The sequence below is a fragment of the Streptomyces sp. NPDC003327 genome (assembly GCF_053589515.1).
Map to the genome: position 1 here is coordinate 53,924 of NZ_JBSFSA010000011.1, position 54,491 is coordinate 108,414.

Sequence of the window (54,491 nt, forward strand, 5' to 3'; positions counted from 1 at the left end):
GTTCTTCGGCGGGTCGATCATCTGGAGGGTGAGCGCCTCCGGGGGCGGGGCGATGCCGGGGCCGCCCGCCTCCGTCCAGGCGAGGATGGCGTCGAGCGAGTCGTCGTCCAGGGTGAAGCCGATCCAGGCGGCCCGGCCGCCGCGCCGTCGGCCTTCGGTGGAGGGCTGGACCACGACGACGTTGCCCTGCGCGCAGGGGCCGAGGCAGTCGCTCGTACGGACGGAGAGCCGGCCGCCGGAGCGCGCGGCGGCCTCCCGGAGGCGGTCCAGCTGCCCGGCGTGGTCGGTGCCGGGGTTCTTGCGGGCGTCGCCGCAGCAGCAGCCGCGGCAGACGACGAGGGAGCAGGGGCGGGCTCCGTAGCGTATGGGGACGCGGGTCGCACCGAGGGGGCGGCTCTGACGGGTCATGGGGCCACGGTATCCGCCCGGATGATCAGCGCGGGACGGGCGGGGTTCCCGGGGCCGCCGGTGCGGGTGAGGTGGCCGGTTCCGGCGCCTGCGTGGGCGCGGGGGCGGAGGCGAGGGGGGCGTCCTCGTCGCGGGAGCGGCGTGTGGCGAGGACCGCGCAGACCATCAGCTGCATCTGGTGGAAGAGCATCAGGGGCAGCACCGCCAGGGAGGCCTGGGCGCCGAAGAGGACGCTCGCCATCGGCAGCCCGGCCGCCAGGCTCTTCTTCGAACCGGCGAACTGGACGGCGATCCGGTCGGCCCGGCCGAAGCCGAGCCGCTTCGCGCCGTACCAGGTCAGTGTCAGCATCACCGCCAGCAGCACCGCCTCGACGGCGAGGAGCAGGCCGAGCCGGGCCGGGGTCACGAGCTGCCAGACGCCGGCGTTCATGCCCTCACTGAAGGCGGTGTAGACGACGAGCAGGATCGAGCCGCGGTCGACGTACCCGAGGACCTTCTTGTGACGGGTGACGAATCCGCCGATCCAGCGGCGCAGCACCTGCCCGGCGAGGAAGGGGACGAGCAGCTGGAACACGATCCCGAGCAGGGAGTCGGCGGAGAGGCCGCCGGTGCTGCCGCCGAGGAGGAGCGCCGCGAGCAGGGGCGTGAGGACGATGCCCGCGAGGGAGGAGAAGGAGCCCGCGCAGATCGCGGCGGGCACGTTGCCCCGGGCGATCGAGGTGAAGGCGATGGAGGACTGGATGGTGGAGGGGACGAGGCAGAGGAAGAGGAGGCCCTGAGCGAGGGACGGGGTGAGGACGGTGGGCGCGAGGCCCTGGGCGGCGAGGCCGAGGAGCGGGAAGAGGAGGAAGGTGCAGGCGAGGACGGTGAGGTGGAGCCGCCAGTGGCGCAGGCCGTCGAGCGCCTCGCGGGTGGAGAGCCGCGCGCCGTAGAGGAAGAAGAGGAGGGCGACGGCCCCGGTGGAGGCGCCTTCCGCGACGGTGGCCGCCGGGCCGGAGGCGGGAAGCAGGGCGGCGAGGCCGACCGTGGCGAGGAGGGCGAGGACGTAGCCGTCGACCGGCAGCCGGGCGGGCAGGAAGCGCGGGCGGCCGGGGGCCGCGGGGCCGGCGGTGCGGGTGCGGGGAGTACGGCGGGTGACGCGGGGGCGGTTGGTGCGGGGGCGGTTGGTGCGGGGGGTCATGGGCTCCACTGCTCCGTGGGGTGGTCGCGCTCCCCCATCCTGCGGCATCGCCCGGATCGCACGGAACCCGCCCCTCCGGGGCTGAGGGGGCGCGGCGGGCCCGGTGCGTGCCGGGCCCGTACAGATTCCGTGGAGATTGGCGCCCCGGAGGACGTACCGGTCGGTCGGGAACGGGCCCGGCACTGCTCCGACTTGATCCGTTCACCCACCCTGACCTGTGGGAACACGGATTGTCCCGGCTTGGTGAAGGCCCTCCCGCCGCGCTGGCGGGTGGGGTACCGTCACCCGCGCCGTACGGAGAGCGACAACGGCCCCTTTCAGCCATCGAGCCGTCGAGGGAGGAGCAGGTCAGTGCGCGAGTTCACGGTGCCGCCCGTCGAGGCGGCCCCCCTGGTCGGCGGTCTTGCGGACGCCGTGTTCGACCACGCCCTCGCGACGCCCGGGCGGATCGCGCTCGGCCGCAAGGGCTCCGACGGCGTGTGGCGGGACGTGACGTCGGCGCGGTTCAGGGACGAGGTCCTCGGCCTCGCCAAGGGGCTGATCGCCCAGGGCGTGCGGTTCGGCGACCGGGTCGCGATCATGTCCCGCACCCGCTACGAGTGGACGCTCTTCGACTTCGCGCTCTGGACGATCGGCGCGCAGCCCGTGCCCGTCTATCCGACCTCCTCCGCCGAGCAGGTGTTCTGGATGCTCCACGACGCCGAGGTCACGGCGTGCGTCGTGGAGCACGAGGACCACGCGATGACGATCGGCTCGGTGGTCGACCGGCTGCCCCGGCTCCAGCGGCTGTGGCAGCTGGACGCGGGGGCGGTGGCCGAGCTGACGGAGGCCGGGGCCGGGATCGACGAGGACGTGGTGCACCGGCACCGGCGGGCGGTGACGCCGGACTCGGTGGCCACGGTGATCTACACCTCGGGCACGACCGGGCGCCCGAAGGGCTGTGTGATCACCCACGCGAACTTCATGTTCGAGTCGGACATGCTGATCGGCCGCTGGGAGCCGGTCTTCCACTCGCGGCCGGGCGACGAGGCCGCCACGCTGCTCTTCCTGCCGCTCGCGCACGTCTTCGGCCGGATGGTGGAGGTCGCGGCGGTGCGCGGCGGGGTCAAGCTGGGCCACCAGCCGGTGATGACCGCCGCCGAACTGCTGCCGGACCTGGCGGCGTTCCGGCCGAGCTTCGTCCTCGCCGTCCCGTACATCTTCGAGAAGGTCTTCCACGCCGCGCGCCGCAAGGCGGAGAGCGAGGGACGGGTCGGTGCGTTCGACAAGGCCGTGGACGTGGCCGTCCGGTACGCCGAGGCCCTGGAGCACAAGGCGTTCGGCCTCGGCCCTGGGCCGTCGGCGGCGCTGCGCGTGCAGCACCAGTTCTTCGAGAAGACGGTGTACGTGAAGGTCCGCGAGTCCCTGGGCGGCCGGGTCCGGCACGCGATGTCGGGCGGCTCGGCCATGGACCGCAGGACCGGCCTGTTCTTCGCGGGCGCGGGCGTCACGGTCTACGAGGGGTACGGCCTCACGGAGTCCTCGGCCGCCGCCACCGCGAACCCGCCCGGGCGCGTCAAGTACGGCACGGTCGGGCAGCCCGTTCCGGGGACGACGGTGCACATCGCGGAGGACGGCGAGGTGTGGCTGCACGGCGGCCAGGTCTTCTCCGGCTACCTCGGCGACCCGGAGGCGACGGCGGCCGTCCTCAACGACGGCTGGCTCGCCACCGGCGACCTGGGGGCGCTCGACGAGGACGGCTATCTGACGATCACCGGCCGGAAGAAGGAGATCCTGGTGACCTCGGGCGGCAAGAGCGTCGCCCCCTCGGGCCTGGAGGAGCGGGTGCGGGCGCATCCGCTGATCGCCCAGTGCATCGTGGTCGGCAACGACCGCCCGTACGTGGCGGCCCTGGTGACGCTCGACCAGGAGGCGGTGGAACACTGGCTCGCGATGCAGGGGCGGCCGCCGCTCGCCCCCGCCGAGCTGGTGCGCGATCCCTCGCTGGAGACGGAGATCCGGCGGGGGGTGATCGCGGCCAACACGCTCGTCTCGCAGGCGGAGTCGATCCGCACCTTCCGCATCCTGGCGCATCCCTTCAGCGAGGAGCACGGGCTGCTCACGCCCTCCCTGAAGCTGAAGCGGAAGGCTATCGAACGGGCGTACGCGGCGGAGGTCGACGCGCTGTACGGCTGACCGGCGTCCGGCCGGGTGCGGCGGGGCGGGTCCCCTGCGGGTCGGGTACGCCTGGTCGGGTACGGATGGCCGGGTTCGGTCTTGTCCGTGCGTGCGGAATGCGGGGCGGGGGTCGATCGTTGAGGCTGAGGGAGAGGCGTGTCCCGAGTCCGCAGGGGCGGGCGCGCGTCCCCGTACGACCGCGACGACGTAAGGAACCTTCCCACGTGAGCACGGACAGCAAGGTCCCCTCGATCAACCTGAACAACGGCGTCCGGATGCCGCAGCTCGGCTTCGGTGTCTGGCAGGTGCCGGACGACGAGGCGGAGACGGCGGTGGCCGTCGCCCTGGAGGCCGGGTACCGCTCGATCGACACGGCGGCGATCTACCAGAACGAGCGCGGCACGGGCCGCGCCGTGGCCGCCTCCGGCATCCCCCGCGAGGACCTGTTCGTCACCACCAAACTGTGGAACAGCGAGCAGGGTCACGACGCGACGCTCCGCGCCTTCGACGCCTCGCTCGACAAGCTCGGCCTCGACTACGTCGACCTGTACCTGATCCACTGGCCGGTGCCGGCCAAGGACGCGTACGTCGACACGTACCGGGCGTTCGAGAAGATCCTGGCCGACGGGCGCGCCAAGGCGATCGGCGTCTCCAACTTCCTGCCGGAGCACCTGAAGCGGCTGATCGGCGAGACGTCCGTCGTGCCGGCCGTGAACCAGATCGAACTGCACCCGCAGCTCGCGCAGGGGGCCGCGCGCGAGGTGCACGCCCGGCACGGCATCGCGACCGAGGCCTGGTCGCCGCTCGGCCAGGGCCGCGGGCTCCTGGAGGTCCCGGCGATCGTCGCGATCGCGCGGAAGCACGAGCGGACTCCGGCCCAGGTGGTGCTGCGCTGGCACCTCCAGCTCGGGAACGTCGTGATCCCGAAGTCCGTGACCCCCTCGCGCATCCGCGAGAACATCGACGTCTTCGACTTCGAGCTGGACGCCGAGGACCTGGCCGCGATCGCCGCGCTCGACGAGGGCCGTCGCCTGGGCCCGGACCCGGCCGAGTTCAGCGCCGGCGCCTGACGGCGCGGCGGTGAGGAAGGACCCCGGTGCCGCGCTCGCGGCCGGCACCGGGGCCTTCGTGTCGTCATGTCGTACGGACGAGAGAGGGGTACGGGTGTGGGTGCGAGTACGGGGGGCGGGGCGCCGACGCCGGTGGCGAAGGGGCTCTACCGGGTGCGGAACGTGGCGAGCGGGCTGCTCCTCGAGGTGTACAAAGGGTCCTCGCGCAGCGGGGCCAACGTCCAGCAGGGCACCGAGAACGGCACGCCGGGGCAGCAGTGGCACATCGTGCCCGTACCGAACGGCGGGGGCCTCTACCACCTGGTGAACGCGGCCAGCGGGAAGCGGCTCGACGTCGCCAACGCCTCCACGGAGAACGGCGCCAACGTCCAGCAGTGGAAGGCGAACAACTTCGGCGCGCAGGAGTGGATCATCGAGCGGGATCTCCAGTCGCCTGACACGGTCGCGCTGGTGAGCTTCATCAGCGGGCTGCTCCTGGAGGTCGCCGAGGAGTCGAAGGAGGACGGCGGCAACGTGCGGCAGTGGGAGGACACCGACTCCCCGTTCCAGTGGTGGCAGCTGGAGCCGGTGTCCTGATCGTCGGCGGCGGGTGAGCCTGCGGGGCGCCGCCGGGTCATCCCCTGCGGGCGGCGTGCACCGTACGGGCCGTCAGGTGGAACAGATCGGGGCGGCGGTGCAGCGACTGCTCGTCGGCCGGGTCGAGGAGCCGGTCCAGGGTCGCCCGGTCCTCCGTGTCGAGCGCGCCGGCGAGGAACTCGCGCAGGCGGCCGAAGTGGCTGACGGCCAGCTCCCTGACGCCCGCCGGGACGGGCGCGGGAACGTCGGTCAGGAAGGTGCGGGTGCCGGCCGGGGTGAGGCCGACCGAGGCGAGCAGCGCCCGCCAGTCCTCCGCCTCGCCCTTGGAGCCGGGCAGCTCGGCGCGCATCTGCGCGAACCGGTCGGCGTTCAGGGCGTCCAGCCGGGCCTCCAGGCCGGGCCGGCCCCAGCCGAGGTCCCTGGGCAGGTGCCGGGTGGGCAGCCCGCCCTCGACGAGGGCGACGGTGCCACCGGGGCGGAGCAGGGCGGCGAACTCGGCGAGCGCGGCCCGCTGGTCCCCGATGTGGTGCAGGGAGTTGCCCGCCCAGATCAGGTCGGCCTCGCCCAGGGTGCCGATGTCGTCGGGGAGTTCGGCGTGGCGGGCGGAGACGCGGGCGCCGAGCCCGCGGGCCCCGGCGCGGGCGAGGGCGCGGTCGAGGAGTTCGGTGGCCCCGTCGACGGCGACCGCCTCGGCGGCCGGGAACGCCTCGGCGAGCAGGGCGGTGACGACGCCCGGGCCGCTGCCGATGTCGAGGATCCGGCGGACGCCGTCCCGCGGGCCGAGCGTGCCCACCCAGGCGGCGGCCTCGGCGTAGGCGGAGCTCGCGAGCTCGGCCTCGCGCTCCAGGTGCGCGGCCAGCTCGTTCCAGTCGGGTTGGGTGCCGCCGTGGTGCGGGTGGTGGTGGTGCTTGTCGGTGTGCTGATGGGCGTGGGCGTGGGCGTCCGAGGGCATGTGCGCGGGCGCGGGGCGGGAGTCGCGATGCTGGGTCATGGCTCCAGCGTGCGACCGGACGTTCCGGATCGCCAGAAATGTTGCCGGTACGGCAAAAGGAAGGTCGGCTCAGCCGTAGCGCGCGGCCAGGGTCCGTACGGTGGCGGCGATCCGGTTCCGCAGCTCCACCGGGGCCAGGACCTCCACGTCCGCGCCGAGCGCGAGCAAGGTGTCGTGGGCGTGCTCCGTCGACTCGACGGGGAGCGTGGCGCGGGTCCAGCCGTCGCCGTCCGGGGTGCCGGTCTCGGCGAGGGCACGCGCGGCGGCGCCGGTGAGGCGCGCCGCCCCGCGCGCGGAGAGCCGGACGACCGCCTCGCCGCGGTGCAGCCGGGCGTGGAAGTCGCTCTGGCTCGCCCGCCAGTGGGCGGCGAGGTCGAAGTCCGCCGGGACCGGAGCCTCTTCGTCGGTGACGGTGAGCGCGAGGATCTGGTCGACCCGAAAGGTGCGGGGCGCCCCGACGCCGGTCGCGGCGGCACCGGGGGGAGCGGCGGGAGCCGCAGGCGCCGGGACTGAGGCCGGGGCCCGGACGTCGGCCGGGGCCTCGGCCGGGACCGGACCCTCGGCCGGGCCCTCCGCCCGAGCCGGGGCCGGGGCCGGGGCCGCGACGAGGTACCAGCGGCCCGCCTTCAGGACGAGGCCGTACGGGAGCAGTCGGCGGTCGACGTCGGTCGGCTCCTTCCAGCGGCGGTAGCGGACCTGAAGGATCCGCCCGTTCCGTACGGCCTCGGCGACCTCCGGGAGGAACGGCGCCGCCGCCGGCCCCGCGTCCTCCGCGTACCAGCCGGGGGCGTCGATGTGGAAGCGGGCCCGCAGCCGGTCGACGTGCTCGCGCAGCGGGGCGGGCAGGGCGGCCCGCAGCTTCAGCTGGGCGTCCACGAAGTGCGCGCCCAGGCCGAGCCCTTCGGCCGCGCCCGGCATCCCGGCGAGGACGAGCGCCTCCGCCTCGCGCGTGAACAGTTCGGTGAGGCGGTGGCGGTGCCCGGCGAGGAGCCGGTAGCCGCCGCGGTGCCCGGCGTCCCCGTAGAGCGGGACGCCCGCCGCGTGCAGGGACTCGACGTCCCGGTAGACGGTGCGCACGGAGACCTCCAGCTCGGCCGCCAGTTCGGCGGCGGTCATCCGGTGCCGGGTCCCGAGGAGCAGCAGGATCGAGAGGAGACGGCTGGACTTCACTGACACAAGGTGTCAGTGAAGTCTTCCTACAGTCCAGCCATGGCTTTCGCAGAGAAGAACCTCCTCGCGCTGCCGCCGGTCGAGATCGGCGGCCGGCACCTCAAGCGCTACCACGTCTCCGCCGGTCCCGCCGGGATCGAACCCGAGGTGGAGCGGGCCGCGTACGCCCTGCTCCCCGCACTCCTTCCCGAGCCGGACGGCACCCCTCCGGCGGGCTTCGTGGTGCTGCACCGGGGCGCCGACAGCGGCGCGTACCTCAACGTGTACAGCTGGGTCTGGGACAACGTCCTCCAGTTCACCGGCGCCGCCGCCGGCCAGGCCGCGCTCGGCTGCCCGGACACCGATCCGGCCCACTTCGTGCGCGTCGACCGTTCCTGGATCGGCTGTGTCTGGGAGCTGGCGCCGTACGGGCACGAGCGGAGCGCCTGGGTGCGCCACGTGCTGACTCCGGCCGCCCCGGACCTGCCCGGCTATCTCGCGGACGCGCTGCGCACCGGCACGACGGAGGTGACGGCGTGACGCCCCGGGACGCGGGGGCGACGGTGGAGGGGCGGCACGGGTTCGCGTTCCTCGACGGCCCGTGGCACGTCCGCAACCGGCGGCTCGTCGACTTCCTCGATCCGGCGAGCGGCTGGGAGGAGTTCGACGGCCACACGTCGGGACGTCTGCACTGGGGCGGCGGGGCGCACGTGGACGAGATCACGTTCCCCTCGCGCGGCTACAGCGGGATCACGGACCGGGCGGCACGCTGGGAGCAGGCGTTCGCGCCCGAGGGGTCCGGGGAGTGGGTGACGAACTGGGTGATGGACTTCAGCCGCGCTTGACCCAGCAGGCCAGGGGGTGGCTCGGGCCGGGACCGTCCTGGTCGGCGGTCCGTGGTCGCGGCGTCGGCGCCGTACACGCGGAGCCCGGGCCGGACGAGCCGTTCGGTGACGAGGCCGGTGCCGCAGGCGAGGTCGAGGAGGGTGCGCGCGGCGGGCGGCACGAGCCGCAGCACCCCGGCGGCCGCCGCGTCCGCGCGGGGCACCCCGCCCCTGGGTCTCGTCGTACCGCGCGGCCTCGGCCTCGTCGTCGGGCATGGTCCTGGTGGTGGTCTCCCCCTGGGCGTCGTGTCAGTGCGCGCCGTGGCCGGGGGCGATGCGTTCGACGCGTTCGGCGAGGGTGAAGTCCTTCTCGGTGACGGCGCCGCCCGCGGAGTGCGTGTGCACGGACAGGGTCACCGAGTCGTATCCGAGGGTCAGGTCGGAGTGGTGGTCGAGCTCCTGCTGGAGCTGGGCCACGTGCACGACGAGGGCGGTCGCGGCGAAGTGGTCCGCGAGCCGGTAGGAGCGGGTGAGGCGGTCGTCCTCGACGGACCAGCCGGGGAGTTCCCGCAGGCGGTCCTCGATCTCCTTCTGCGACAGCGGCTGTGTGGACACGCGGTGCTCCCTCCGGTCGGGCGGTGCGGGGTGGGCCCCGGCGTGGCGGGTCGGGGCGGGCGGACAGGGCGCCACGGGAGGTAGCTACCCGGGTCTCCCTCTGGGATACCGTCTGGCCATGACAACTGTCGTGAGCGACACGGGCGTGGGGCCGCTGCTGCGCGGATGGCGCGAGCAGCGGCGGTTGAGCCAGCTGGAGCTGGCGCTGCGCGCGGATTCGTCCGCGCGGCACATCTCCTTCGTCGAGACGGGCCGTTCGCGGCCGAGCGAGGACATGGTCCTGCGGCTCGCGGAGCACCTGGAGGTGCCGGTGCGGGAGCGGAACGCGCTGCTGCTCGCCGCCGGGTACGCCCCCCGGTACGCCGAGTCGCCGCTCGACGCCCCGAACCTGGAGACGCTGCGCTGGGGCATCCAGCAGCTGCTCGACGGGTACGAGCCGTATCCGGCGCTCGTGGTGGAAGGCACGTACACGGTGGTGGCGGCCAACAAGGGCATCGGGCTGCTGCTCGACGGGCTGCCGGAGCACCTGCTGACCCCGCCGATGAACGCGATGCGGATCACCCTGCACCCGGAGGGCCTCGCGCCGCGGATCCGGAACCTGCGGGAGTGGCGCGGTCACCTCCTGGCCCAGATGGACCGTCAGATCGCCCTGGCCCGTTCGGAGCAACTGCGCACGCTGTACGAGGAGGTGGCGGCCTATCCGCTGCCGGAGGAGGTCGGCCCGGAGGACCGGCCGGACGCGGAGCCGTATCCGTACTTCGCGCTGCCGCTGCGCATCGAGCACGACGGGCGGGTGCTGTCCTTCGTGTCGTCGATCTCGACGTTCAACACTCCGATGGACGTGACCGTCGCCGAGCTGGCCATCGAGACGTTCCTCCCGGCCGACCCGGAGACGGTCGCGTACCTGCGTTCTCTCAACGGCTGACGGAGGCGGCCCGCAGGGCGGCCCACTGGAGTCCGGCGAAGCCCGCGACGGTGGCCGCCTGCGTCGGGGTCCACAGGAGCCCGGCGGTGGTGGGCTCCAGCCAGGCGACGAGGGCGACGACGCTGAGCACGGCCCACAGGACGTTGGCGTCGACGACGAGCTTGACGGCGAGGGCCGGGGGCTGCGGGCGGCTCGCCAGCCAGGCGACGCCCGCGGCGAAGGCGGTGAGGAAGAGACCGAGTCCGAGGAGCAGGCCGGCGTCGACGCCGAGGAGTTCGCCGAGGGGGCGGGAGGCGGCCACGTAGGCGATGCCGTTGGCCCCGGTGACGGCGGCGTCGAGGGCGAGGAAGCGGCGCACCGCGGACTGCGGCCGGGTGGTGCGGGCGAGACCGGCGAGCAGGGCCTGGGACATGACGGATCACCCTCCAGATGGGGTCGTGCGGGACGGGGTGGTCCCGGAGCCCGGTCGGAGTGCGCCGCCCGGGTTCCGGTGGAACAGAGCCTGCCGTGCGACGGGCGGAGGGTCGATTACGCCGGGGGTAATGCGCCCCCTCCCCCGGCCTCCGTCAGACGCCCGCTCGCCAGGCCTCAGGGGAGCCACTGTGGCCGCTGAAGTCCGCTTACGTCCGCTGGGTGTCGCCCCGCGTGGCTCCCTGTATGGCTCCCCCTGGCCAGCAGGGGCTGGTGGGTGCGGGCTCGCCAGTCCTCCGAGTAAGGCAAGGGCAACACATCGACGGGCTGTCGCTGCTTGTTGTTGCACAGGAAGTGGCGAGCCTCCCTGCTGGCCTCGGGTTCCTGCCATTGATCCAGGTCGCAGCGACCGAGGACTGGTGGCTGCTGGTGAGTGTTGGTGCCCCTGGGCCGCCCTCGGACGGCCCAGGGACGGCCCAACTCTCCACTCCGCGTAAGCCTCCCCGCCAGCAGCGCCCCTCAGCGGGTAGGCGCGAACCACCCTGCTGGAACGCACTGGTTTGCCTGTGCTGGCCGATCGGCTACCACCGCTTTAGGAGTTCGATCGGGTCGACCGCGCATAGCCAACGGCCGGGGATTCTTTACCGCTGGAGACCAGCCTCGGCCACGCACGTCCTAGCCTGTTGATGTCAGCCGTGAATGTCAGTCAGTGGTCACCACCAGGACCACTTCTTCTTCCGAAGCTCCTGCTTCTTTGCCGCGGCTTCCTTCTTCTTGCGGTCCACCTGTGCGCGAGCGGTCCACTCTCCCTGGTGCCTCCAACACTGACCACTGCCCAGGTCAGCCGGCTGCTTACACCGGCCTCCCCTCTTCGTCAGAGCCCCGCACCTCGGCTGGGTCACCGTCTCTCCTCTCCCCTCCGGGAACCCGTACGGACCCTGGCAGCATCCAGTCCACGCGGTGGTCAGGGAAGGCGCACACGGGTGCACGGTGAGGCACACCGCTTCGGAGGGCGCGTGCCTTTCGATCGTTTTGCCAGGTCAGCGACCTAGGGATGGCCTGCCATGTCTCGTGGGTGCACAAGTAAGCCGCGAGCCCTGCCGCAGTGTGATGCGGTGGCGACAGCTGCTTTGTGAGCCCGCCCGGACCCCCGCCCTCATCAGACGGGGGGTGCGGTACCCATGGACAGCTTTTGTACCGCTGGCATCGTCGTATGTTCCGAAGGCTGCTCGTCGGCTTAGGTCGTTACCTCGTCGATCGCCGCGAGGATCAGCTCAGGCACCGCGGCAAGGGCGCTGTCCAGGAGGTACTCGAGGGCTACAGCGTCTTTACTGCGGTTCACATCGATCTGCGCAGTCCACTGACCTGGCTGATAGCGGGCAAGCATTGAGAGCGTGTAGAGCACCGCCCACCAGGCCAACAGAGGGTGGATCTCGCGGTCGTCACCGCCAAATCGCGCGTGGATCACTCGGGTGGAGCCTGAGAGGCTGCGCCCCTTCCACGGTGCGATTTCCTCGAACCTGCGCTCTGCGGCCTCATCTCCGCCCACCACGTCCCACACCAGGCGGCAGCCGATCGTGCCTTGCATCGAATTCCAGCTTTCCGGGCCGCTATCAGGGATGGCGCCAGTCGACCGGAAGCGGTACCCCGCCAACGAAGGATAGTCGGCGAGCCACGCGCGTACGGCCTGATCACGGTCTTGCAGGCATGCATGGTCTTGAAGGTGTCCAGGCAGTCCGGACACCATCGCCTGCAAAGCGTTGGCGTCGACCTGATGTGTCTCTCTACTGACTGATAGCTGCGGACGAGTTGTCGACTGCAAGGGCCAGAGATTCACCTCCGGGATCGACGCCCACACGTCCGCAAGACGTGCTTCCTCAGGCAGCGATCGCGATCCGAGCATCGCCGCAACCTGAGTAAACGACTGAGTTCCGTGCACGCCCTTGTCTTTGACAGTGACCGAGCCCAGGTCTGACTGGTCCATGTTGGCTGCGGCGATTCCGTGGCCGATTAGGCGACATTTGTCAGCGGGGACGGGTGCACACGCTGCGATGGCCCTACCCGCCTGGCTCAGGCCGTAGAAAAGTACGAGGGGCCTGGACGCCGGTCCAACCGAAGCTGCTGCGGTGAAGAGTTGCTCAGACTGCTCCAGTGCTGCGCTGAACAGCTTCTGGCGCGCGCCTGTGCTCGCATACCCCGGGGGGCTCGGACGTAGCTCTCGTAGAGCCCTCCATACTGCCGCTGTCTCGGGATACGTCTGATCAAGGTACGTGGGATACGGCCTGCGAACCATGGCCTTATCTTGCCAGTGCAGAGCGCACCGGCGTGGCGTTTGGACCAAGTGCGCCGTAGCTCCCTGCAACACGAGGCCAGTCCGTGGCTACAGTCCCCGAGTCCTGAGCTTGGGAATCATCGATCCTCCCGCCGCTCACAGGCCTCTGACCAATACATGTAAATGTCAGAGCCTATCGTTTGGCCCTCGCAGGTTGCCGCTGTTGACCGCCGCTCCCGACCGGTCTGGCACGAAACCGGCACGCACTGATGGGCTATTTAAGGAAGGCGCATTCGTAGCAGGGCTCATCGGAGGCCAAGGAGTTTCGGTATCCTCGTCGGGCCTCGTCGGCCAACCAGTCATAGGTGCGGATCATGGCCTGACGTTCCCGGGACAAATGACCGCGATTCACGCGATCGTCGCCAGTCATGTCTGCGCGCCGGCCGATCACCACGAGTCCCCGAGCCTCGCTATCGATTTCCACCAGGCCCAGACCTTCCTTGTTCCCTCGTGGGCGCCGTTGGGCGGATTCCATGTTGTCCCTCAGCCAGCGACGCCACTCTGTAATCTGATCAAGCCCCTCCCGGAGCTTCTCGGCGGGCCGGTTCTGCTTCCCCTCACTCTTCAGGAAAAGGGGAGCTCTAGGGCTTTCCAGCTCGATCATCGTCCAGTGCAGAGCAACGCTGTCGATACGGGCCACGAGGAAGTCGGGAACGTACGCGTTACCAAGGCGTACTTGCGGATGGACCCAGCGGCAGCTTCCACCTAGCTGCTGGGTGAGCATGGATGGGTTCTTAGTGAGGAACTCTTGTAGCGGCCTCTCATCTTCTGCGGTAGAGAGACAGGCTTCGTACTGCTGCAGGAGCTTCGGGGTTTCAGCGTGCTCCTCGCTACAGACCCGCACGAAGCCAACAGCAGTCAACTGATCATGTGTTGAGCGAATCAGCCTCGCATGGGCATCCATGGTCAGCATTGTGACAGGGGGTACTGACGATGCAACCTCTTCGTAGACTCTGCCCCGGCCGTGGACGGCCCTGGCTCCCGTCCCGTCTGCCGTCGACCCACACACCGTGGAACAGGCGCCGTGCCGGGCGCCCAGGTGGAGCGCCCCACTGGACGAACGACCGGGACGCGCGGTGCCGTGTCTGCTCGGCGCTACCTGGGCCGCCGGCAGACGGGACGGGAGCCCCCGCCTCCACACTCCCACCGGCCGGCACCCGCGTACGGTCCCCTCCTACCCCGGAGTCGGAGCGCCCGTGCCGGAGGCATCTCCTTTCCATCCGCCCACTATCAGCGTCCGGGGTGGACCAGCCCCGGAAGAGAGGTTCGCATGCCCGAGTCACCCGCTCTGCTCCCCCGATACGCTGGCTATCACCAGCCGACAATCAGGGAGTGTGCGCCGAGGATGGGACCCAAGACGCAGAGGGTCTACGAAACGATCCGGTCGTGGATCGAATCGGGCCGCTACAACCCCGGCGACAAGTTGCCCTCCGAGCGGACACTGAGCGCTGAGCTTGAGATCGGCCGTACCGCGCTGCGTCAGGTGCTCGCCCGTCTGGCGAGTGAGCACCTCATCAAGGCTCACGATCGCAGCTCCTACCGCATCCTTGGTGGCACAAGCGTCCCGACGCCAGCAGAGATGGAGCCGTGGAAGATTCACGGCTCCCGCCAGGTCTACGAGAACCCGTGGGTGAACCTGGACCTGGTCGACGTCGAGCCTCCCGGCGTCGAGCGCTTCGAGCACCACGTCGTTCGCCTCTTCCGCGTGGCGATCACGGCCGTAATCGACGACCAGGACCGCGTTCTCATGCTGTGGCGGTACCGCTTCGTGCCGCAGCAGTGGGGCTGGGAGCTGCCCGGCGGCATCGTGGACACGGGCGAGGACGCGGCCACCACGGCGGCGCGCGAGACCGAAGAGGAAACGGGGTGGCGCCCCGGCCCCGTCGAGCACGTCGTGAGCTACCAGCCGATGATCGGGATGGTCGACTCGCCCCATGAGGTCTTCGTGGCCCGTGGCGCTAAGAAGGTCGGCGAGCCGACCGACGCCGAGGAGGCTGGCGAGGTCGCTTGGATTCCCCTTGATGACATCCCGCGCCTGATGACTGAGGGAAAGCTCATGGGCTCCGGCACGCTCGTGGCCCTGCTCCACGTCCTCGCGTCCCGGTCTAGAGGCGCCCGGTAAGAAGCTCCACACGCCGGCGGTACCGCACGGATCCCGTGCGGTTCGCCAGCAAGCGGGCCTTCTGGAGATGCGACCGTGCCTCGTCCAGCTCGCCGCGGGCTAGGTGCGCCTGGGTGAGGTCGCAGTGGATGCCGGAGTTCGCGCGCACGAAGGTCTCATCAGCGCTGCCGAGCGACGCGTACAGCTCCTCCATCGCCGAGGTGTCCCCGAGCTTGGCCAGGACGTTCCCCCGCCACCTCGACAGGTGACCGGTATTGAGGAAGATGCTCAGCATGTCGGCGTCGCGGACCTCTCCGTCATCCGGAAGGAGTGCGGTCGCCCGCTCAAGGGCCGCCCTCGCGGCTGGCTCCATTTCCGGGCCGCCCACGGCAGCGCACAGCTCTGCCTCTGCCGCCGCTAACCATGCCCTCAGGCGGGGTGACTGGCGTTCGGGGTAGGTGCGCTGTGCGTCGCGCACCAGCTCGACCGCCAGCTGAGGCCGACCAGCGTCCGCAAGTACGTATGCCTGCTCGCCCATGGCATGCGCCAGGTACAACGGGGATTCGGCGTCTTGGGCTGCCTTCTTGGCCAGCTCGTACCGCCTCCATGCGCGGTCCACGGCACCGGCGTCCAACGCCTGCCAAGCGGCGAGGGTGGATGCTCCTGCGAGGGCAGTCGCGAGGGGTCGCCGCGCGGCTGGCAACACGGCGAAGGTCAAGGCCTCCTCCATCGCCGCCAGGTGACCGTTCATCTGGTCGACCAGGCCGGTCGCGCCCATCTGACGGTCCATGGTCCGCAGCAGCTCGGTCTGGGCCAGGAACGACGGGACCATGGACTGGCTCAGGCTGCCAGCCGCGTCGATTCGGCTCAGCAGTTCCGCGTAGCCGTCCGCCTGAGGCTCAGGCGTCTCGGGCTCACCACGCAGCTCGACGTCCGTGGCCCCCAGAAGTTGCCGCAGGATCGAGGCGTACCGATCCGTGAGGGCACGGCGTCCGTTCTCCCACTCCGACACATAGGTCTTGAGGCTGGCCGCCGAGGCAATGTCGAGCAGCCGTTGCTCCGCGAACCGCCGCATCTCAAAAATCAGCCGGTCCTGCGACCAGCCCCGCGAGGTCCGGATCGCCTTTAACCCCTTAGCCACGCCGCCTCCGTAAAGCCGCAGGTGAGAGCTGGTTAACCCTCTTGAGGTTAACCCCAGTTGGCTTCCGACACCCCCGCCTTCGACCGTTCCATCGAAGAGCACACCGACACGCACCTCGAACCGAGGGGTTGCATCTGGTGCGCACCAGATGCCACTCTTCTGGTGCGCACCAGATGGGCCTTCGGGTTCTGAGGTGAGCACAGGACGGCTCTCTTAGGGCTGCCCTTTGGACGCCCGGAGGGTCCTCGGAAGGGGCTCGATGGAAGCGCCAGTCACGGTTGAGAACTGAACAGTGGACACAGGCATCTGCGACAAGCCGCAGGCCCTGCCGTACGCGAACAGCAAGCACCTTGCTCCGGCCGCCCTTCGGGGTGGACCACGGAGTCTTCTGCGTCGGTGAGACAGGGGCAAAGATCGCGAACTGTCATTCCGTCATGTCCGCTCCTATGGAGGCCGGCGTGAAGCGCTTAAGACCCTGGGCGCCCCTCCCGCTGGACCGGCGGAGTGGCCATGCCCACCGTGTCATCTGACCTCCGCAGCCCTCTGGTTGCGGCCGGTTGCCTCCCTCGCCCGTCCGGCCCCCGTCACCCGGGGTGTCGTACGGGCGGGGTTGAGGGGAGCCGGATGGTTCCAAACGGCGAGAGGTCCCGGAGTTGCACCTCCGGGACCTCGTTAGGGCCGTTCCTCTGAGAAGGGAGCACGACCCATGAAGTCCATCATCACACTCCCCGCCACCTCCCAGGCGCTGGCGTTCGACGGTGAGCCGTCGGCGGCGGAGCTGGACGCGATCGAGCGGGAGATGCCGCTGATCGTGGCGGAGGTCGACCTGCTCGACGTGGAGATCGCGCTGCTGGACCGGCCGGTCACGGACCTGGACGCCCAGCGGCTGCGTCGCCGCCGGCGCCGAGTCCTGACCCTCCGCCGGGACCTGACCAACCGCGCCGCGGTGCAGCCGGGCGGTGCCGCGTGAACGCCCGCACACTCTCGGATCTGGCGGCGCCACTGACGGCGCTGATCGTCCTGGACACGAAGTTCTCGCACCTGCCGGCGCCGAACGTGGACCTGTGCCCGGTCTACCCGGACCGGCTGTGCCTGTCGCTGCACGACGACCTCGGCGCGTTCGAGGCGTGGCGCGAGGCCCTGAACATCGATCCGGCGGCGGTTGTTCACCGCGTTCAGCGTGGGGGCGGGACGCTGGTGCTGAAGGTTCACGGCCGGTTCGCTGGCGCCGACATCGAGCTGACCGGCTACACCCTTGATCTGACCCCGGAGACGCTGGCGGCGGGTTGGGGGGCGGTGTCGTGAACGCTGTTCAGATCCGTTCAGCCGAGCAGGCCCTGAGCGTGGGGACGTGGCTGATCGTGTGCGGGGCGATGCTGTACTCGGTCCTCACCGTCACCCCGCTGATGCGGGCCCACACCCCCGACGCCTGGGACTGGACCGCCCCGATCCTCCCGATCGTGGTGGACGCCGCCGTCGTCATCGTGGTCCGGCTGGACTCAGTCCTGGCTCGCCTGGGCGGGGAGGGCGGGCGGTGGCCGGTGGTGCTGCGGTGGATGACCGGCATCATGACCCTCGCCCTCAACACCGTCGACTCCGCGCTGAAGAAAGACCTGGTCGGAGTGGCCGTCCACGCGGTCGCACCCCTCCTCCTCATCGTGACCGCCGAGACCGGCCTGGCCTACCGCCGCGCCATTACCGCCGCCGTGACCGGGCTGGAGGAGCGGGAGCGGGCCGAGCGCCGGCGCCGCGAGCAGGAGGCCCGGCAGCGCGCCCAGGAGGCCGAGCAGGCCGCCCGGCAGCGGGCCGACGAGGAAGCACAGCGGGTCCGGGAAGAGCGCGAGTTCGAGGCGAAGCTGGCCCGTGAACAGCGTGAGCACGAGGCGGCGCTGGCCCGTGAACAGGCCGAGCGCGAGGAGCGCCGGGAGCGGGCGGAGCGGGAGGCTCGTGAACGCGATGAACACGAGCGTGAACAGCAGCGCCTGGCCCGTGAACGCCGTGAACGCGAGGCCGCCCAGCGTGCCGAACACGACCGGCGGCAGGCCGCCGAGAAGGCCGCCCGTGAACAGCGTGAACGACGGGAACGGGCCGAGCGTGAACGCGCCGCGCTCCTCGCCGCCGGCCCGGCCGAGAAGCAGCAGGAGAAGGACTTGGCCCTGCGGACGGTGGCCGCGGCGTTCGCCGCCGGACTGCCCGTGCGGCAGGCGGCCGAGCTGTGCGGCTGGTCCACCGGCTGGGTGACCGGCCGCTACCAGGAACTGCGCGACACCCACCCCGCCCAGGCCCTGGAAGGAGCGTTCCGGTGAAGCTCTCTCCGCACACCAACCCGCCCGAGCCCGACAACCTCCTCATCCGGTTCCACAACCAGACCGGCGCCGCCATCGACGTCACCGGCACCCGAGCCTCCTACGGCTCGACCTGGCACTGCCACGGCTGCGGAGACCGTCCCGACATGCACGACCACCTCGGCTTCACCCGCCGCGCAGCCAACGAGCACGCCACCACCTGCCGGGCCTCCTACCACCGGCTCCGCTGATGGCCAGCCTGCCCGTCTACCGGTGGCGTCTGGCACCGGAGGGGCTGGCGACGTTCCGGCAGCTTCGGGCACTGGGGCTGCGGCCGGCAGGTCAGCCGGTCGTGGCCCAGCTCGAACGCCCCCGCCGCCGGCGCGGACCCCTGGTCGCCTACCTCTACCGGATCGACCTGGCCCGGCCAGTGCGTCCGATGACCCCGGCCCGCTGGGCGGCCCTCGCCGCGGCGAACGCCGCCCGCCGGGTGTGCCCGGAGTGCGGGCGAGACGCCGGATACCGCATCCCCGCCTCGCTCGGCATGTGCACCGCCTGCGCCTACCCCGACACGTCCGCTGCCTGACCCAAGGAGTCACGTCATGAACCCCGCCACGGCCGCTGCCGAGGTCATGTACCACTTCGTCCTCACCATCCGGACCGACGACGGCAGCACCGTCACCGACGCCGACACCGTCCCGCTCAGGCCCGGCACCCACACCCGCGTCCAGATCCTCGACGCCCTGCGCGCCAGCATGCTCCAGCGCCTCGGCCTGACCGTCTGCTCCGTCCTGTTCTTCGCCCTGGAGCCGAACACCCTCTGACCTGCACCGCTCAATCCTCTGGAAGGAGGCAGTAGCCATGTCCGGGATCGACTGGGACAAGGAGTTCAGCCGTATCAACTCCGAGGCCCCGGAGAAGCCCAGCACGTCCACCAAGTTCTCGCTCAAGGCCGACGGCCTACGACGCAACACCGCCGCGCTCGCGGCGTGCGGTGCGATCGCCGTCCTCGCGGTGTGCGGCACGGTCATCGCCGTCACCAGCATGCAAGCCGAGCAGGCCGCCCAGGAGCGTGCGCGGGCCCAGGAGGACGCCGCGAACTCCCTGGTTGCGGCGGAGGCCGACAAGCAGCGGGCGCAGATCGAGGAGTCCGCGGCCAAGGCCGCGTACGAGCGGGAGATGACCGTCTACCGCGAGTGCATGAAGGGTCGCGCGGCGTCGGTCGCCAAGGCGTCCTCCTGGGAGGTCTCCCGAATCCCCGAGTGCCCGACCCCGGTCTTCAGCGGCACGACCACCAGGGCCCAGCAGCCCGCCAGCGCCGCTTCCGGCGGCGGCATCACCTCCAGCCCGTGGCTGTGGGTGGCGCTCGTCGGAGGCGGCGGCCTCCTGGCCTACAAGAAGCTCTCCGCGCCCTCCGGTTCGGGCGCGGTAACCCCCGCGAGCAACAAGGGATTCACCTTCGAGAAGGGTGCATGAAAATGACGCTTCAGTTCTTCGCTCTCGGCCTTTTCTGCTGGGCCGTGTTCTTCACCTTCAAGAAGACGAAGGGGAAGCAGATGGCGGTCTGCATCATGCTGATCGTCTCCGGCATCTTCCTGCCCTACACGCCGTTCAGCGAGTCGATCCGCGGCACGCTGGAGTCCGTGTTCAACACGGCGAACTCGACCGTGAACAACATCGGCTCCCCGTCGCACTGAGCGACCAAGCGCGGTTACCGGTTACCGGTTACAGCCCCCGAACACCCCCTCGACCCCCCGCTGGAGAGCCCGAACCGGGGTCCTGGGGGCCTGTAACCGGTAACCGGTAACCGACCGCAACCACGCAGAGTCACAGAAGGGAGGGTCATGGAACTGCTCCTACTCCTCGCCATCAGCTACCTGTTCGGCGTGGAGAAGACGCACGGGAAGTACGAACAGTCGGGAACCAAGAAGCCCCCTGCCAAAACGAAGCCGAAATGGGAACCGGCCCGGACTCCGGACACGTTTCGGAACCGGCCGTACAACATCGCGGCGAAAGCCCATTACGGACTTCTGGCGGGCGCCCATATGGCCGGTGGGCTGCGGGACGGATGGCGATCGGCCTACCTGAAGAAACCGGCCGGGAAGCCTTCCGTTTCCCCCTCCGCCGAGCCTCCTGGGGCGACTTCGTCGACAGGCTCCCCGACCCCGACGGCGCCGCAGGCGGGGGCCTCCTCGTCTTCGACGACGCCGCCGACAACGCCTCCACCGCCGTCCGCACACCCACCGCCGACGGTGCCTCCTCCCCCGACGGCCCCACCGCCGCCGACGGCACCCCCGCCGCCGGCCACTCCGCCGGTGACGGTGCCGCCGGGCTCCGCGGTCCCGCCCGCGGGCACCGTCCCGCGGCCCCGCACCGTCAAGCTGCCCGACCACATCCGGAAGGACCCCGCGATGCAGCCCAACCCGCCCACCCCGCACTCCGCGACCGTCGACGACAAGGGCGTCCACGTCACAACCGCCGCCGGGAAGTCCCGCACCTACAGCGGCGGTGAGGTCATGACCCTCACCCAGGTCATCGACCTCGCCGAGGGCTCGGCCACCTTGTGCCAGGCCAGCACCGACACCGCCCTGGAACTCATGGACGACGCCGTGCAGCTGGCGTCGGACTGCGAGGAGCTCATCGCCGACATCACCGCCAAGGGCGTCGGCGCGAACCTCATCGGCAAGTGCGAGGTGCTCAAGGAGCAGCTCGACCTCCAGGCCGCCGCCGCCAAGAAGGTCCACGACCAGATCGAGGGGGGCGAGGAGGCCTGCCGCACCGCCTCCGCGAACGCCGAGGCCCGGCACGGCGGCATCTTCCGGGCCGTCGCCGACAGCCCCCTGACCCGACCCGCCGAGCGCGACTTCTACAACGCCCGCTGACCACAGACAGGAGAAGCCCCGCATGAGCGCCACCGAGACCCTCAAGGACGCCGCCAATTACGCGGCCCTGCGCACCAAGCTGGCCTGGCTCACCCACAAGGTCCACGCCCACGCCCAGACCGTCACCAAGCTCGCCGCCGATGTCGACGACGCCGCCGAGCAGATGCTCGACGCCGCCGAGACCATGAAGGCGCTCGCCGTCGACGACGCCACCACCAGCGAGTTCACCGACGCCGCGCTGACCATGACCGGTGCCAAGGACGCGGCCGGCGCCTACACCTCCGCCGCCGACAGCGCCGCCGCGGCGGCCGACGACGCGAAGACGACCACCGAGAACGACCACGGCGGCATCGCCGACGCCGTCGCCACCTCCCCCGTCGACATGGCCGAAGCCGGCTTCTACACCCAGCAGTAAAGGAGTTCAGGACCATGGGGCCGACCCGCGCACAGTTCGTTCAGTACGCGCCCGCCGCGCTCGCGGTGGTGCCACTCGCCGCCGGCCCCTGGTCCGCCCTCGTCGCCGCGGCGGCCGGAGCCGGGGCGTGGGCCGTCGGGGCCGCCGCCCCGGTGCTGCGGTCTCTGATCGCGTGTGGGCTCACGAGCACCGGCTGCGGCATCGCCGCTGGCGAGGTCCTCGCCGCGGGCATGAATCCGCTGATCGCCCTCGGGCTCGCCGTCCCGGCAGGCGCGGCCGCCCTCGCACACCACCGCAACCTCACCGGCCACACCCCCGCCCTCGTACCCGCGACCACCGTCACGGGCGCGGGGCTGTCGTCGCAGGAGCAGGTCATCGCGGCGTGGTGGGCGGAGTTCATCTCCGGCCCCACCCAGACCGAGGGCCGCAAGCTCATCCAGCCCGGCGCCGTCCTCGCGCAGCTCGCCCTCGCTGCCGGGGGCGAGGCCGTGTCGTTCACCGGCGTCATCACGCTGCCCCAGGGCCAGCAGGTCCGGGTGAGGGCCGCCGACATCGCCGCCGTCTACCAAATCCCTGTCTCCCAGGTCGAGCTAGGCGACCCCAAGCACCACGCACCCAACGCCCTGCCCGTCACCGTCCACCTCAAGAAGGCACCTCAGCCCACCCCCATCACGGCCGGCGGCACCCCGACGACGCCCCAGGAGCTGTGGGCCGCGTACGTGGCCGTGCCGGAAGGCGCGATGCCCGGCACCACCCTGACCGTCACCCGCTACGACGGGCCGCTGGACTGGGAGGGCATCGCGACCCGCGACCGTCGGGCGATCGGCACCGTGAACCTGCAGGACCTCGCGGGCAACCTCGACCTGGAGACGATCCAGATCGCCTTGGCCCCCGGCGACAAGCCGTCGCAGATGGGGGTGCGGGTGATGCGGGAGCACGCGCTGATGCACGGCACGATGCTCTCGACGGTCCTGGACGAGCTGTCGATGGACTCGCGTGGCTACGTCCGCGCCGGCACCTATGTCGACGGCCGCCCCGCGCTCCTGCCCCTCGCACAGCCCGGCTCCGGCGCCCGCCACCTCTACCTGGTGGGCGGCTCCCGGTCGGGCAAGTCGGGGCTGCTGGAGCAGATCCTGCTCTCGGCCCACCGCTCAGGCATCGCGGTGATCCTCGCTTCTCCGCAGGCGGGGACCATCGCCGGCGCCTCGCTCTCGGCCTACCTCGGGGATGGCCTGGACGAGGCGATGGGCTCGCTGCGTCTGGCCTACGCGATGATGCTCGACCGCGAAGCCCGCTACCGCAGTCCCGCCTTCCCGTTCACCGACCCGCTGGTCCTGGTCGTCATCGACGAGGCCCACATGCTGCTCTCGGCCTCCTCCCCGCACCACGCGGAGGCGAAGGCGATCGTGGAGCAGCTGACCCGCCGATCCCTCAAGCGGGGTATCGGCGTGGTCCTGGCCACCCAGACCCCGCTGGCCGAAGACCTCGGCAACTCGACGGTGATCCGGTCGCAGCTGCTGATCGGCGGTGGCGCGGTGTTCCTGCGCTGCGCCAAGGGGCAGGGCTCGCTGGTCGGGGCGAACGCGGTGGAGGGTGCGGAGGGCATCGACCTGTCGATGATCCCCTCCCAGTGGCCCGGTCAGTACGCCAAGGTCGCCGACCGCGACATGAGCGGCCTGGCCACCGAGGCCGCCGCCGCTCCCGAGGACGGCACCTTCGGCCTGGGCTACCTCCTCACCCCCGGCTCCCAGGCCGTCCAGTTCCGCTCCCTCCACCTGGATGCTCCGCCAGTCGCTCTGGCCGGAGGCGAGCCGGTCGGGATCGAGGAGTGCGACGCCTGGCGCGAGCGCGACGCGATCGCGCAGACGCCGATGGTCGACAAGCGCGGCAAGAACCTGGTCGGCAGTCTCGCCGACCTCCTCGCCGCAGCTGCGGGCGCGTCTGCCGTGCAGGAGGCGCCCCGTCACATCCCTGGCCGCCCCCACGCGACCACCCGGCCCACCGGCCCCGGCGGGGCCGGTGGGGCCGCGCCGGCGCCTGAAGGACAGGAGCTGATCAAGCCGCGCATCCTCGAACTCCTCCAGGAGCACGCCACCCCGATGACCGCCGAAACCATCGCCCGCAAGCTGGAGACCTCCGCCAGGAACGTCAAGCCGCGGCTGTCCGAGCTGAAGAAGCAGAACAAGGTCACCAACGAGAACGGCCTGTGGAGGGCAGCATGAACACCCGCGCTCAGAACGGCTTCACCCCCCTCGACGAGGGCCTGTACGAGGCCGCGTTCCAGCTCCTCGACCCCGGCCCGCCGCCCGCCGCCCCGCAGGCGCCGGCCGCCCCCCTGCCGGTCGCCTCCAGCCCCGCCATCGCACCACCCGCGCATAGGCCCGGCCCGGTCGAGAAGACCCTCAGCGACGCGCTCGGATTCCTCGACACCCATGGCTGGGCCCGGCACTCCCTCATCCACCCCGAGGGCGCCCGCTGCTCCATCGGCGCCCTGCGCGCTGCCGCCGGAGCCCGCACCACCGCCTACCGCGACGCCGGAAACCTCCTCCTCGACGAGGCCCGCCGCCAGCACGGCAAGAAGTGGCAGACCATCCCCCACTGGAACGACTCCCACACCGGAGCCCAGGTCCGCAGCGTGTGGGAAGCCGCCATCCACCGCGCACACCACCTGAACATCTGACGCCGAAGGAGCTGCCCGTGTCGTTCTCGTTCACCAACCCCACCCCGAACCACGACGACGGCCGGTTGTTCTCGTTCACCGGCCCCGACCCGACGACCGTCGACGAACACCTCCAGACCATCGCCGACATGGCACACGAAACCCTCCGCCTCGTCGCCGAACTGCACCGCCAGATCAACACCTAAGCCCGGCCATGACCCCGCTTCTCGACTGGGGCGACGCCCGGCACTTCGACCACACCGGGAACCGACCGTGCTGCCTGTGCAGCAAACCGACCCCGATGCGGTCCCACGGCGGCGAGCCCGTCCACAAGGTGTGCGCAGAGGACTGGAACGCCGCCCACCCGAACGAGGCCCGCCGCTACACCCGCCCCGGTCCCGACCGGCCTCAGGGCGACGCCGGCACCTGGCGCTTCCACAACGACGGCCCTACCACCGACCAGCGCCTCACGGATCTCGCGCCGGAGACGCCCACAGGCTCCCGGCTCTCGCCCGTGGAGCAGGAAGAACGCGGCCTGTTTGCCGCGTGACAGCACAAGGGCGGCCCCCGTCTCGCCAAAGTCCGGGGCCGCCCTCATCCAGCACCTCTCAGAGAACTGGAGACACCCAGCATGACCCATGCGAACCAGATCCGACGAGACCGCGCGGCGGTGGCCGCGTGAACAGCCTCGCCATCAACGCCATGGCCCTCGCCGACGGCCACCTGCCCGTCCTGCCCCTCGGCGCCGACAAGCGGCCCCTCGGCAACTGCCCGGACTGCGCCGACCTGGCTTGCGGCGGCCGGCTGAACATGAAGACCCCCGGGCCGTGCGTGTGCCCGTGGCCGTGCCACGGCTGGGCCGCCGCCACCACCAACCCCACCGTCCTCGCCTCCCGCCAGTGGGGCCTGGCCTGGCGCCGGGCAAGGGCCATCGGCTACCACCCCGGCGGCGCCCTGGTCACCGTCGTCGACCTCGATAACGCAGACGCCATGGCCTGGGCCCGCACCGCCCTCCCGCCCACCACGATCGTCCAGACGACGCGCGGGGAGCACTGGATCTACCGGGGCGCGATGCGCTCCGCGAACAAGGTCCGGCGCGGCGTCGACATCAAGTCCCTGATGTCCTACGCCCGCTGGCTCGGACCCGGCACCGGCCCGATCACCGCTCTGCCGCCGGCCGTCCTCGCCCTGGTCAAGAGGGAAGAGTCCACCCCCGCCCGCGCGGCCGTGGGCTCTTCCACCCCGACCCGCTGGGACCGCAGCGTCGCCACCGGCTGCCGCCACACCCCCGCCTTCGTCCAGGCCGGCCTGGAGCGCGGGCTGGACAACATCAGGGCCCACCCCGAGCAGGGCGCCGGCACCGCCGCCTACGGGGCCGCCCGCTTCCTTGCCGCCCGGCACACCGCCTGCCCCGGCCCCTGCGGCCTCGACACCATCGCCGAGGAACTGATCCACGCGGCCATCGCCGTCGACGTCCCGGCGCCGTACGCCCGCCGCTGCGTCACCAACGGCATGAACGCCGCCCTGGGAGCCGTCGCGTGACCGCCCGACCGCCCCGGGCCCCCACGGCCGTGGGCGCCGAGAAGGTCGTCGCCGAAGGCGTCCCTCGTAGCCAGTGCCCGCGACTCACCCAGGGAAAGGACGCCGCATGAGCCCGCACGACCCCGAGCTGTGGGCCGGGTTCGAGGAGATGACCGCCGAGGACATCACCGGACCCGTCTGGGACGAGCCCATCCCGCTCAACCTCCGCGGCACCCTCCCAGCCTTCCCCGTCGACGCCCTGCCCGACTGGCTCGCCGCCATGACCGCGGGCGTCGCTGAGGAGACGCAGACACCCGTCGACCTCGCCGGCTGCCTCGCCCTCGCCGTCATCGGCACCGCCGCCGGCGGCCGCCTCACCGTCACCGTGCGCGGCCAGTGGAGCGAGCCGGTCAACCTCTACACCGCCGTGGCACTGCCGCCCGGCAACCGCAAGAGCGCCGTGTTCGGGCTCATGACCAAGCCCCTCCTCGCCGCCGAGAAGGCCCTCATCGAGCTCACCGCCCCGCAGCGAGCCGAGGCCGCCGCCTCCGCCCGGATCGCGAAAGCCGCGGCCGAGAAGGCCGAGAAGCTGGCCGCCAACGCCGAGGCCGACAAGCTGGCCGAGCTCACCGCGCAGGCCATCTCGCTGACCAAGGCCGCCGAACGCGCGACTGTCCCGGCCGAGCCGCAGCTCGTCGCCGACGACATCACCGCCGAGTCCCTGACCACCCTGCTCGCCCAGCAGGACGGACGGATCTCGATCCTGTCCCCGGAGGGGGAGATCTTCGAGATCATCGCCGGACGCTACTCCGGCGTCCCGAACATGGGGATCTTCCTCAAGGGCCACGCCGGCGACATGGCCCGCGTCAACCGCCAGGCCCGCGACGCCCAGTACATCGAGAACCCCGCCATCACCATGGGCCTGGCCGTGCAGCCGGACGTCCTGGACTCCATCGGGCAGATCAAGGGCGCCGACGGACGTGGCCTGCTCGCCCGGTTCCTCTACTCCAAGCCCGCCTCCCTGGTCGGCTACCGCAACCTCACTCCCGACCTCCTCGCCCCCGACACCGCCGACACCTACGCCCAGAAGCTCGGCCGCCTGGCGCTGACCCTCGCGGCCTGGAGCGAGAAGGCCGAGCTCACCCTCAGCCCCGAGGCCGACGCGATCCTGCTCGCCTACCAGCGCGTCACCGAAGCCCGCCTGCGCAAGGACGGCACCCTGGCGCCGATCGTCAACTGGGCCAGCAAGCGCGACGGAGCCGTCGCCCGCATCGCCGGACTCCTCCACCTGGCCACCCACCCCGAGGACGCCTGGACCCGGCCGATCGCTGGAGCGACCATGGCCGCCTCCACCCGGCTCGGGGACTACTTCACCGCCCACGCCCTCGACGTCTTCAACGCCATGAAGGCCGACCCCGCCCAGGAAGCCGCCCACACCGTCCTGACCCACCTGACCGAGAACCGCACCGCCACCTTCACCAAACGCGACCTCTTCCGCGCCATGCCCCGCAGCGAGTTCCCCGCCATGGGCGACCTCGACCCCGCGCTGAACCTTCTGGAGGACCACGGCTGGGTCCGCCAGCAGCCCCCGCCGCCCCGCACCACCCGCGGCGGCCGGCCGCCCTCGCCCAGCTACGAGACCCACCCCCGCCTCACCCCCGGCGCCTGAAAACCCCCCAACCCGCTGACAGAACTGACAGAACCTCCCGAACAGCCCTCTGACCTGCGGAAACAAGCAATTTCGGAGCTCTGACAAAACCTCCGGAAACTCTGACAGAACTCAAAAAACCTCGCCCGTCGGGCGATGGGCTGCTCTGACAGAACCGAGGTTTTCGAGGTTCTGTCAGAGTTTTTTGAGGTTTTGTCACAACGGCCGATGTGGCCGAACCTGCAGGTCAGAGGCCATGCGGCGAGGTTCTGTCAGTTCTGTCAGCACTTTCCGGGGTTTCCGCGCCCCGGACCGAGCTGAAGGAGCCTGATGGCAACCGCTGACCCGGGGCCCCACCCCACCACCGCAGTGCCGCTCGTTCGACGCCTTCACCCCGTCGAAGACGCGGCCTACGTGCTCGGCTTCGAGCGAACCACGGCTTGGCAGGAGATCCGCCTGGGGCGTCTCCGGACCGTCCGCGTAGGGCGCCGGCGCCTCGTTCCGACGGAGTACATCGAGGAGTACGTCGAACTGCTGAAGCGCGAAGCCCGCTCTGCCGCCTGAGGCCACCCGACCAGGGGTCGCACTGCACGTGGTGCGACCCCTCCTTTTTGAAAGGCACGAACACGATGACCAGCGAGGAAGCCTCGGCGCGCAAGAAAGCAGCGAACGGCGATGACTCGATCTACTGGGACCAGTCCAAGAACCGTTACATCGGAGCCATCTCGCTCGGCTACACGCCGGACGGGAAGCGCCGACGGCCCAAGGTGTCCGGCAAGACCAAATCCGAGGTTCGGGCGAAGCTTCGGGAGCTCCGAAAGGGGCTCGCCGTCGGGGTTCAGACCTCCAGCAGGCACACGATTGAGATCGCCGTGAACAAGTGGTTGGTCCGCGGGCTGCGAGGCCGGGACGAGAACACCCTCAAGACCTACCGGAGCCTGGCGAGCAACCACGTCATCCCCGACCTCGGGAAGGCCAAGACTCACGAGCTGACCGCCGACGACGTCGATGAGTGGCTGACGGCCAAAGCGGATGAGGTGTCTCACGAGACCCTGAAGAGGATTCGGTCCATCCTTCGCCGCTCGATCGCCCAGGCCCAGCGCGAGGGAGTCGTCGCACGCAACGTGGCCGAACTCGTGGAGCTTCCGCAGGGCCGGGAAGGTCGTCCCAGCAAGTCCCTGACGCTGGAGGAAGCCCAAGCGGTCCTCCAGGCCCGGCGCGGTTCGTGGATTCACGCCTACGTCGTGCTGGCGTTGCTCGTCGGGGTACGGACCGAGGAAGAACGCCCCCTCACCTGGTCGCACGTCCACATCGATGCAGGCGACGGGGATCGTCCGCACATCGACGTATGGCGCTCCGTCCGGCGAAGAGGTGAGACCAAGACGCGCAAGAGCAAGAGGTCGCTGACCATGCCTCACTACGCCGCAGCCGTCCTCTCACAGCACCGTCAGCATCAGCAGGAAGAGTGTGCGGCGGCCAACATCGAGTGGGCGGACAGCCGACTTGTCTTTCCTCATGAGGACGGGACTCAGCGGAGTTCGACCAATGTCTTGAGGAACCTCCGCGCGCTGCTCAAGGACGCCGGCCTCCCGGCTCCCCACACCTGGACGACACGGGAGCTGCGAACGAGCTTCGTCTCTCTTCTCTCCGACCACGGAACGCCGATCGAGGTCATCGCGAGGGTCGTTGGGCACAGCGGCACTCAGACGACCGAGACCGTCTACCGCAAGCAGATCCGTCCGGTGATTACGGAAGGGGCCGAAGCCATGGACGAGATCTTCAAGCCCGACGGCGCGTAGTTCTCACCCGGTGGCTCCCTCTGTGGCTCCCCTGCCTGCGGCAACGACGCCCGACGTGGGCGTCACCTGGGAGGACGCGACGCCCAGGGGCGTGGCGAAATTGCGCCGGGGGTAATGCCGGGTGGGGGCTCGGAGCGAGGGCGGCGGGCTCCGGCCCGACGCGGGGCCGGCCAGACGCGGGGCCGACGGGCCGCAATCGGATGTCCCCGGGCTCCGCGTCGGGCCGGCGGGGTGTCAGTGGCCTGATGTCTCCGGGCGGTCGCGGTCCGGTTCCTGCGCGGTGGACCGGGTGCGGGAGGCCGGGGGTGCGGGTTCGGCGCGGTCCGTGGCGCGGCTGCTACGGGCGGCCTCCGCGCGCAGGAGGGCCTGGAGGACGGCGTACGGGTCTGCGGACATGGCGAAGCTCCTCGGGTGATCCGGGGGGGGTGGTGTCGGGGCTGTCGGAGGCACGGGCCTCTCAGCAGCGCATCACCACGCGCCGGTGCGCTTCGCCGCGCGGAGCGGGTACCGGGAGGGCGCCGGGGCTCCGCGGGCGCCGCCGGGGGCCGCGGGGCCGCCGCGGCGGGGGTGCGGGCCTGAGCCGTCGTGGGTGCCGTCGGGTCCGGCCGGGCAGCCCCGCGTCGGCCGCCGCAGGTTCGTACGTCTCGCCGCCCTGCTCGGGCGTGGGCACGGGCGCGGAGGGGGCAGGGGCCGGGGCGGGGGCCGTCGTTCCGGAGGGCGGCGGGACGGTGCCGGTGAGGGCGCCCGCCGCACCGGCGCCGAGCAGGACGGCCAGCAGGAGGAGGAGCAGCAGGACCGGCCACGGGCGCGCCCGTCGGCCCGCCGGGAGGGCGGCGGGCGCGACGGGCGGTCCGGGCAGGGGGCTCACGGAGATCCGTACTCCCCCGTGCGGCGGCCGGGACGGCGTGCCGGCGCCGAGATCCGCCCGGGCGGACTACGGCGGGGGGCCGGGATTCACCGTCCCGGCGGTCACTCCCCCTCTGTCTCCGAAGCCGCTCCGCGCGCGGCTCCGGGCACCGCTCCGGCGCGCTGCCTGCGGGCCGACATCCAGGCGTACACGAGGACGCCCGCGAAGAGGAACAGCACGCCCTGGTAGACGGCGGCGTACCCGGATCCGGCGACGAGCCAGAGGGAGAAGCCGAAGGCGGCGAGGGCGAGGACGGCGTCCCGGACGAGGCGGGGGCGGTGGACCCGGTCGGCCTGCCCGGAGAGGAGGAAGTAGAGCTGGGCGGCGGTGGAGAGGAGGTAGGGGACCGTGGCGGTGAAGGTGGTGACGAGGACGAGGATCTCGAAGACGCCCTCGCCGCCCGCCGTGTAGTTGTAGACGGTCAGGAGCGAGGCGAGGACGACGGTGACGAGCACGCCGACGGTGGGGACGCCGCGCCGCTTGACGGCGAAGGCCCTCGGGAAGAGGCCGTCGCGGGCGGCGGCGTACGGGGTCTGGGCGCTGAGCAGGGTCCAGCCGTTGAGCGCGCCGGCCATGGAGACGAGGGCCATGCAGGCGACGGCGGTGCCGCCCCAGGTGCCGCCGAACATCAGGTTGACGGAGTCGGTGAAGGGCGCGTCGGACTCGACGAGGCGGTCGTGCGGGACGGTGCCGAAGACCGACAGCGTGGTGAGCAGGTAGAGCGCGGCGGCGCCGAGGGTGCCGAGGACGGTGGCGCGGCCGACGTTGCGGCGCGGGTCGCGGACCTCGCCGGCGCTGACGGCGGCGGACTCGACGCCGAGGTAGCTGAAGAGCAGGATCGCGGCGGAGGCGGAGACGGCGCCGAGGGCGCTCTCGTCGCCGGCCCGGAAGGGGCCGAGGTTGGCGCTGTCGAAGAAGAGGAGGCCGCCGACGGCGACGAGGAGCAGCGGCACGAACTTGAGGACGGTCGCGACGAGCTGGACGGCGCCGACGTAGCGGGTGCCCGCGAGGTTGGCGAGGGCGGGCAGCCACTGGAGGAGCAGGGCGGCGGCGAGGGTGGCGGGGACCGAGCCGTGGATCGGGACGAGGACGTCGAGGTAGCCGACGGCGGCGACGGCGAGGGCCGCGTTGGAGACCCAGGTGGTGACCCAGTACGACCAGGCGGCGAGGAACCCGGCGAAGTCCCCGAAGGCCTCGCGGGCGTAGACGTACGGTCCGCCGGTGCGCGGGTGGCGGTGGGCGAGGTGGCCGAAGACGAGGGCGAGGGCCAGGGCGCCGAGGGTGAGGACGCCGAAGGCGACGAGGCTGATGGTGCCGTGCGGGGCGACGGAGGCGGGGAGGAGGAAGATGCCGCCGCCGATGATGTTGCCCATGACCAGGGCCGTGGCGACCGGGAGTCCGAAGCGGCGGGCGTGCCGCTGGGCGGGGCCGGGCGCGGCGGACACCGCGGACGGTGCGGGGGGTTCCGGGGAGCGGGGGCTGCCTCCGGTGGGTCCGCTCTGTGGAGTTGTGGTGGCCGTGCTCATGGGGTGGTGCGCCTTCCGTCGTGCAATCCGGACCATCGTCCGGTAACGGCGAACAGGCGTCCAAATCAGTGGTTTTTGTCCTGCGGGACCGGCCCGTCAACCGGAAGAAGTTCTTCCGATTCCTCCGTGGACGGCGAAATCTCCGGGGACCCCAGCGGCACCTGCGGGCCGGCGCCCTCGCGCAGCCAGCGGCGCAGCACCCGGTGGACGCTTTCGGCGCCGACCAGCTCGCCGCCGTCGGCGACGGGCGGCGAGAGGTCCGGCGGGGAGAGCAGGAAGGGGTGCGACTGCTCGCCCCCGAGGCCGCCGTGGGAGCCGATCTGCTCCTCGAAGGCGTGCACGGTGCCGGTCGCCGGGTCGTACATCGAGTTGACCATGATGTCCGCGACGTGCGGGAAGCCGTCGGTGCGGCGCACCGCCTCCGCCGTGCCCCGGCCGAAGACGGCCAGCGGCCCGTCGTCGGTGAGCTCGGCCACCGGGACCTCCACGCCGTCCCCCGCGAGCACCACCGAGCCGTGCTCGGCGCTCGCGACGAGCAGGAAGCCGATGCCGGGGTGGTGGGCCAGGGTGTTCAGGAGCGCCGGGTGGCGGCGGTCGATCTCCTCGCGCGTCATCCGGTGCGGCACGTCGGGGAAGGAGACAAGGCCGAGGTTGCCGGAGGCGAGGACGACGGGCTCGGAGGGCTTCGCGGGGATTTCGCGCGCCTCGTCGCCGTTCTCGTCCACGGGCCGGTGCAGGGCGCTGCGCAGCGCGTCCCTCGCCGCGTCCCGCGCCTCGGAGCCGCTGCGGGTCCGCCCGACCCTGCGCGGCACGGGGAGCCCGCACCCGGCCCGTACGAGGTCCTTCAGGGTCAGCCCGTAGGCGGACTCGAACGTCTCCCCCGGGCTCTGGCCGTGGTCGGAGAGGAGCACGATCCGGTACGGGCGCGGCGCGTGCTCGGCGACGGTGGCGATCAGCCCGACGGACCGGTCGAGCCTGCGCAGCACCTGGTCGGTGTCGGGCCCCTGCGGCCCTGAGTGGTGCGCCACCTCGTCGTACGCGACGAGGTCGGCGTAGACGGCGGTGCGCCCGGCCAGCATGTCGCCCATGACGGCGGCGACCACCACGTCCCGCTCCACGACCGTCGCGAAGGCCCGGACGAAGGGGTACGTGCCGCCGCGCGAGACCCTCGGCCGCTCGCGGCGCAGCCGCGCCCGGGTGGACTGGACGGTCTCGCGGACGCACTCGGCGACGAACGACCCGGCGGTGCGGACGGCGTTGGCGGGGTCGGAGAAGTAGGCGAAGTAGCCCGCCCGGGAGCGGTTGCGGCGGCCGCGCCGGGCGGCCACGGTCAGGACGAGCGCGACCTGGTCGGCGCCGCCGCTGAAGAGGTTGCCGCGGGAGGCGCCGTCGAGGGTGAGGAGCCCGCCGTCGCCGGTGCGGCGCACCGCCCGGCGCTGGAGCTCGACGGCGCTCGCCGGGCGGTTGGACACCATGAGCCGGCCGGTGTCCTTCTCGTACCAGCGGAAGGCGGGCACGTCCTCGTTGGAGCCGTGCAGGATGCCGAGCTGGCTCGCGCCGGTCTGGCTGGACCAGTCGGTGCGCCAGGGGGTGAGCCGGTGGCCCGCGTCGAGCCAGCCGGCGACGGTGGGCATCAGTCCGTCCTCGACGGCGGCGCGCAGGACGTGGTGGCCGACGCCGTCGAGCTGGAGGAAGACCGTGCCGGGCGCGGGCTCCGGGCCGCCGCCCGGATCGCGGGGGCGGGTGCGGCCGGTGAGCCGGTAGAGCCGGCGGCGGTAGGCGTCGTCGTCACGGACGGCGAGGGCGGTCGAGGTCGCCGAGGCGACCGCCGACATGACCGCGGCGACGACCACCGCGGTCTCGGGGTCGGCGGCGCCCCGCCCGTCGGGGATGAGCCAGAGCGCGACGAGCAGCAGCGAGCCGTTGAGGAAGAACCCCAGGAGCCCGAGGACGAGGGCCGGGACGAGCAGCAGCGCCCGCACGATCAGCGGCCAGACCAGCGCGCCGAGCAGGGCGTAGGCCCCCGCTCCCCAGGCGGCGGTGAGCGCCGTCCGCGTCAGGGTGTCACCGCCGGGCGACTGGAGTTCGAAGTCCGGCAGCAGCCCGGCGAGGAGGAGCATGGTGAGCGTCGACACCGCCCACACCACGGTCACCCGCACCAGGGCGCGGCCCGCGCCGCGTCGGCGGTCGGCGCCATCCCATCGCCCGTCACCCACGCGCGTCACACCTTTCGCCCGTTTTCTGCCTCAAGCGTGGCACAGGGCCGGTCGCCCGGGCGGCGCGGGTGTCCGTCCCGGTCTCCGGTGCCGGATCCCCGGGGCCCGGTCCCCGGGGCCGGGGCGGCTCGGGACCGGATGCCCGCTCAGGAACCGTCGTACCCTGCCGTGGGCATGGAGAGACGTCGGTGGACGCCGGCCTTCGCGGCCGCGTCGTACGGAGGTTCGTCACGTCCGACGGTGACGACCCGCACCCCGCGCCGCTCGCACTCGGCGCGGAAGCCCGGCACGGAGGTCAGCGCGCGGGCGAGGACGCGCTCGTTGGGCGCGACGAAGAGGTCGACCGCGCCGCCCTCCACGTCCGTCCAGAGGGCGGCGTGGTCGGGGCTGATGCCGTAGCAGAACAGCTGTCTGGTGAGCACGTACCCCTGGTCGTCGGCCCAGCGGGCGCACATCGCGTGCTGGCCGCGCGTGTCCACGAGGAAGGGGTCGGTGTCCAGCTCTTCGAGCGGGGTGAGGCTGGCGATCGCCGCCACCCGAACGTCGTCCATGGGCCGACATTACTCCGGGACGGTGACGGCCGAACATCCTCCGGCGGGCGCTCCGGACATTTACCCTCGTTACGGAACGGCCTCGGACCGGCGGGCGACGGCACCGTGCGACGGGCGGCGAGGGTGGTCGGCGAAGACGACGGGCGACGGAAGGGCGGCATGCCGGTGGAGGTCACCTGGTGGGGGCACGCGACCTGCACGGTCGAGGACTCCGGGGTCCGTTTCCTCACCGACCCCCTGTTCGCGCGGCGCCTCGCGCATCTGCGCCGGCGGCGGGGCGCGCCGCCGCCGCCCGAGGCGGCGGTCGCCGAGGCCGCCCTCGTCTCCCACCTCCACGCCGACCACCTCCATCTGCCCTCGCTGGCCCGGCTCGCGCCCGGCACCCGGCTGCTCGTGCCGCGCGGCGCGCCCGCCGCCGTACCGGGCCTGCGCAGGCTCGTCGAGCGGGGGCTGCGGCTGACCGAGGTCGAGCCGGGCGACGCGGTGGCCGTCGAGGGCGTGACGGTACGGGTCGTGCCGGCGCGGCACGACGGGCGGCGGCTGCCGTTCGGGCCGCACCGCTCCCCCGCGCTCGGGTACGTCGTCGAGGGCGAGGCGCGGACGTACTTCGCCGGGGACACGGGCCTGTTCGACGGGATGGCGGAGGCGGTCGGGCCGGTGGACGTGGCCCTGCTGCCGGTCGGCGGCTGGGGCCCGTACCTCGGGCACGGCCACCTGGACGCGGGCCGGGCCGCCGAGGCGCTCGCCGCGCTCTCCCCGGCGGCGGCCGTGCCGGTCCACTACGGCACGTACTGGCCCATCGGTCTCGACGGGCTCCGGCCGCACGAGTTCCACGCGCCGGGCGACGAGTTCGTACGGCACTCGGCGCGGCTCGCACCGAAGGTGGCGGTCCATCTCCTCGCCCACGGCGAGCGCGTCCGCCCGGAGGTCGCCCGGTGACGGCGGCCGGGAGGGGGGCGGGGCCGGGCCCGGCCGGAGCGCATACGGCTCGGCCGACGAGGTCCGGCCCGGCCGGACCGGGGACCGCTCGCCCGACGGGGCCCGGCCCACGCCCCTCGGGAACCGCTCGCCCGACGGGGCCGGGCACGCCCCGAACGGGGGCTGCTCGGCCGGTGGGACGCGCCCGGGGCCGGGCGGGGGTCGTACGGTGATCGGGGGGCTCGTCGAGATCGTGCGCGAGCTGCCGCCCGAGTCGACGCAGCAGGCGGTCGGCTATCCGTCGCTCTTCCTCCTCGTGGCGCTCGGCGCGCTCGTGCCGGTGGTGCCGACGGGCGCGATCGTCAGCTCGGCGGCCGTCGTCGCCTTCCACCAGACCGCGCCGCTCGCCCTGCTGTTCGTCTTCCTGGTCTCCGCCCTCGCCGCCCTGCTCGGCGACACGGCCCTGTACTGGCTCGGGCGGCGCGGCGTCCGCTCCCGCAACGGCTCCCGGTGGCTGGCCTCGCTGCGCGGCCGGGTCACGCCGGACCGGCTGGCCCAGGCACAGGAGCGGCTGGACACCCACCAGGTGTCGGTGCTCGTCCTGTCGCGGCTCGTGCCCGCCGGGCGCATCCCGGTGATGCTCGCCTGCCTGCTGGCCGGGATGCCGCTGCGCCGGTTCGTCCGGGGCGACGTGGCGGCCTGTCTGGCGTGGGCGGCGACGTACCAGCTCATCGGCATCCTGGGCGGTTCGCTCTTCCCGGAGCCGTGGCAGGGCGTCGTCGCGGCGGTGGCGCTCACGGTCGTGTTCAGTACGGCTCCGGCCCTCTGGCGCCGGATCCGGGGCCCGCGCGGCGCGGCGGCCGACGGCGCGGCGTCCGACGGGGCGGGCGGGGCCCGCTCAGGGCACCAGCACCCGTGAGGCACCGACCGGGAGGTCCCACAGGTCCTCGCGGGGCAGCCCGGCGCGCTCCCAGGCGGCCCTGACCCGGGTGAGGGGTTCGAGGACGGGCTCGCTGGAGAGGACGAAGGTCGCCCAGTGCATGGGCGCCATCCGCCGTGCCCCGAGGTCCTGGTGGGCGCGGACGGCCTCCTCCGGGTCGGTGTGGACGTCCCTGAGCCACCAGCGCGGGGCGTAGGCGCCGATCGGGAGGAGGGCCAGGTCGATTCCGGGGTGGCGGCGGCCGATCTCCTCGAACCAGTGGCCGTATCCCGTGTCGCCGGCGAAGTACACGCGGTGGCCCGCCCGGTCGGTGAGCACCCAGCCGCCCCAGAGCGAGCGGCAGGTGTCCAGGAGGGTCCGCTTGGACCAGTGGTGGGCCGGGACGAAGTCGAAGCGCACACCGCCGAGTTCGGCCGCCTCCCACCAGTCGAGCTCGGTCACGCGGCGGAAGCCCCGGCGGGCGAACCAGCGGCCGAGTCCGGCGGGGACGAAGACCGGGGTGTGCCGGGGCAACCGTCCGAGAGTGGGCGCGTCGAGGTGGTCGAAGTGGTTGTGGCTGATCACGACCGCGTCGACGGGGGGCAGGTCCTCCCAGCGGACGCCCACGGGGGTGAGCCGGGCGGGGGTGCCGAAGATGCGGCGGGACCAGACGGGGTCGGTGAGGACGGTGAGCCCGCCGACGCGCAGGACCCAGCTGGCGTGGCCCGCCCAGGTGACGGCGACGGTGTCGGGGCCCGCGACGGGCTGCGGCCCGGGTTCGAAGGGCAGCCGGGGGACGTCCCTGAGTCCTTCGGGGCGGGGGCGCACGGCGCCTTCGCGGGCGAGGCGCGCGAAGGCCCGGACCCCGGGCAGGGGCGCGGTGAGCCGGTCGGCGAAGCTGCGCGGCCAGTCCCGGCGGAGCCGCCCCACGGGCACGGGCGGCCGGGGGACGTCGGGGCCGGACGCGAGCGGGGCGGGAGCCTCGACGGCGGGGTCAGCGCCGGGGCCCGGGTCGGAAGCGGTGGAAGGGGCGGAAGGGGCGGAAGCGGCCGCAGGGGGCGAGGCGTCCGGGGCCGTGCCGGGGTCCGGCCGGGACGGGGCCGGTGCGGGCCGGGCGGGGCGTGCCGTCCGTTCGGTCATCAGCGGGCTCCGTTCTGCACGGCTCGTCGGGGATCGGGGACGGGATCAGGGTCGGGGGCAGGGACGGGGACGGGGGCAGGGACGGACGGGGTTGCGGAGTGCCTGAGTCCGCGGCGGAGCGGGCTCACCGCAGTTCCCCGAGGGCCGCGGCGAACTCCGCGAGCGCACGGGCCGCGTGGGGGGACTCCACGGGGTCGCGCGCCGCGAACGTCTCGGACCGCTCCTCCTCGGTGGCGCCCAGGAAGGCGGTGGTGTCGAACCTGACGCGCAGGGCGCCGAGTTCGTCGCCGAAGCGGTGGCCGCCGGGGACGGTGGTGCCGAGGCGCCCGGTGAGGTGGTGCTCCAGTTCGAGGGAGTCGGTGACGCCCCGGGCGGCGAGGCCCGCGCGCAGCGGCCCCAGGTCGGCGTAGAGGTGGCGGCCCGCCTGCGGGGGCCGGGCCAGGGCGCCGGCGGAGAGGACGGCGTGGTGGGCGGCCCCGGCGAGCCCGCCGTGGACGGCGGCCGCGCGCCGCATGCGTACGGTGACGTCCTCGGGCTCGTCGAGGGCGTGCGCGGCGGCGGGGGCGAGGGGCCCGGGGACGACCGCGCCGAGCGCGGTGAGCACGTCGAGGACGCGGGCCCTGCGGTCGGTCCAGCGGTCGGTGCGGGAGGGGGCCGTGGGCGGGAAGCGGGCGACGGCGCACGGCCAGGCGGCCGGGGCGAGGGCGCCGCCGAGGTCGGTGAGGACGGTGACGTCGTCGGGGCACATCTCGGCGGGGCTGAGGAGCACGGTGTCGTGCGGGTGGTGGAGGGTGTCGCGCCAGGTCTCGTCGCTGACGACGTGCAGCCCCTCGGCGACGGCGGCCTCGCAGGCCTCCCGGACGAGTTCGGGCGGAGCGACGGTGGCGGTCGGGTCGTCGGCGACGGAGAGCAGGAGGAGGCCGGGGGTGCCGCCCTCGGCGCGGACGCGGCGCACGGTCTCCAGGAGGGCGTACGGGTCGGGGACGCCGCCGCACTCGGCGGGCGTGGGCACGTGGTAGGCCGGACGGCCGAGGAGGCGGGCCTGCGGGGTCCACCAGGCGGGGCAGGGCCGCGGCAGGAGCACGTCGCCGCCGTGGGCGGCGAGCAGGGCGAGCAGGAGGGTTGGGGCGCCGGGCGCGGCGATCACGTCCTCGGCGTGGGTGCGCAGGCCGCGGCGCCACCAGTAGCCGGCGGCGGCCTCCCGCAGGACGGGGCCGCCGCCCGGCGGTTCGGGCGCGGTCCGCCCGGCGGCCGCGGCGAGCAGCGCGGAGAGGCCGGGCGGGACGGGCAGGCCCGTGTCGGGAGCGGGCGGTCCGTAGCGCACGGGCCCGCGTCCCTCCGGAGCGGTCTGCCGCATGTCCCGTACCTCCTGCCTCCTGAGCGCGGAGGGGGCGCCGGGCGCATGGCACCCCCGTGGCCCTTTATACGAAGGTTCGGGCGGGTTCGCCGCTTCAGGAGACGGTGACCGGGTGGCGCACGACCGCGTCGAAGAGGTAGCCCTGGGTGTTGTGGACGGTCCGCTCGGGCTGGGTGTTGCCCGCGGCGTCGGTCGTCCGGGAGAGCAGGGTGGCCGGGCCGGTGCGGTGGGGGCGCCACGGCACGGTCCAGCGGACCCAGCCGCCGCGCCGCGGGGTGTCGAGGAGCCGGGCGGGCCGCCAGTGGGCGCCGCCGTCGGTGGAGACCTCGACCGAGCGCACGGGCGCGTGCGCGGACCAGGCGCGGCCGGTGAGCCGGTGGAGCCGCCCGGCGTCCAGGGCGGCGCCGAAGGGGAGCTCGTAGCCGGACTTCACGGTCTGCCGGGTGAGCGGGGCGCTGCCGCCGGCCGGGTGGGCGGCGCCGAAGAGTCGGTACCAGTCCGTGGACCAGGGGGAGGCCAGCGGGCGGGTGGAGACCTCGATGTCGCCGAGCCACTTGATCGAGGCGATGCCGACCCAGTGCGGCACGACGAGCCGGACGGGGTGCCCGTGGTCGTACGGGAGCGGCTCGCCGTTCATCTCGTACGCGAGGATCACGTCGTCCAGGGCCTTGGCGACCGGCAGCGGGCGGCGGACGCGGCCGTGGTCGACGCCGCCGGAGACGTACGGGTCGTCGAGGCCCCGCGGCAGCAGGTCGACGGCGTCGCCGGCGATCCCGGCGAGGCGCAGGACGTCGGCGAGGCGGACGCCGCGCCAGCGGGCGGCCCCGACGGCGCCGAGGGTCCAGGAGGTGCCGGTGACGGTCTCGCCCTGCTGGGTGGTGAAGAGGCTGCGGCCGTTTCCCGCGCACTCGATCAGGGCCGTACGGGTGACGGAGGGCAGGTCGCGGAGCTGGCCGTACGTGAAGTGGACCGGCGCGCGGCCGTGGAGTCCGTCGCCCCAGAGGGTGAGCCGCCAGTCGTCGGCGTCGAGGACGGGGGTGGAGGTGTGGTTCCGGACGAAGAAGCGGCTGGTGGGCGTCGTGTGGCCGGTGTCCCCGAAGGCGTCGAAGCGGGCTTCGGCGTTGGTGCCGCGGACGGTGAAGTGCTCGGGCGGCAGGGCCTTGACGATGCCGGGTGCGGCGAGCGGCGCGGTGGTCCCGGCCGTGGACCCCGCGGCGGAGGCGGGCGCGACGGTGACGGGCGCGGTGGAGGCGGGCGCGGTGGTGGAGCCGGTGGGGGACGCGGCGTGGGCGGGGGTCGTGAGGCCGCCGAGGGCGGTGGCCGCCGGCGCCGCCGCGAGCAGCGCGAGGACGGAGCGGCGGGCGGGCGCGGGCGGGTTCGGCACGGGACTCCTCGGCAGGTGGGAAGGGGGGTGCCGACGGTGGCGGCGGGCCGATCCTAGGTGCCGAGGAGGGTTTCTGACGGTTCGTTCATGAGCCCGTCACAAAGGTGGTCCCGGGCGCCGTCCCGTCCGACCCCTGGGCAGGCGGGGGCGGCCCGGTCAGAATGCGGCATGACGATCCGTGACGCCGTTCCCGAGGACGCGGAGGCGCTCGCCGCCGTGCACGTCCGTTCCTGGCAGGCCGCCTACCGCGAACTGCTGCCCCCGGCCTACCTGGAGGCCCTGGACGTCGAGGAGCGCGCCGCCCGGTGGCGGGCGCGGCTCGAAGCGGCCGACGGTCCGACCGTGCTCCTGGCGACCGGTTCGGGCGGGCGCCCGGTCGGCTTCGCCGCCGTCCGCCCCTGGCCCGACGAGGAGTTCGGTCCCGCGACGACGGCCGAGCTGGCGGCGCTGTACACCCTGCCGTCGGTCTGGGGCACGGGGGTCGGCCGGCGGCTGACGGAGGCCGTCGTCGAGCGCGTCGCGGCGAGCGGGTTCCACAGCGTGGCCCTGTGGGTCCTGGCGGGGAACGAGCGGGCGCGGAGGTTCTACGAGGGCGCGGGGTGGCGGGCGGACGGGACGGTGGTCCAGGAGGAGACCGGCGGGGTCGTCCTCGACGAACTCCGGTACCGGAGGGACCTGTTCGGCTGACCGCGCTCTCCCCCTTCCGACCGGCGCCACGCCCTCCTGTCGTCCACATGACAAGACACGGATCTCAATATATGGAGGTCGGGCGTACGGTGGAGGCACACACCCACCCGAGGGAGTCGCTTCCATGTCGCACGCCTCCGCGCCGCAGGCGCACGAGACCGCGGTCTACACGCACGGCCACCACGAGTCGGTCCTGCGTTCGCACAGCTGGCGGACGGCGGCCAACTCGGCCGCCTACCTGCTGCCCGAACTGCGGGCCGGGCTCGACGTCCTGGACGTCGGCTGCGGGCCGGGCACCATCACCGCGGATCTCGCCGCCGCGGTGGCGCCCGGCCGGGTGGTGGGGGTGGACGCGGCCGAGGACGTCCTGGCGAAGGCCCGGAACGTCAGCGCGGAACGCGGCCTGGGGAACGTCGAGTTCGCGGTCGCCGACGTCCACGCCCTGGACTTCCCCGACGACTCCTTCGACGTCGTCCACGCCCACCAGGTGCTCCAGCACGTGGGCGACCCGGTGCGGGCGCTGCGCGAGATGCGGCGCGTCTGCCGCCCCGGTGGCGTGGTCGCCGCCCGGGACAGCGACTACGGCGCCTTCGCCTGGTACCCCGAACTGCCCGCCCTGGAAACCTGGCTGGACCTGTACCACCGGGTCGCCTCCGCCAACGGCGGCGAACCGGACGCCGGGCGCCGCCTCTTCGCCTGGGCCCGGCAGGCCGGATTCACCGAGGTCACCACCACGGCGACCGCCTGGTGCTTCGCCACTCCCCAGGAGCGGGCCTGGTGGAGCGGCCTGTGGGCGGACCGCACCACCTCGTCCGGCTACGCGGAGCTGGCCGTGGACGGCGGCCACACCACCCCGGCCGGCCTCGCGGAGATCGCCGACGCCTGGCACGCCTGGGGCGCCCGAGAGGACGCCTGGTTCATGGTCCCGCACGGCGAGATCCTCTGCCGGGTCTCCTGAACGGGGCGGATATTCCCGGCGGGGTGCCGCGGGGCCGCATAGGGTGGCGGGTCGGCGCGCCCGGCAGGGCGGCGGCCGAGCGGACGACGCCGCCGCACGCGGCACAGGGAGAGTACGAGGCATGGGCACCCAGCACACCTATCGGGTCATCGTGCGCGGCACGTTCGACGCGCTGTCGGAGGAGAGCCGCAGCCGGCTGCTCGCCGAGGCGGACGCGCACGGGCTGAGCGCGATGCGGTTCACCGAGGAGGGCTCGCTCGCCTACGACCGGACGCTCAAGCACTTCTCGTACCGGCTGGTCGTCGTCTCCGCCGCGGAGGACGGCGACGAGATGGCGGGCGCGCTCGCCGAGGAGCGCGTGGAGAACGCGCTCCGGGAGCTCGGCCACGGCTTCACGGGGCTGCGGTCCACCGTGACCGACCTCGACACGATGAAGATCAACTACAAGCGGTGACCGCCCATCGCTCGTGGTCCCGCCAGGCCCCGTCGATGAGGAGCATCGCGGGCGAGAACCCTTCGAGGCGGAAGCCCGCGCGGCGGACCAGGGCGCGGGACGCGGTGTTGAGGGGCTGGATGTTGGCTTCGAGGCGGTGCAGTTCCAGCGGGCCGAAGGCGTACGGGAGGAGCAGGCCGAGCGCCTCGGTGAGCAGGCCCCGCCCGGCGGCGTGCGCGAAGGCGCCGTAGCCGAGCGCGCCGCTGCGGAAGCCGCCCCGCACGATGTTGTTGATGTTGACGAAGCCGGCGATCCGGCCTCCCTCGGCGTGCTCGCACACCAGGAACCCGGCGCGGGCCGGATCGTCGATGAGCGCGCCCGCGTACGCGGCGTACGCCTCCGCCGTACGGGGCGGGAAGAGCCAGGGGCGGTGCAGCGCCGTGCTCTCCTCGGCGCGGGCGGTGAACTCCTCCCCGTCGTCGAGCGAGAACTCCCGCAGCCCCACCCGGGGCCCCGCCGTCACATAGCGACCGTGATCGTCGGACATGCGCCCAGGTTAGGGCCTTGTGGGGGCCTTGTCGGGTCCTCGGGGGGGCGGCGGGGCGCGGGCGGCCCCCCTGCCCGCTTCCGCCGTCACGGCTAGCCTCGGAGGCATGACCAGGGAGAACCAAGAGATCCAGGAGAACCCGGAGGTCCGGGAGATCGTGGCGGCGCTGCCGGAGGCGGCGACGGTGAGTGCCGTGAACGCGATCGCCGACGAGCGGGTCGCGCGCGGCGACGCCGCCTTCGCCGCCGATCTCGGTCTCGTCCTCTCCGCAGCGCACCGGGCCGCGGAGTCGCCGCCGTGGCAGTACGGAGCCGCCCTGGACCACCTGGTACGACTCCTGGCCACCACTCCCGGCGCCGAGAACGCCGCCCAGGCGCTCCGCCTCGTCGGCTCCGTGCGCGACCTCAGTGCTCGGGGCGCGCGTTACCCCGCCTCGCTGCTGGCCACCGGCCACGCGGCGGAGGACCTGGCTCCGGCGTTCGCCGGTGACGTCTCCGACGAGTTCCGCGCCTGCCTGGTCCACGAGCTGGTGCTCCGGGGCTCGCCCGTCACGCGGCTGCCGGTGATCGCCGCGTGGGCGACCGCGCCGGAGCGGCACGACCACCCGTTGGGGTGGCTGCCCCTGTCGGTGTCCGCCGTCGAGGCCGAGGCCGCACTGCCCCGCCACAGCGCCACGGGCAGCAGCTGGGCGTCACCTTACGGGCCGTCGCACCGGGGCGTCCCGGCAGCGGTGCTCGGCGACACCGTCGCGCCGAAGGCCGTCGAGACGACGTCGCCCTCACGGGCCGCGGCGATGGGCGCGGCCGTGGCGAACTGGACGGCGGAGTCCAACGGACGGGTCGAGGCGCGGGTCTTCGACCTCGCGGAGCCGTTGGACGCCGCGGCGATCCCGGGCGCGCTCCTGACGCTGGGGCTCGACTGTCTCGCCGGGGTCGACGAGGGCTCGGGCCTGTGGGGCTCCGTCCGGGAGCCGGCCGGGGCGTGGCGGGTGCTCTTCGCGGCGGCGTCGACCGGTGGGGCGTACGGGTACGGCGAGTTCGGCGCGTACGGCAGGCTGGCGGCCTGGCGGTCCCTCGCCGCACTGGCGGGTGGTCCCGAGGGCGCGAGCGCCGCCGAGGTCGAGGCGCGGGCGGCGGACTGCGTCTGGTACGGCTTCGTCGCCCACACGGAGTGGTTCGAGCAGGTGGCCTGGGACCTGGGTGTCGCCGCCCTCTCCCCCGGCCGCAAGCGGCTGGCCGTCCTGGCGGCGACGGACACCGACTGACCCGGCACCGGGGGCGGCGCGCCGTTCCGCAGCGCCGCCCCGAGAGGGGCCGTGGCCGCCGCACCCCGTACGCCCCGGGTTCCGGACGTTCCTAGCGGCGGGCCGTACGCACCCGGGGCGGGCAGGACTCGCCCTTCCTGACCACGCCGATCGTGACCGTGGCGCGGCGGTCGACGGCCGTGCCCGGTGCGGGGTACTGCGTGCAGACCTGCCAGCTCGGCGGCCAGAGCACCCGGCGGTCGCGGCCGCCGACGTCGTGGACGGCGAGCCGGGTGCGGCGGTCCAGCCGGGTGAAGACCCGCCACAGATCGCTGCCGAGGAAGTCCGGCATCGCGCGGGGACCGGCGGGAGCGAGGGCCTCGACCCGTCGTCCGCGCGGCCGCCCCGTCACCCCGCCCGCCCCCGTCTCCGTGTCCGTACCCGACCCTGTCTCCGTACCCGCGGGGCCCCCGGCGCCGTGCGCCGTCACGGGTTTCTGCCCCGTTCGGCGCGTCCCCGCCGTGCCGGACCTCCCCGCCGTGCCGAAGGCGACGAGGGCGAGGGTCAGCGCGGCGCCCGCGCCGACGACGGTCGCCGCGCGCCTCACTTGCGCCTCCGGGCCGCGGCGTAGTACCCGCAGGCCACGCCGATGAGGGCGGTCGCGAGCAGGGCGAGATAGAGGGGCATGGAGACCTCGGGGATCAGCAGCCGGATCCGTACCTCCCGGGTGTTCTCGAAGATGAACACGAGCGTGACGATCACGAGCGCCGCCATGCCGATGCGGCCCGGGGTGAGGGCGCCACCGGACCGGGCCCCGCCCCTCCCCGACGTCTCCTTGGGACTCATATGGGCCCTCTCCTCCGTCGTGCCTGTCGGGCGTGCGCGTGGGACCAGCATGGGCGACCCGGGAGCCACCCGAACGGTGGACGGAGCCGTACGAGTGACTTGTCAGACAACAGCGGCCGACTACCGTGGTGCCGGGACATCGCTCCACGCAGGACGGAGCACCGAGGACGAGGAGGCGCCGTGGCGGTCAGCGGACACCGGCGACGGCCGGTCGTGGCGCTCTACGAACGCATCGCGGACGCCGTCCACGACGGCACCTTCCCGCCGGGCTCGACGCTCCCCTCCGAGCCGAAGCTCGCCGCCCGGCTGGGCGTGAGCAGGCCCGCGCTGCGCGAGGCCCTGCTGCTGCTCCAGGAGGACGGCCTCCTCACCGTACGGCGCGGGGTCGGCCGCACGGTGAACCCCCGACCGCCGCGGCGCGGGTTCGAGCACGTCCAGCCCCTGGAGGGGCTGATCGGGGCGGGTGAACCCCTGCGCGTACGGGCCCTGCTGCGGACCGTCGAGGAGCCCACCGACTTCACCACCCAGCACCTGCTCGCCCCGGTCTCCGCCGAGCTGCGCTTCTGGGAGTCCGTACTGACCGGGGAGGGCGCGGCGGCGGCCCTGAGCCACGAGTGGGCGGCGCCGGACGACGTGCTCGACGCGGCACATCCGGAGTTCGCCCGCGCGCTGCGGGCCGCGGCGCCGGACGCGGCGGTCTCCATGTTGTCGGTGCTCGTGGGCGCCTCGCGCGAGACGGCCCTCGGCGCGCACAGCGCCATCACGGCGACGCTGCTCGGGCGGCGGCGCGGGGAGCAGCTGGGGCGGCCGGCGGACACCCCGGCCGTGCTGGTCACCCAGGTCGTACGGGTCGGCGACACCCCGGTCCTGGCCGCCAAGCACATGCTGCCGACCGGCGCGCCCGCCCTTCCGGTGCTCCAGTCCCGCTGACCCGCCGCTCGACGCCCCGGCCCGTCCGCCCCGACGCCCGGCGCCACCGCCCCGCCGCCACGTCCTCACCGCCCCGACACCACGTCGCCGCTGCCCCGGTGCCGCGCGCCACAGCGCGCCTCACCCGGGTGGCGTACACTTCCCCGCCATGCACTTGTCTGACAACCCTGCCACGCCCGCCGACGCCTCCGCCGTCTCCGCCGTCTCTGCGGTCTCCGACTGGATCCGGCGCGCCCCCAAGGCCGTCCTCCACGACCACCTCGACGGCGGGCTGCGCCCCGCCACGATCGTCGAGCTGGCCCGGGAGTGCGGCTACACCGCGCTGCCGACCGAGGACCCGGCCGAGCTGGCGGTCTGGTTCCGGGACGCCGCCGACTCCGGTTCGCTGGAGCGGTACCTGGAGACCTTCGCCCACACCTGCGCGGTGATGCAGACCCGCGAGGCGCTGACCCGCATCGCGGCCGAGTGCGCCGAGGACCTGGCGGCGGACGGCGTCGTCTACGCCGAGATCCGCTACGCCCCCGAGCAGCACCTGGAGGGCGGCCTGACCCTCGACGAGGTGGTCGAGGCGGTGAACGACGGCTTCCGCGAGGGCGAGCGCCGCGCCGGCGGCCGCATCACCGTCCGCACCCTGCTGACCGGCATGCGCCACACCGACCGTTCCCTGGAGATCGCGCGGCTCACGGTCGCCCACCGGGACAACGGCGTGGCCGGCTTCGACATCGCCGGCGGCGAGATCGGCAACCCGCCGGCCCGCCACCTCCCCGCCTTCCAGCACCTGAAGCGGGAGAACTGCCACTTCACCATCCACGCGGGCGAGGCCGTCGGCGCGGAGTCGATCCACGAGGCCGTGCAGGTCTGCGGCACCGAGCGGATCGGCCACGGCGTGCGGATCACGGACGACATCGCCGAGGACGGCACCCTGGGCCGGCTCGCCGCGTACGTCCGCGACAACCGCATCGCCCTGGAGGTCTGCCCGACCTCCAACCTCCAGACGGGCGCCGCGAAGGACTACGCCTCGCACCCGATCGACGAGCTGCGGCGGCTCGGCTTCCGCATCACCCTGAACACCGACAACCGTCTGGTCTCCGGCACCACCATGAGCGAGGAGTTCCAGCACATGGTGGACGCGTTCGGTTACGGCCCCGAGGTCTTCGAGGAGTTCACGGTCGCCGCGCTGGAGGCCGCGTTCCTGCCGCTGCCGGAGCGGCAGCGTCTGATCGACGAGGTCGTGCGCCCCGGCTACGCAGCGCTCTGACCCACCCGCCTCGGGTACGGGGGCGGGGGCGGGGACCGGCACGCGCACGGCCCCCGCCCCCGCCCCTTCGCCGTAGGATGCTCGGACCGCCGCGCCGTGATCATCGGGGCCACGGCCGCGCGGACGAGGTGACGGAGGCAATCGTGCTGATCACTGTCGCGGATGTGGAAGACGCTGCCGCGCGGATCGCGGACCATGTCGTGCGGACCCCCACGGTGCCGAGCCCGGGACTCTCCGCCCTCCTCGGCACGCACGTCACCACGAAGCTGGAGCTGCTGCAGCGCACCGGCTCCTTCAAGGCGCGGGGCGCGGTGGCGAAGCTGCTGGCGCTCGGCGAGGCCGGGCGCGCGGCGGGGGTCGTCGCGGTGAGCGGCGGCAACCACGGCATCGCCGTGGCGTCCATGGCCGGGGCGCTCGGCGTCCGGGCCACGATCGTGATGCCGCGCTCCGCCCCGGCCCGCGCCGTGCGGGTCGCCGAGGGGGCGGGTGCGACGGTGCTGCTCGCCGAGACCATGGAGGAGGCCTTCGCGCTCGTGGACGAGCTGCGGGCCAAGGGGCTCGGCCTGGTGCACCCGTTCGACGACTCCCTCGTCGTCGCCGCCCAGGGGACGGTCGGCCTCGAACTCGCGGAGGACGCCGGGGAGCTCACCGACGTGCTCGTCAGCATCGGCGGCGGAGGGCTGATCTCCGGCGTCGCCACGGCCCTGGCGGCGCGGCGTCCCGGTGTACGGGTCTGGGGCGTGGAGACCGAGGGCGCGCGGGCCATGTCGGCCGCCCTCGCCGCGGGCCGGCCGGTCCCGGTGGAGCTGTCCTCGATCGTCTCGACGCTGAGCGCCCCCAGCGCCTCGCACCTCACCCACGCCCATGTGTCGGCGCTGGTCACCGATGTCCTCACGGTCACCGACGCCGAGGCCGTGCGCGGCACCCTCGACCTGGCCGAGCACGCGAAGCTGTGGGCGGAGCCCGCCGCGGGCTGCCTGCTGCCCGCGGCCCGCCGTGTCCTCGACCGGGTCGGCCCCGACGCCCGACTCGGCCTGGTGGTCTGCGGCGGCAACGTCTCGGCCGCCGACGTGACCACCTGGGCCGGCCGCTTCGGCCTCAACTGACCGTCCGGGACTGACCGGCCGGGACCGACGGGCCCGGACGGCGGCCCGTACAGCCGGTCGGTCCGGGCCGCCCGTACCGGCGGCGCGGCTCAGCGCAGCGCCGGTACGTCCAGGGTGAGCGTGCCGGCCTCCGCGTCGAGCACCCCGGGGACGCCGAGCGGCACGGTCAGGGCCGTCGGGCTGTGGCCGAAGCCCAGCTCCTCGACGACCGGGACGCCCAGGCCGCCGAGCCGGTCGAGGAACACCGCGCGCACGTCCTCGTACGGGCCGCACTCCTCCCACGACCCCAGCCCGATGCCCGCGACGCCGTCGAGCCAGGACGAGCGGAGCAGCTGGGTGAGGATCCGGTCGAGCCGGTACGGCTCCTCGCCGACGTCCTCCAGGAGGAGGAGCCCCCCGCGGGCCGAGGGGCGGGCGTGGGGGGTGCCGATGTCGGCGGCGAGCAGGCTGACGCAGCCGCCGAGGGTCACCCCGTGGGCCCGCCCGGGTATCAGGGGCCGGGCGGTGTCCAGGCCGAGCGTCAGGACGGTCTCGGGCGCGAAGAGCGTCGCGCGCAGCGACTCCTGGGTGCGGCGGTCGGACAGAAAGGTCCCGGCGGCGACCATCGGGCCGTGCAGGGTGGCGAATCCGGCGCGGACGGCGAGGGCTTCGTGCAGGACGGTGACGTCGCTGTAGCCGACGAAGGCCTTCGGGCCGGCGGCCCGGATCGCCGGCCAATCGACGAGGTCGACCATGCGCTGGGCGCCGTAGCCGCCGCGTGCGCAGAGCACGGCGTCGACGGTGGGGTCGCACCAGGCCGCGGTCAGGTCGTCGGCCCTGGCCCGGTCGGTGCCCGCGAGGTGGCCGAGGGTGTCGTGGGCCGCGAGGACGTGCGGGGCGACGACCGGCTCCAGGTCCCAGCCGCGCAGGACGTCGAGCCCCGCGTCGAGCCGGTCCCGGGGGACGGGTCCGCTGGGTGCGACGACCGCGACCCGCGACCCGGGGCGCAGCCGGGCGGGGCGGGCGGCGGCCCGCGTCGTACCGGCGCCGGTCATGTGCGCAGCTCCAGTTCGGTGAGGTCGTCGCGGTCGAAGCCGAAGACGCGGGCGTAGAGGGCGAGTTCGGCCTCCAGGGCACGGATCATGGTGTCGGCCCTGCGGAAGCCGTGGCCCTCGCCCTCGAAGGCGAGGTAGGCGTGCGGGACGCCCCGGCCCGCGGTACGGGCGAGGAAGCGCTCGGCCTGGGCGGGCGGGCAGATGACGTCGTCGAGTCCCTGGAGCAGCAGGAACGGTGTCGAGAGCCGGTCGACGTGCTCGACGGGCGAGCGCGCCGCGTACCGCTCGGGGACCTTGTCGAGCGGCCCGATCAGTCCGGTCAGGTACTGCGACTCGAAGTCGTGCGTCTCGTCGGTGGCCCAGCCCCGCAGGTCGAGGATGGGGTAGATGATCGTGCCGCAGGCGTAGACGTCGGTGGAGACGAGCGAGGCGGCGGTGGTCCAGCCGCCGGCGCTGCCGCCGCGGACGGCGAGGCGCGCGGGGTCGGCGGTGCCCTCGGCGGCGAGGGCGGTGGCGACGGCGGCGCAGTCCTCGACGTCGACCACGCCCCACTGCTCGCGCAGCCGCTCCCGGTACTCCCTGCCGTATCCGGTCGATCCGCCGTAGTTGACCTCGGCGACGCCGATCCCGCGCGAGGTGAAGTAGCTGATCTCCAGGTCGAGGACGAGCGGGGCGTGCCCGGTGGGTCCGCCGTGGGCCCAGATGACATAGGGCGGCCGCTCCCCCTCGGGCCCGGTGAAGCGTGGGTGGCGCGGCGGATACACCTGGGCGTGGATGTCGCGTCCGCCGGGGCCGGTGAAGGTGCGCAGGACGGGCTCGGGGTGGTGGGCGGGGTCGACGGCGTCGGTGTGGGCGGCGCCAACGACGCGGGCGTGACCCGTGCAGGTGTCGAGTTCGACGAGTTCGTAGGCGGTGTGCGGTCCCGCGGCGACGCCGATGACGCGGGTGCCGTGGACGGCGAGGGTGGAGGCCCATTCGGTCCAGGGCCCGACGGCGTCGACGAGGGTGCCGGTCTCGGGGTCGAGGATGCCGAGGGCGGTGGTCCCCTTGCCGTGGACGACGGCGATCAGGCCGTTCTCCAGCGGTTCGAACCAGGTGAGTCCGACCTTCCAGAGGGGTCCGGCGAACTCCTCGGCGCGGGGGCAGAGGGGGGTCGGCTCGTCGACGGTGCCGTCGGCCGCGATCCCGGCCCGGTAGAGGTTCCACCAGCCGGTGCGGTCACTGGTCAGGAGGAGCCGTCCGGTCGTGTCCCAGCCGACCTGGGGGATCGACTCGTCCGGTCCGCCGGCGACGGTCCGCTCGGCGTGGAGGGTGCCGTCGGGGGCGATGTCGGCGAGGCGTACCTCGGTGCCGTCCCATGGCATCCGGGGGTGGTCCCAGGCGAGCCAGGCGGCCCGGCGGCCGTCCGGCGAGAGCCGCGGTCCGGTGACGAACCGGTGCCGCCCGTCGCTGAGTTCGCGCACGGCCGCGCGGTTCGTCGCGGCGGAGCCGTCCAGGGGCACGGCGGCGATCACGCGCCGCACGTCGGTGGGGGCCGGGCCGGTGAACTCCTCCAGGACGCACCAGACCTCGCCGAGGTCGGCGCGGACGACCGGGTCCGCCCAGCGCAGCCCGCCGCCGACGGCCGAGACGGGGGTGAGCGGCCTGGGCTCCGCCGCCGGTCCGGCCTCCGGCTCGTAGGCGTACAGGCGCTGGTCGGGGAAGTGGCTGAAGACGAGGAGCGGTCCTCCGTCGGGCCGCTCGGCGGCGGCCCAGGGGCGGCCGCCGTACTCGATCACGCGGTTGCGGACGTTCCACGGCGGAGGCAGGAGGCTCTCCTCGGTGCCGTCGGCGCGTCGCCGCACGAGGGCGCGGCGACCGCCCTCGGCGGGCCGGGGCGCGGTCCACCAGAGTTCGTCGCCGACCATGCCAAGGAACTCGGGCCGCCCGTCGCCGGCCGCGGCGAGCGCGGCGTCGACGGGCGAGGGCCACGTGCCGTACGGGGCCTCGGTCTTCGGTGCGGCCCCGGTCGTCCGTACGGTGTCGCCGGTCATGGTCGTCTCTCCCCCGGTCACGGTCTTTCCTCCCCCTGTGCGTGCTGTGCGTGGCCCGTGCGCTGCGTGTGACGTGGTGCGTGCTGTCTACGCGGTTCTCAGATAGTGGTCGAGCACGCGTACCCCGAAGTGCAGGGCGTCCACCGGGACCCGCTCGTCGACGCCGTGGAAGAGCGCCCCGTAGTCGAGTTCCGGGGGCAGCCGGAGCGGCGAGAAGCCGTAGCCGGTGATGCCGAGCCGGGAGAACTGCTTGGCGTCGGTGCCGCCGGACATCGTGAACGGCACGACGTGCCCGGCCGGGTCGAAGCGCTCGACGGCGGCCCTGAGCTTGGCGAAGGTCGGCGAGTCGACCGGGGCCTCGAGGGGCACTTCGCGGTGGTGGAACTCCCACTCCACGTCCGGCCCGGTGAGCCGGTCCATGGTCGCGACGAACTCCTCCTCGGTGCCCGGCAGCAGTCGGCCGTCGACGTAGGCCACGGCCTGGCCGGGGATGACGTTCACCTTGTACCCGGCGTCCAGCATCGTCGGGTTGGCGCTGTTGCGGACGGTGGGGGCGACGAGCGCCGCGGCGGGGCCGAGCTTGTCGAGGAGCAGGTCGACGTCGACGTCCGGTGCGCCCGTGTCGACCTCGATGCCGTACAGCTCGGCGAGTTCGGTGAGGGCGGCGCGGACGGTCGCCGTGAGCCGGACCGGCCAGGTGTGCGCACCGATCCGGGCGACGGCGGAGGCGAGCCGGGTGACGGCGTTCGCCGTGTTCACCTTGGAACCGTGTCCGGCGCGGCCGCGGGCGGTGAGTTTGAGCCAGGCGGTGCCCCGCTCGCCCGCGGCGATCGGGTACAGGGTGGTGCCGGGCTGCGGGTGGAAGCTGAACGCACCGGACTCGCTGATGCCCTCCGTGCACCCTTCGAAGAGCGTGGCGTGCCGGTCGGCGAGGAAGCCGGAGCCGTCCTCGGCGCTGTCCTCCTCGTCCGCGGTGTAGGCGAGGACGATGTCGCGCCGGGGCCGCACGCCCTGACGGGCCCAGGAGCGGGCGACGGCCAGGACCATCGCGTCCATGTTCTTCATGTCGACGGCGCCGCGTCCCCAGACGACGCCGTCCCTGACCTCGCCGGAGAACGGGTGGACGGCCCAGTCGGCGGGCTCGGCCGGCACCACGTCCAGGTGTCCGTGGACGAGGAGTGCGTCGGCCGAGGGGTCGGTACCGGGGATGCGGGCCACCACGTTCGTGCGGCCGGGGGTCCGCTCCAAAAGGGTCGGTTCGAGGCCGGCGGCGGCGAGCCGCTCCGCCACGTACTCGGCGGCCGGGCGCTCACGGCAGTCGCCGCCGCCCCGGTTGGTGGTGTCGATGCGGATGAGTTCGGAGGTGAAGGTGACCACCTCGTCGAGCGCGGTCGCGTCCGGACCCCGGTTCTCCTCAGCCATACTGCTCCTCCACGGCGGCGGAGACGATGGTCGTGACCGCCTTGAACGTGCGGATTGCCTCGTACATCGTCTCGTGCGTGTACGCGACGCGCCGCTCGCCGCTCCGCGCCACGCCGGGAACCACCGTGGCGGCGGCGCCCAGGTGCTCTGCGTCGAACTCCACCTCCACGGTGTGGGGTCCGGCGTGGACCGGCGCGTGGCGGACGGCGAGGGAGGCGGCGTCCTTCGCCGCCGCGCGGATGTCGGCGGCCGTCCGCGCCGGGGTGCGGCACACCGCCGCGTACCGCGACACGTGGTCCTTGACGGCCACCTTGCGTGCCTCGGGCGCGTACCCGAGGGCGTCCTCACAGGTCAGGTCGTCGCCGGTGACGAGGATGACGGGGACGCCGTACTCGGCGACCACTCGGGCGTTGAGAAGGCCCTCGCTCGCCCGCACGCCGTTCAACCAGACACCGGTGATGGAGTTGGCGAGGTAGGTGTGCGCGAGGACCCCCTCGGCGCCCGCTCCGGTGTGGTAGCCGACGAAGGCGATCCCGTCGACGTCCCCGTGCTGCACGCCCTCGACCATGGAGAGCGACTTGTGCCGGCCGGTGAGCATCTCGGTCCGCTCGTCCAGTCTCTCCAGGAGCAGGTTCCGCATGGTCCAGTGCGCTTCGTTGACGACGACCTCGTCGGCGCCGCCGTCGAAGAAGCCGAGCACGGCCGCGTTCACGTCGGAGGTGAACATGGCGCGGCACCGCTCCCACTGGGGCGTGCCGGGCAGCACGTCGGCGGGCCAGGTCACACCGGTCGCGCCCTCCATGTCGGCGCTGATCAGGATCTTCATGTCTGGCACCGTACGCGCCGCCCGGCAGCGTCACCACCCCTGTGGATAACCGTCGTTGGAGTGGACCTCTGACGCTCACCGGGACGGCGGTACGGGACGTGGCGGCGGTTCCGGAAAGGACCGGGGATCCGCTGCGGCCAGCCGCTCGAGCGCCGCCGCGGCGCGCGCCGCGGGCGGTGTGCCGTCGTCGGGCAGCCGCCACAGGAACTGGCGCGACTCCGGCTCGGCGCCCGCGGGACCGATGCCCTCCGGCGCGACTCCCGTAGGACCGGTGGCCTCCGGCTCGGCGCCGCCGGCGGGACCGGCACCGCCGTCCGGACGAGGGCCGTCGGGGCCGGTTCCGCCCAGGGGCGGGCCGGTGAAGGTGACGACCGTCGTGTCCGGGTCGGCGAAGTCCGTGCTGATCCAGCCCCGCCGCAGGCCCCAGCGGGTGAGGAGGTCCGGCCGGTCCCGCAGTCCGGCGGCGATCAGCCGGGCGGTGGTGCGGGCGGGCCACGTCCAGGTCCGGTCGTCCTCGGCGCGGGCGATCTCGGCGTCGTACGCCTCGGCGTCGAAGCGGTACGCGGGGAGGCCGGGCGGCCCCGCAGGCCCGCCGGGGCGCTTCCAGTCGCTCCACACGACGTGCGGGCCCTCGCGGCGGATCGTGACGTAGAGCGCGCCGCAACAGCCCTCGGTGCAGTACGCCTCGGCGAGCCGCACCTCGCGCGCCTCGGGCGCGGCCCGCAGCAGGCCGCCGTCGACGACCCGCTCGGGCGTGTCGCCCGGACCGGCCCCGAAGGCCTCGGGGACGACGGGGCGGCCGTCGATCAGGAACCGCGTCTCCACCACGTCCGGGTCCCCCGGGTCGGCGACGGCGACCTCGACCCGCAGCCGGGGCGTCGTCCCGGCGGGCCCCCGGGAGCGGGTGGCCTCGCGCAGCCCCCGGACCGTGCGCCGCACCCAGTCGGCGCGCCGCCGCTCCGCCGCGTCGGCCGGGGCGGTTCCCGGCCCGTCGACCAGGTCGAGCAGGGTACGGACGAGTGCGGTGCGGCGGCCCGGCGGCCAGTCGAGGAGATACGAGGCCCCGCTGTGCAGGTCCTGCGCCAGGGTCAGCAGCCGGGCCCGCTGCCCGACGTCCCGGGGCAGCCGGTGGGCCCGGGCGGCGACGGTCTCGTACAGGGC

At 73.2% G+C, this 54,491-nt stretch carries 59 protein-coding genes and 1 pseudogene (2 of these 60 running past the window's edge); 34 read left to right on the forward strand and 26 right to left on the reverse strand.

From position 1 onward, the window contains the following. A protein-coding gene (locus tag ACWDVG_RS12870) for a (2Fe-2S) ferredoxin domain-containing protein (RefSeq protein WP_451698979.1) crosses the window boundary here: on the reverse strand, positions 1–408 show its 5' portion. 3 nt of this gene lie to the left of the window's left edge; only the first 408 of its 411 coding nucleotides appear in the window; the start codon lies at positions 406–408; the stop codon falls past the left edge of the window. Positions 409–433: 25 nt separating this feature from the next. Further along, a complete protein-coding gene (locus tag ACWDVG_RS12875; protein ID WP_451698981.1) occupies positions 434–1,588 on the reverse strand; it encodes a bile acid:sodium symporter family protein in 1,155 nt (384 codons plus the stop codon). Positions 1,589–1,939: 351 nt separating this feature from the next. Here ACWDVG_RS12875 and ACWDVG_RS12880 point away from each other — a divergent pair, with 351 nt between their 5' ends. The 3 genes from ACWDVG_RS12880 (at position 1,940) to ACWDVG_RS12890 (ending at position 5,391) form a co-directional block, all read left to right on the forward strand. Next, positions 1,940–3,763 carry an AMP-dependent synthetase/ligase gene (locus tag ACWDVG_RS12880; RefSeq protein ID WP_451698983.1) on the forward strand — a complete coding sequence of 608 codons (1,824 nt, stop codon included), beginning with the start codon at positions 1,940–1,942 and terminating at the stop codon, positions 3,761–3,763. Between the two features lie 257 nt (positions 3,764–4,020). Then, on the forward strand, positions 4,021–4,815 hold the full coding sequence (locus ACWDVG_RS12885; RefSeq protein ID WP_451699200.1) for an aldo/keto reductase: 795 nt from the start codon (positions 4,021–4,023) through the stop codon (positions 4,813–4,815). Positions 4,816–4,881: 66 nt separating this feature from the next. Next, positions 4,882–5,391, forward strand: coding sequence for an RICIN domain-containing protein (locus ACWDVG_RS12890; protein ID WP_451698985.1), 510 nt, complete (start codon positions 4,882–4,884; stop codon positions 5,389–5,391). A gap of 37 nt (positions 5,392–5,428) precedes the next feature. Here ACWDVG_RS12890 and ACWDVG_RS12895 read toward each other — a convergent pair whose 3' ends face one another. Both ACWDVG_RS12895 and ACWDVG_RS12900 read right to left on the reverse strand, forming a co-directional pair. Then, positions 5,429–6,382, reverse strand: a complete 954-nt coding sequence (locus ACWDVG_RS12895) for a class I SAM-dependent methyltransferase (protein ID WP_451698987.1) — start codon at positions 6,380–6,382, stop codon at positions 5,429–5,431. Positions 6,383–6,451: 69 nt separating this feature from the next. After that, positions 6,452–7,552: a helix-turn-helix transcriptional regulator gene (locus ACWDVG_RS12900; protein ID WP_451698989.1), complete on the reverse strand. Its 1,101-nt coding sequence runs from the start codon at positions 7,550–7,552 to the stop codon at positions 6,452–6,454. A gap of 39 nt (positions 7,553–7,591) precedes the next feature. Here ACWDVG_RS12900 and ACWDVG_RS12905 point away from each other — a divergent pair, with 39 nt between their 5' ends. Beyond that, positions 7,592–8,071, forward strand: a complete 480-nt coding sequence (locus ACWDVG_RS12905; RefSeq protein WP_451698991.1) for a hypothetical protein — start codon at positions 7,592–7,594, stop codon at positions 8,069–8,071. Continuing rightward, the gene (locus tag ACWDVG_RS12910) at positions 8,068–8,376 is read left to right on the forward strand and encodes a hypothetical protein (RefSeq protein ID WP_451698993.1); all 309 of its coding nucleotides are present in this window, start codon (positions 8,068–8,070) and stop codon (positions 8,374–8,376) included. The genes ACWDVG_RS12905 and ACWDVG_RS12910 overlap by 4 nt, the downstream gene beginning before the upstream one ends. Positions 8,377–8,405: 29 nt before the next feature. Here ACWDVG_RS12910 and ACWDVG_RS12915 read toward each other — a convergent pair. Both ACWDVG_RS12915 and ACWDVG_RS12920 read right to left on the reverse strand, forming a co-directional pair. After that, positions 8,406–8,631: pseudogene (locus ACWDVG_RS12915) on the reverse strand (SAM-dependent methyltransferase); the annotation flags it as partial. Positions 8,632–8,664: 33 nt separating this feature from the next. Continuing rightward, entirely contained in the window at positions 8,665–8,970 is a 306-nt protein-coding gene (locus ACWDVG_RS12920) for a 4a-hydroxytetrahydrobiopterin dehydratase (protein WP_451698995.1), read from the reverse strand. Between the two features lie 118 nt (positions 8,971–9,088). Between ACWDVG_RS12920 and ACWDVG_RS12925 the strand changes: the two genes are divergently transcribed. Beyond that, the gene (locus ACWDVG_RS12925; protein WP_451698997.1) at positions 9,089–9,895 is read left to right on the forward strand and encodes a helix-turn-helix domain-containing protein; all 807 of its coding nucleotides are present in this window, start codon (positions 9,089–9,091) and stop codon (positions 9,893–9,895) included. Here ACWDVG_RS12925 and ACWDVG_RS12930 read toward each other — a convergent pair. From ACWDVG_RS12930 to ACWDVG_RS12940, 3 genes are all read right to left on the reverse strand, one after another. Then, a complete protein-coding gene (locus ACWDVG_RS12930; RefSeq protein WP_451698999.1) occupies positions 9,885–10,307 on the reverse strand; it encodes a hypothetical protein in 423 nt (140 codons plus the stop codon). The two genes, ACWDVG_RS12925 and ACWDVG_RS12930, sit on opposite strands and share 11 nt — an antisense overlap. A 1,236-nt stretch (positions 10,308–11,543) precedes the next feature. Next, positions 11,544–12,599, reverse strand: a complete 1,056-nt coding sequence (locus ACWDVG_RS12935; protein ID WP_451699001.1) for a YaaC family protein — start codon at positions 12,597–12,599, stop codon at positions 11,544–11,546. 253 nt (positions 12,600–12,852) lie between these two features. Then, complete coding sequence (locus ACWDVG_RS12940) at positions 12,853–13,542, reverse strand: Shedu anti-phage system protein SduA domain-containing protein (protein WP_451699002.1); 690 nt, start codon at positions 13,540–13,542, stop codon at positions 12,853–12,855. A 441-nt stretch (positions 13,543–13,983) separates the two neighbouring features. Here ACWDVG_RS12940 and ACWDVG_RS12945 point away from each other — a divergent pair, with 441 nt between their 5' ends. Continuing rightward, positions 13,984–14,760, forward strand: a complete 777-nt coding sequence (locus ACWDVG_RS12945) for an NUDIX domain-containing protein (RefSeq protein ID WP_451699004.1) — start codon at positions 13,984–13,986, stop codon at positions 14,758–14,760. On the opposite strand, the gene ACWDVG_RS12950 is transcribed toward ACWDVG_RS12945, so the two are convergent. Further along, positions 14,744–15,880, reverse strand: coding sequence for an XRE family transcriptional regulator (locus ACWDVG_RS12950; RefSeq protein ID WP_450330301.1), 1,137 nt, complete (start codon positions 15,878–15,880; stop codon positions 14,744–14,746). The genes ACWDVG_RS12945 and ACWDVG_RS12950 overlap by 17 nt on opposite strands. A gap of 706 nt (positions 15,881–16,586) precedes the next feature. On the opposite strand from ACWDVG_RS12950, the gene ACWDVG_RS12955 reads away from it, so the two are divergent. The 18 genes from ACWDVG_RS12955 (at position 16,587) to ACWDVG_RS13040 (ending at position 29,089) form a co-directional block, all read left to right on the forward strand. Beyond that, positions 16,587–16,850 carry a DUF6284 family protein gene (locus tag ACWDVG_RS12955; RefSeq protein WP_451699006.1) on the forward strand — a complete coding sequence of 88 codons (264 nt, stop codon included), beginning with the start codon at positions 16,587–16,589 and terminating at the stop codon, positions 16,848–16,850. Next, positions 16,847–17,185, forward strand: a complete 339-nt coding sequence (locus tag ACWDVG_RS12960) for a hypothetical protein (RefSeq protein ID WP_451699008.1) — start codon at positions 16,847–16,849, stop codon at positions 17,183–17,185. The genes ACWDVG_RS12955 and ACWDVG_RS12960 overlap by 4 nt, the downstream gene beginning before the upstream one ends. Then, complete coding sequence (locus tag ACWDVG_RS12965) at positions 17,182–18,186, forward strand: DUF2637 domain-containing protein (RefSeq protein WP_451699010.1); 1,005 nt, start codon at positions 17,182–17,184, stop codon at positions 18,184–18,186. Before ACWDVG_RS12960 ends, ACWDVG_RS12965 begins: the two co-directional genes overlap by 4 nt. Then, entirely contained in the window at positions 18,183–18,416 is a 234-nt protein-coding gene (locus ACWDVG_RS12970; RefSeq protein WP_451699012.1) for a hypothetical protein, read from the forward strand. The genes ACWDVG_RS12965 and ACWDVG_RS12970 overlap by 4 nt, the downstream gene beginning before the upstream one ends. After that, complete coding sequence (locus ACWDVG_RS12975) at positions 18,416–18,751, forward strand: RRQRL motif-containing zinc-binding protein (RefSeq protein WP_451699014.1); 336 nt, start codon at positions 18,416–18,418, stop codon at positions 18,749–18,751. Before ACWDVG_RS12970 ends, ACWDVG_RS12975 begins: the two co-directional genes overlap by 1 nt. Positions 18,752–18,767: 16 nt before the next feature. Beyond that, positions 18,768–18,989 carry a hypothetical protein gene (locus tag ACWDVG_RS12980; protein WP_451699016.1) on the forward strand — a complete coding sequence of 74 codons (222 nt, stop codon included), beginning with the start codon at positions 18,768–18,770 and terminating at the stop codon, positions 18,987–18,989. 37 nt (positions 18,990–19,026) lie between these two features. After that, a complete protein-coding gene (locus tag ACWDVG_RS12985) occupies positions 19,027–19,641 on the forward strand; it encodes a hypothetical protein (RefSeq protein WP_451699018.1) in 615 nt (204 codons plus the stop codon). Positions 19,642–19,643: 2 nt separating this feature from the next. Continuing rightward, a complete protein-coding gene (locus tag ACWDVG_RS12990; RefSeq protein ID WP_451699020.1) occupies positions 19,644–19,862 on the forward strand; it encodes a hypothetical protein in 219 nt (72 codons plus the stop codon). 618 nt (positions 19,863–20,480) lie between these two features. After that, positions 20,481–21,047 (forward strand): hypothetical protein, encoded by a 567-nt coding sequence (locus ACWDVG_RS12995; protein WP_451699022.1) that lies wholly within the window; start codon positions 20,481–20,483, stop codon positions 21,045–21,047. Between the two features lie 22 nt (positions 21,048–21,069). Then, positions 21,070–21,462 carry a hypothetical protein gene (locus ACWDVG_RS13000; RefSeq protein ID WP_450393529.1) on the forward strand — a complete coding sequence of 131 codons (393 nt, stop codon included), beginning with the start codon at positions 21,070–21,072 and terminating at the stop codon, positions 21,460–21,462. 14 nt (positions 21,463–21,476) lie between these two features. Further along, on the forward strand, positions 21,477–23,684 hold the full coding sequence (locus tag ACWDVG_RS13005) for a hypothetical protein (RefSeq protein WP_451699024.1): 2,208 nt from the start codon (positions 21,477–21,479) through the stop codon (positions 23,682–23,684). Then, on the forward strand, positions 23,681–24,142 hold the full coding sequence (locus ACWDVG_RS13010) for a DUF6197 family protein (RefSeq protein ID WP_451699026.1): 462 nt from the start codon (positions 23,681–23,683) through the stop codon (positions 24,140–24,142). The genes ACWDVG_RS13005 and ACWDVG_RS13010 overlap by 4 nt, the downstream gene beginning before the upstream one ends. Positions 24,143–24,159: 17 nt before the next feature. Continuing rightward, a complete protein-coding gene (locus ACWDVG_RS13015; protein ID WP_451699028.1) occupies positions 24,160–24,327 on the forward strand; it encodes a hypothetical protein in 168 nt (55 codons plus the stop codon). Between the two features lie 8 nt (positions 24,328–24,335). After that, positions 24,336–24,671, forward strand: coding sequence for a hypothetical protein (locus ACWDVG_RS13020; RefSeq protein WP_451699029.1), 336 nt, complete (start codon positions 24,336–24,338; stop codon positions 24,669–24,671). Positions 24,672–24,823: 152 nt separating this feature from the next. Then, entirely contained in the window at positions 24,824–25,663 is an 840-nt protein-coding gene (locus ACWDVG_RS13025; protein WP_451699203.1) for a DNA primase, read from the forward strand. Positions 25,664–25,769: 106 nt separating this feature from the next. Next, on the forward strand, positions 25,770–27,311 hold the full coding sequence (locus ACWDVG_RS13030; RefSeq protein ID WP_451699031.1) for a YfjI family protein: 1,542 nt from the start codon (positions 25,770–25,772) through the stop codon (positions 27,309–27,311). A gap of 309 nt (positions 27,312–27,620) precedes the next feature. Next, positions 27,621–27,854, forward strand: coding sequence for a helix-turn-helix domain-containing protein (locus tag ACWDVG_RS13035; protein WP_451699033.1), 234 nt, complete (start codon positions 27,621–27,623; stop codon positions 27,852–27,854). A gap of 65 nt (positions 27,855–27,919) precedes the next feature. Continuing rightward, complete coding sequence (locus tag ACWDVG_RS13040) at positions 27,920–29,089, forward strand: site-specific integrase (protein WP_451699035.1); 1,170 nt, start codon at positions 27,920–27,922, stop codon at positions 29,087–29,089. Between the two features lie 234 nt (positions 29,090–29,323). On the opposite strand, the gene ACWDVG_RS13045 is transcribed toward ACWDVG_RS13040, so the two are convergent. The 5 genes from ACWDVG_RS13045 to ACWDVG_RS13065 form a co-directional block, all read right to left on the reverse strand. Continuing rightward, on the reverse strand, positions 29,324–29,485 hold the full coding sequence (locus tag ACWDVG_RS13045) for a hypothetical protein (protein ID WP_451699037.1): 162 nt from the start codon (positions 29,483–29,485) through the stop codon (positions 29,324–29,326). A 61-nt stretch (positions 29,486–29,546) separates the two neighbouring features. Beyond that, the gene (locus ACWDVG_RS13050; RefSeq protein WP_451699039.1) at positions 29,547–29,957 is read right to left on the reverse strand and encodes a hypothetical protein; all 411 of its coding nucleotides are present in this window, start codon (positions 29,955–29,957) and stop codon (positions 29,547–29,549) included. Positions 29,958–30,058: 101 nt separating this feature from the next. Beyond that, the gene (locus ACWDVG_RS13055; RefSeq protein ID WP_451699041.1) at positions 30,059–31,522 is read right to left on the reverse strand and encodes an APC family permease; all 1,464 of its coding nucleotides are present in this window, start codon (positions 31,520–31,522) and stop codon (positions 30,059–30,061) included. A 65-nt stretch (positions 31,523–31,587) separates the two neighbouring features. Beyond that, a complete protein-coding gene (locus ACWDVG_RS13060) occupies positions 31,588–33,738 on the reverse strand; it encodes a phage holin family protein (protein ID WP_451699043.1) in 2,151 nt (716 codons plus the stop codon). 146 nt (positions 33,739–33,884) lie between these two features. Then, on the reverse strand, positions 33,885–34,289 hold the full coding sequence (locus ACWDVG_RS13065; RefSeq protein ID WP_451699045.1) for a hypothetical protein: 405 nt from the start codon (positions 34,287–34,289) through the stop codon (positions 33,885–33,887). 159 nt (positions 34,290–34,448) lie between these two features. On the opposite strand from ACWDVG_RS13065, the gene ACWDVG_RS13070 reads away from it, so the two are divergent. Both ACWDVG_RS13070 and ACWDVG_RS13075 read left to right on the forward strand, forming a co-directional pair. Beyond that, positions 34,449–35,228 carry an MBL fold metallo-hydrolase gene (locus ACWDVG_RS13070; protein WP_451699047.1) on the forward strand — a complete coding sequence of 260 codons (780 nt, stop codon included), beginning with the start codon at positions 34,449–34,451 and terminating at the stop codon, positions 35,226–35,228. 208 nt (positions 35,229–35,436) lie between these two features. Continuing rightward, complete coding sequence (locus ACWDVG_RS13075; protein WP_451699049.1) at positions 35,437–36,126, forward strand: DedA family protein; 690 nt, start codon at positions 35,437–35,439, stop codon at positions 36,124–36,126. Here the strand turns inward: ACWDVG_RS13075 and ACWDVG_RS13080 are convergent. From ACWDVG_RS13080 to ACWDVG_RS13090, 3 genes are all read right to left on the reverse strand, one after another. Beyond that, positions 36,106–37,266, reverse strand: a complete 1,161-nt coding sequence (locus ACWDVG_RS13080) for an MBL fold metallo-hydrolase (protein ID WP_451699051.1) — start codon at positions 37,264–37,266, stop codon at positions 36,106–36,108. The two genes, ACWDVG_RS13075 and ACWDVG_RS13080, sit on opposite strands and share 21 nt — an antisense overlap. Before the next feature lie 124 nt (positions 37,267–37,390). After that, positions 37,391–38,623 carry an aminotransferase class I/II-fold pyridoxal phosphate-dependent enzyme gene (locus ACWDVG_RS13085; protein ID WP_451699052.1) on the reverse strand — a complete coding sequence of 411 codons (1,233 nt, stop codon included), beginning with the start codon at positions 38,621–38,623 and terminating at the stop codon, positions 37,391–37,393. Between the two features lie 94 nt (positions 38,624–38,717). Then, entirely contained in the window at positions 38,718–40,007 is a 1,290-nt protein-coding gene (locus ACWDVG_RS13090) for a sulfite oxidase (RefSeq protein ID WP_451699054.1), read from the reverse strand. 168 nt (positions 40,008–40,175) lie between these two features. Between ACWDVG_RS13090 and ACWDVG_RS13095 the strand changes: the two genes are divergently transcribed. The 3 genes from ACWDVG_RS13095 (at position 40,176) to ACWDVG_RS13105 (ending at position 42,106) form a co-directional block, all read left to right on the forward strand. Next, positions 40,176–40,694: an N-acetyltransferase family protein gene (locus tag ACWDVG_RS13095; RefSeq protein WP_451699056.1), complete on the forward strand. Its 519-nt coding sequence runs from the start codon at positions 40,176–40,178 to the stop codon at positions 40,692–40,694. Between the two features lie 124 nt (positions 40,695–40,818). Continuing rightward, positions 40,819–41,652 carry a methyltransferase domain-containing protein gene (locus tag ACWDVG_RS13100; protein WP_451699058.1) on the forward strand — a complete coding sequence of 278 codons (834 nt, stop codon included), beginning with the start codon at positions 40,819–40,821 and terminating at the stop codon, positions 41,650–41,652. 121 nt (positions 41,653–41,773) lie between these two features. Further along, the gene (locus tag ACWDVG_RS13105; protein WP_451699060.1) at positions 41,774–42,106 is read left to right on the forward strand and encodes a DUF6204 family protein; all 333 of its coding nucleotides are present in this window, start codon (positions 41,774–41,776) and stop codon (positions 42,104–42,106) included. Here the strand turns inward: ACWDVG_RS13105 and ACWDVG_RS13110 are convergent. After that, positions 42,090–42,632, reverse strand: coding sequence for a GNAT family N-acetyltransferase (locus ACWDVG_RS13110; RefSeq protein ID WP_451699062.1), 543 nt, complete (start codon positions 42,630–42,632; stop codon positions 42,090–42,092). The genes ACWDVG_RS13105 and ACWDVG_RS13110 overlap by 17 nt on opposite strands. A gap of 106 nt (positions 42,633–42,738) precedes the next feature. On the opposite strand from ACWDVG_RS13110, the gene ACWDVG_RS13115 reads away from it, so the two are divergent. Next, positions 42,739–43,896 (forward strand): DUF6183 family protein, encoded by a 1,158-nt coding sequence (locus ACWDVG_RS13115; RefSeq protein ID WP_451699064.1) that lies wholly within the window; start codon positions 42,739–42,741, stop codon positions 43,894–43,896. Positions 43,897–43,987: 91 nt separating this feature from the next. Here ACWDVG_RS13115 and ACWDVG_RS13120 read toward each other — a convergent pair whose 3' ends face one another. Continuing rightward, a complete protein-coding gene (locus ACWDVG_RS13120) occupies positions 43,988–44,482 on the reverse strand; it encodes a hypothetical protein (RefSeq protein WP_451699066.1) in 495 nt (164 codons plus the stop codon). After that, the gene (locus ACWDVG_RS13125) at positions 44,479–44,721 is read right to left on the reverse strand and encodes a DUF1049 domain-containing protein (protein ID WP_451699068.1); all 243 of its coding nucleotides are present in this window, start codon (positions 44,719–44,721) and stop codon (positions 44,479–44,481) included. The genes ACWDVG_RS13120 and ACWDVG_RS13125 overlap by 4 nt, the downstream gene beginning before the upstream one ends. A 180-nt stretch (positions 44,722–44,901) precedes the next feature. Here ACWDVG_RS13125 and ACWDVG_RS13130 point away from each other — a divergent pair, with 180 nt between their 5' ends. The 3 genes from ACWDVG_RS13130 (at position 44,902) to ACWDVG_RS13140 (ending at position 48,015) form a co-directional block, all read left to right on the forward strand. Then, positions 44,902–45,651: a GntR family transcriptional regulator gene (locus ACWDVG_RS13130; protein WP_451699069.1), complete on the forward strand. Its 750-nt coding sequence runs from the start codon at positions 44,902–44,904 to the stop codon at positions 45,649–45,651. A 148-nt stretch (positions 45,652–45,799) separates the two neighbouring features. Continuing rightward, entirely contained in the window at positions 45,800–46,909 is a 1,110-nt protein-coding gene (locus tag ACWDVG_RS13135; protein WP_451699071.1) for an adenosine deaminase, read from the forward strand. Positions 46,910–47,055: 146 nt separating this feature from the next. After that, positions 47,056–48,015 carry a pyridoxal-phosphate dependent enzyme gene (locus tag ACWDVG_RS13140; protein WP_451699205.1) on the forward strand — a complete coding sequence of 320 codons (960 nt, stop codon included), beginning with the start codon at positions 47,056–47,058 and terminating at the stop codon, positions 48,013–48,015. Between the two features lie 89 nt (positions 48,016–48,104). On the opposite strand, the gene ACWDVG_RS13145 is transcribed toward ACWDVG_RS13140, so the two are convergent. From ACWDVG_RS13145 to ACWDVG_RS13165, 5 genes are all read right to left on the reverse strand, one after another. Continuing rightward, complete coding sequence (locus ACWDVG_RS13145; RefSeq protein ID WP_451699073.1) at positions 48,105–49,049, reverse strand: S66 peptidase family protein; 945 nt, start codon at positions 49,047–49,049, stop codon at positions 48,105–48,107. Further along, entirely contained in the window at positions 49,046–51,082 is a 2,037-nt protein-coding gene (locus ACWDVG_RS13150; RefSeq protein WP_451699207.1) for a prolyl oligopeptidase family serine peptidase, read from the reverse strand. Before ACWDVG_RS13150 ends, ACWDVG_RS13145 begins: the two co-directional genes overlap by 4 nt. 87 nt (positions 51,083–51,169) lie before the next feature. Continuing rightward, positions 51,170–52,504 carry a M20/M25/M40 family metallo-hydrolase gene (locus ACWDVG_RS13155; protein ID WP_451699075.1) on the reverse strand — a complete coding sequence of 445 codons (1,335 nt, stop codon included), beginning with the start codon at positions 52,502–52,504 and terminating at the stop codon, positions 51,170–51,172. Next, a complete protein-coding gene (locus ACWDVG_RS13160) occupies positions 52,497–53,330 on the reverse strand; it encodes a M55 family metallopeptidase (RefSeq protein ID WP_451699077.1) in 834 nt (277 codons plus the stop codon). Before ACWDVG_RS13160 ends, ACWDVG_RS13155 begins: the two co-directional genes overlap by 8 nt. A gap of 75 nt (positions 53,331–53,405) precedes the next feature. Further along, positions 53,406–54,491 carry the 3' portion of a hypothetical protein gene (locus ACWDVG_RS13165; RefSeq protein WP_451699078.1) on the reverse strand. 810 nt of this gene lie beyond the right edge of the window, so only the last 1,086 of its 1,896 coding nucleotides appear in the window; its start codon lies off the right edge, out of view — the gene reads right to left on this strand; it ends in the stop codon at positions 53,406–53,408.

Coding starts and splice junctions, on each gene's coding strand:
- ACWDVG_RS12890 (WP_451698985.1), top strand. CDS start 4,882: ATGTCGTACGGACGAGAGAGGGGTACGGGTGTGGGTGCGAGTACGGGG.
- ACWDVG_RS13095 (WP_451699056.1), top strand. CDS start 40,176: ATGACGATCCGTGACGCCGTTCCCGAGGACGCGGAGGCGCTCGCCGCC.
- ACWDVG_RS13020 (WP_451699029.1), top strand. CDS start 24,336: ATGACCCCGCTTCTCGACTGGGGCGACGCCCGGCACTTCGACCACACC.
- ACWDVG_RS12875 (WP_451698981.1), bottom strand. CDS start 1,588: ATGACCCCCCGCACCAACCGCCCCCGCACCAACCGCCCCCGCGTCACC.
- ACWDVG_RS13045 (WP_451699037.1), bottom strand. CDS start 29,485: ATGTCCGCAGACCCGTACGCCGTCCTCCAGGCCCTCCTGCGCGCGGAG.
- ACWDVG_RS13000 (WP_450393529.1), top strand. CDS start 21,070: ATGAGCGCCACCGAGACCCTCAAGGACGCCGCCAATTACGCGGCCCTG.
- ACWDVG_RS13010 (WP_451699026.1), top strand. CDS start 23,681: ATGAACACCCGCGCTCAGAACGGCTTCACCCCCCTCGACGAGGGCCTG.
- ACWDVG_RS12985 (WP_451699018.1), top strand. CDS start 19,027: ATGTCCGGGATCGACTGGGACAAGGAGTTCAGCCGTATCAACTCCGAG.
- ACWDVG_RS13065 (WP_451699045.1), bottom strand. CDS start 34,289: ATGGACGACGTTCGGGTGGCGGCGATCGCCAGCCTCACCCCGCTCGAA.
- ACWDVG_RS13070 (WP_451699047.1), top strand. CDS start 34,449: ATGCCGGTGGAGGTCACCTGGTGGGGGCACGCGACCTGCACGGTCGAG.
- ACWDVG_RS13125 (WP_451699068.1), bottom strand. CDS start 44,721: ATGAGTCCCAAGGAGACGTCGGGGAGGGGCGGGGCCCGGTCCGGTGGC.
- ACWDVG_RS12905 (WP_451698991.1), top strand. CDS start 7,592: ATGGCTTTCGCAGAGAAGAACCTCCTCGCGCTGCCGCCGGTCGAGATC.
- ACWDVG_RS13105 (WP_451699060.1), top strand. CDS start 41,774: ATGGGCACCCAGCACACCTATCGGGTCATCGTGCGCGGCACGTTCGAC.
- ACWDVG_RS13160 (WP_451699077.1), bottom strand. CDS start 53,330: ATGAAGATCCTGATCAGCGCCGACATGGAGGGCGCGACCGGTGTGACC.
- ACWDVG_RS12990 (WP_451699020.1), top strand. CDS start 19,644: ATGACGCTTCAGTTCTTCGCTCTCGGCCTTTTCTGCTGGGCCGTGTTC.
- ACWDVG_RS12895 (WP_451698987.1), bottom strand. CDS start 6,382: ATGACCCAGCATCGCGACTCCCGCCCCGCGCCCGCGCACATGCCCTCG.
- ACWDVG_RS13040 (WP_451699035.1), top strand. CDS start 27,920: ATGACCAGCGAGGAAGCCTCGGCGCGCAAGAAAGCAGCGAACGGCGAT.
- ACWDVG_RS13150 (WP_451699207.1), bottom strand. CDS start 51,082: ATGACCGGCGACACCGTACGGACGACCGGGGCCGCACCGAAGACCGAG.
- ACWDVG_RS13145 (WP_451699073.1), bottom strand. CDS start 49,049: ATGACCGGCGCCGGTACGACGCGGGCCGCCGCCCGCCCCGCCCGGCTG.
- ACWDVG_RS13035 (WP_451699033.1), top strand. CDS start 27,621: ATGGCAACCGCTGACCCGGGGCCCCACCCCACCACCGCAGTGCCGCTC.
- ACWDVG_RS13100 (WP_451699058.1), top strand. CDS start 40,819: ATGTCGCACGCCTCCGCGCCGCAGGCGCACGAGACCGCGGTCTACACG.
- ACWDVG_RS13080 (WP_451699051.1), bottom strand. CDS start 37,266: ATGACCGAACGGACGGCACGCCCCGCCCGGCCCGCACCGGCCCCGTCC.
- ACWDVG_RS12930 (WP_451698999.1), bottom strand. CDS start 10,307: ATGTCCCAGGCCCTGCTCGCCGGTCTCGCCCGCACCACCCGGCCGCAG.
- ACWDVG_RS13110 (WP_451699062.1), bottom strand. CDS start 42,632: ATGTCCGACGATCACGGTCGCTATGTGACGGCGGGGCCCCGGGTGGGG.
- ACWDVG_RS12935 (WP_451699001.1), bottom strand. CDS start 12,599: ATGGTTCGCAGGCCGTATCCCACGTACCTTGATCAGACGTATCCCGAG.
- ACWDVG_RS13030 (WP_451699031.1), top strand. CDS start 25,770: ATGAGCCCGCACGACCCCGAGCTGTGGGCCGGGTTCGAGGAGATGACC.
- ACWDVG_RS13155 (WP_451699075.1), bottom strand. CDS start 52,504: ATGGCTGAGGAGAACCGGGGTCCGGACGCGACCGCGCTCGACGAGGTG.
- ACWDVG_RS13025 (WP_451699203.1), top strand. CDS start 24,824: ATGGCCCTCGCCGACGGCCACCTGCCCGTCCTGCCCCTCGGCGCCGAC.
- ACWDVG_RS12980 (WP_451699016.1), top strand. CDS start 18,768: ATGAACCCCGCCACGGCCGCTGCCGAGGTCATGTACCACTTCGTCCTC.
- ACWDVG_RS12885 (WP_451699200.1), top strand. CDS start 4,021: ATGCCGCAGCTCGGCTTCGGTGTCTGGCAGGTGCCGGACGACGAGGCG.
- ACWDVG_RS13055 (WP_451699041.1), bottom strand. CDS start 31,522: ATGAGCACGGCCACCACAACTCCACAGAGCGGACCCACCGGAGGCAGC.
- ACWDVG_RS13005 (WP_451699024.1), top strand. CDS start 21,477: ATGGGGCCGACCCGCGCACAGTTCGTTCAGTACGCGCCCGCCGCGCTC.
- ACWDVG_RS12940 (WP_451699002.1), bottom strand. CDS start 13,542: ATGGATGCCCATGCGAGGCTGATTCGCTCAACACATGATCAGTTGACT.
- ACWDVG_RS13135 (WP_451699071.1), top strand. CDS start 45,800: ATGCACTTGTCTGACAACCCTGCCACGCCCGCCGACGCCTCCGCCGTC.
- ACWDVG_RS13115 (WP_451699064.1), top strand. CDS start 42,739: ATGACCAGGGAGAACCAAGAGATCCAGGAGAACCCGGAGGTCCGGGAG.
- ACWDVG_RS12955 (WP_451699006.1), top strand. CDS start 16,587: ATGAAGTCCATCATCACACTCCCCGCCACCTCCCAGGCGCTGGCGTTC.
- ACWDVG_RS12925 (WP_451698997.1), top strand. CDS start 9,089: ATGACAACTGTCGTGAGCGACACGGGCGTGGGGCCGCTGCTGCGCGGA.
- ACWDVG_RS12975 (WP_451699014.1), top strand. CDS start 18,416: ATGGCCAGCCTGCCCGTCTACCGGTGGCGTCTGGCACCGGAGGGGCTG.
- ACWDVG_RS12945 (WP_451699004.1), top strand. CDS start 13,984: ATGGGACCCAAGACGCAGAGGGTCTACGAAACGATCCGGTCGTGGATC.
- ACWDVG_RS13085 (WP_451699052.1), bottom strand. CDS start 38,623: ATGCGGCAGACCGCTCCGGAGGGACGCGGGCCCGTGCGCTACGGACCG.